44 protein-coding genes (2 of these 44 cut by a window edge) are annotated in these 57,671 nt (G+C 66.6%); 23 read left to right on the top strand and 21 right to left on the bottom strand.

The annotated features are described in order from the left end of the window. Positions 1–1,674 carry the 3' portion of an EAL domain-containing protein gene (locus tag IHE46_RS11560; protein WP_192164793.1) on the top strand. Its footprint begins 1,218 nt before the window's first position, so only the last 1,674 of its 2,892 coding nucleotides appear in the window; its start codon lies beyond the left edge, outside the window; its stop codon occupies positions 1,672–1,674. Positions 1,675–1,790: 116 nt separating this feature from the next. On the opposite strand, the gene IHE46_RS11555 is transcribed toward IHE46_RS11560, so the two are convergent. The 5 genes from IHE46_RS11555 to IHE46_RS11535 form a co-directional block, all read right to left on the bottom strand. Beyond that, positions 1,791–3,962, bottom strand: a complete 2,172-nt coding sequence (locus IHE46_RS11555; RefSeq protein WP_192164792.1) for a Six-hairpin glycosidase-like protein — start codon at positions 3,960–3,962, stop codon at positions 1,791–1,793. Positions 3,963–4,204: 242 nt separating this feature from the next. After that, the gene (locus IHE46_RS11550) at positions 4,205–6,241 is read right to left on the bottom strand and encodes a glycoside hydrolase family 13 protein (RefSeq protein ID WP_225563003.1); all 2,037 of its coding nucleotides are present in this window, start codon (positions 6,239–6,241) and stop codon (positions 4,205–4,207) included. A 144-nt stretch (positions 6,242–6,385) separates the two neighbouring features. Beyond that, positions 6,386–8,749, bottom strand: a complete 2,364-nt coding sequence (locus IHE46_RS11545) for a TIM-barrel domain-containing protein (protein WP_225563002.1) — start codon at positions 8,747–8,749, stop codon at positions 6,386–6,388. 19 nt (positions 8,750–8,768) lie between these two features. Beyond that, positions 8,769–10,325, bottom strand: coding sequence for an alpha-amylase family glycosyl hydrolase (locus tag IHE46_RS11540; protein WP_192164789.1), 1,557 nt, complete (start codon positions 10,323–10,325; stop codon positions 8,769–8,771). 165 nt (positions 10,326–10,490) lie between these two features. Next, complete coding sequence (locus tag IHE46_RS11535) at positions 10,491–13,436, bottom strand: TonB-dependent receptor (protein ID WP_192164788.1); 2,946 nt, start codon at positions 13,434–13,436, stop codon at positions 10,491–10,493. 433 nt (positions 13,437–13,869) lie between these two features. On the opposite strand from IHE46_RS11535, the gene IHE46_RS11530 reads away from it, so the two are divergent. Both IHE46_RS11530 and IHE46_RS11525 read left to right on the top strand, forming a co-directional pair. Continuing rightward, entirely contained in the window at positions 13,870–15,486 is a 1,617-nt protein-coding gene (locus IHE46_RS11530) for an alpha-glucosidase family protein (protein ID WP_192164787.1), read from the top strand. A gap of 198 nt (positions 15,487–15,684) precedes the next feature. Beyond that, positions 15,685–16,521: an EamA family transporter gene (locus tag IHE46_RS11525; RefSeq protein ID WP_192164827.1), complete on the top strand. Its 837-nt coding sequence runs from the start codon at positions 15,685–15,687 to the stop codon at positions 16,519–16,521. Between the two features lie 218 nt (positions 16,522–16,739). Here the strand turns inward: IHE46_RS11525 and IHE46_RS11520 are convergent, their stop codons facing one another. Both IHE46_RS11520 and IHE46_RS11515 read right to left on the bottom strand, forming a co-directional pair. Further along, positions 16,740–17,342, bottom strand: coding sequence for a GNAT family protein (locus IHE46_RS11520; protein WP_192164786.1), 603 nt, complete (start codon positions 17,340–17,342; stop codon positions 16,740–16,742). After that, positions 17,339–17,539 carry a DUF465 domain-containing protein gene (locus IHE46_RS11515; RefSeq protein WP_192164785.1) on the bottom strand — a complete coding sequence of 67 codons (201 nt, stop codon included), beginning with the start codon at positions 17,537–17,539 and terminating at the stop codon, positions 17,339–17,341. Before IHE46_RS11515 ends, IHE46_RS11520 begins: the two co-directional genes overlap by 4 nt. 90 nt (positions 17,540–17,629) lie before the next feature. On the opposite strand from IHE46_RS11515, the gene ttcA reads away from it, so the two are divergent. The 7 genes from ttcA to IHE46_RS11480 all read left to right on the top strand — a co-directional run bounded on the left by ttcA (position 17,630) and on the right by IHE46_RS11480 (position 24,306). After that, complete coding sequence (gene ttcA / locus IHE46_RS11510) at positions 17,630–18,457, top strand: tRNA 2-thiocytidine(32) synthetase TtcA (RefSeq protein ID WP_225563001.1); 828 nt, start codon at positions 17,630–17,632, stop codon at positions 18,455–18,457. Between the two features lie 78 nt (positions 18,458–18,535). Beyond that, positions 18,536–19,738 (top strand): amino acid aminotransferase, encoded by a 1,203-nt coding sequence (locus IHE46_RS11505; RefSeq protein ID WP_343230020.1) that lies wholly within the window; start codon positions 18,536–18,538, stop codon positions 19,736–19,738. A 66-nt stretch (positions 19,739–19,804) separates the two neighbouring features. After that, complete coding sequence (locus IHE46_RS11500; protein WP_192164783.1) at positions 19,805–20,722, top strand: recombination-associated protein RdgC; 918 nt, start codon at positions 19,805–19,807, stop codon at positions 20,720–20,722. A gap of 129 nt (positions 20,723–20,851) precedes the next feature. Next, positions 20,852–21,622: a YgjP-like metallopeptidase domain-containing protein gene (locus IHE46_RS11495; protein WP_192164782.1), complete on the top strand. Its 771-nt coding sequence runs from the start codon at positions 20,852–20,854 to the stop codon at positions 21,620–21,622. Between the two features lie 156 nt (positions 21,623–21,778). After that, entirely contained in the window at positions 21,779–22,513 is a 735-nt protein-coding gene (locus tag IHE46_RS11490; RefSeq protein ID WP_192164781.1) for a hypothetical protein, read from the top strand. Positions 22,514–22,649: 136 nt separating this feature from the next. Next, positions 22,650–23,237, top strand: a complete 588-nt coding sequence (locus tag IHE46_RS11485) for an isoprenylcysteine carboxylmethyltransferase family protein (protein ID WP_192164780.1) — start codon at positions 22,650–22,652, stop codon at positions 23,235–23,237. A gap of 283 nt (positions 23,238–23,520) precedes the next feature. Continuing rightward, positions 23,521–24,306 (top strand): hypothetical protein, encoded by a 786-nt coding sequence (locus IHE46_RS11480; protein WP_192164779.1) that lies wholly within the window; start codon positions 23,521–23,523, stop codon positions 24,304–24,306. 124 nt (positions 24,307–24,430) lie between these two features. On the opposite strand, the gene IHE46_RS11475 is transcribed toward IHE46_RS11480, so the two are convergent. Next, positions 24,431–25,417, bottom strand: a complete 987-nt coding sequence (locus tag IHE46_RS11475) for an alpha/beta fold hydrolase (RefSeq protein WP_225563000.1) — start codon at positions 25,415–25,417, stop codon at positions 24,431–24,433. A gap of 57 nt (positions 25,418–25,474) precedes the next feature. Beyond that, positions 25,475–27,340, bottom strand: coding sequence for a M1 family metallopeptidase (locus IHE46_RS11470; protein WP_192164778.1), 1,866 nt, complete (start codon positions 27,338–27,340; stop codon positions 25,475–25,477). A gap of 148 nt (positions 27,341–27,488) precedes the next feature. Between IHE46_RS11470 and IHE46_RS11465 the strand changes: the two genes are divergently transcribed. The 4 genes from IHE46_RS11465 to IHE46_RS11450 are packed head-to-tail and all read left to right on the top strand — an operon-like array spanning position 27,489 to position 31,900. Further along, entirely contained in the window at positions 27,489–28,196 is a 708-nt protein-coding gene (locus tag IHE46_RS11465; protein ID WP_225562999.1) for a DUF3348 domain-containing protein, read from the top strand. Positions 28,197–28,198: 2 nt separating this feature from the next. Further along, on the top strand, positions 28,199–30,601 hold the full coding sequence (locus IHE46_RS11460) for a DUF802 domain-containing protein (RefSeq protein ID WP_192164777.1): 2,403 nt from the start codon (positions 28,199–28,201) through the stop codon (positions 30,599–30,601). Further along, positions 30,598–31,239 carry an OmpA family protein gene (locus IHE46_RS11455; RefSeq protein ID WP_192164776.1) on the top strand — a complete coding sequence of 214 codons (642 nt, stop codon included), beginning with the start codon at positions 30,598–30,600 and terminating at the stop codon, positions 31,237–31,239. The genes IHE46_RS11460 and IHE46_RS11455 overlap by 4 nt, the downstream gene beginning before the upstream one ends. Next, positions 31,229–31,900 (top strand): DUF2894 domain-containing protein, encoded by a 672-nt coding sequence (locus IHE46_RS11450; RefSeq protein WP_192164775.1) that lies wholly within the window; start codon positions 31,229–31,231, stop codon positions 31,898–31,900. The genes IHE46_RS11455 and IHE46_RS11450 overlap by 11 nt, the downstream gene beginning before the upstream one ends. Positions 31,901–31,975: 75 nt before the next feature. Here the strand turns inward: IHE46_RS11450 and pip are convergent, their stop codons facing one another. Next, entirely contained in the window at positions 31,976–32,929 is a 954-nt protein-coding gene (gene pip, locus IHE46_RS11445; RefSeq protein WP_192164774.1) for a prolyl aminopeptidase, read from the bottom strand. Between the two features lie 165 nt (positions 32,930–33,094). On the opposite strand from pip, the gene IHE46_RS11440 reads away from it, so the two are divergent. Further along, complete coding sequence (locus IHE46_RS11440) at positions 33,095–34,297, top strand: FAD-dependent oxidoreductase (protein WP_192164773.1); 1,203 nt, start codon at positions 33,095–33,097, stop codon at positions 34,295–34,297. A gap of 2 nt (positions 34,298–34,299) precedes the next feature. On the opposite strand, the gene acpA is transcribed toward IHE46_RS11440, so the two are convergent. After that, a complete protein-coding gene (acpA, locus tag IHE46_RS11435) occupies positions 34,300–36,006 on the bottom strand; it encodes an acid phosphatase (protein ID WP_192164772.1) in 1,707 nt (568 codons plus the stop codon). 59 nt (positions 36,007–36,065) lie between these two features. Beyond that, on the bottom strand, positions 36,066–36,560 hold the full coding sequence (locus IHE46_RS11430) for an Lrp/AsnC family transcriptional regulator (protein WP_192164771.1): 495 nt from the start codon (positions 36,558–36,560) through the stop codon (positions 36,066–36,068). Between the two features lie 123 nt (positions 36,561–36,683). Here IHE46_RS11430 and IHE46_RS11425 point away from each other — a divergent pair, with 123 nt between their 5' ends. Genes IHE46_RS11425 through IHE46_RS11415 form a run of 3 tightly spaced genes read left to right on the top strand, consistent with a single transcriptional unit; the run spans position 36,684 to position 39,175 of the window. After that, entirely contained in the window at positions 36,684–37,595 is a 912-nt protein-coding gene (locus tag IHE46_RS11425; protein WP_192164770.1) for a DMT family transporter, read from the top strand. Continuing rightward, positions 37,592–38,428, top strand: a complete 837-nt coding sequence (locus tag IHE46_RS11420) for a PhzF family phenazine biosynthesis protein (RefSeq protein WP_192164769.1) — start codon at positions 37,592–37,594, stop codon at positions 38,426–38,428. Before IHE46_RS11425 ends, IHE46_RS11420 begins: the two co-directional genes overlap by 4 nt. 54 nt (positions 38,429–38,482) lie before the next feature. Continuing rightward, positions 38,483–39,175 (top strand): glutathione S-transferase family protein, encoded by a 693-nt coding sequence (locus tag IHE46_RS11415; protein WP_192164768.1) that lies wholly within the window; start codon positions 38,483–38,485, stop codon positions 39,173–39,175. 39 nt (positions 39,176–39,214) lie between these two features. On the opposite strand, the gene IHE46_RS11410 is transcribed toward IHE46_RS11415, so the two are convergent. From IHE46_RS11410 to IHE46_RS11390, 5 genes are all read right to left on the bottom strand, one after another. Then, complete coding sequence (locus tag IHE46_RS11410; protein ID WP_192164767.1) at positions 39,215–39,886, bottom strand: Pr6Pr family membrane protein; 672 nt, start codon at positions 39,884–39,886, stop codon at positions 39,215–39,217. Between the two features lie 22 nt (positions 39,887–39,908). Next, on the bottom strand, positions 39,909–40,664 hold the full coding sequence (gene ubiE / locus IHE46_RS11405; RefSeq protein ID WP_192164766.1) for a bifunctional demethylmenaquinone methyltransferase/2-methoxy-6-polyprenyl-1,4-benzoquinol methylase UbiE: 756 nt from the start codon (positions 40,662–40,664) through the stop codon (positions 39,909–39,911). Between the two features lie 27 nt (positions 40,665–40,691). Continuing rightward, complete coding sequence (plsB, locus tag IHE46_RS11400) at positions 40,692–43,367, bottom strand: glycerol-3-phosphate 1-O-acyltransferase PlsB (RefSeq protein WP_225562998.1); 2,676 nt, start codon at positions 43,365–43,367, stop codon at positions 40,692–40,694. Between the two features lie 155 nt (positions 43,368–43,522). Further along, positions 43,523–44,428, bottom strand: a complete 906-nt coding sequence (locus IHE46_RS11395) for a hypothetical protein (RefSeq protein ID WP_192164764.1) — start codon at positions 44,426–44,428, stop codon at positions 43,523–43,525. A gap of 379 nt (positions 44,429–44,807) precedes the next feature. Next, positions 44,808–45,689: an HAD family acid phosphatase gene (locus IHE46_RS11390; RefSeq protein ID WP_192164763.1), complete on the bottom strand. Its 882-nt coding sequence runs from the start codon at positions 45,687–45,689 to the stop codon at positions 44,808–44,810. Between the two features lie 91 nt (positions 45,690–45,780). Here IHE46_RS11390 and IHE46_RS11385 point away from each other — a divergent pair, with 91 nt between their 5' ends. Together IHE46_RS11385 and IHE46_RS11380 are read left to right on the top strand one after the other, a co-directional pair. Further along, positions 45,781–46,815, top strand: coding sequence for an AI-2E family transporter (locus IHE46_RS11385; RefSeq protein WP_192164762.1), 1,035 nt, complete (start codon positions 45,781–45,783; stop codon positions 46,813–46,815). Positions 46,816–47,042: 227 nt separating this feature from the next. Further along, entirely contained in the window at positions 47,043–49,904 is a 2,862-nt protein-coding gene (locus tag IHE46_RS11380) for a TonB-dependent receptor (protein WP_192164761.1), read from the top strand. Between the two features lie 151 nt (positions 49,905–50,055). Here the strand turns inward: IHE46_RS11380 and IHE46_RS11375 are convergent, their stop codons facing one another. The 3 genes from IHE46_RS11375 to IHE46_RS11365 form a co-directional block, all read right to left on the bottom strand. Continuing rightward, positions 50,056–51,642 carry a sulfotransferase gene (locus IHE46_RS11375; protein ID WP_192164760.1) on the bottom strand — a complete coding sequence of 529 codons (1,587 nt, stop codon included), beginning with the start codon at positions 51,640–51,642 and terminating at the stop codon, positions 50,056–50,058. A 77-nt stretch (positions 51,643–51,719) separates the two neighbouring features. Then, entirely contained in the window at positions 51,720–53,699 is a 1,980-nt protein-coding gene (locus tag IHE46_RS11370; RefSeq protein ID WP_192164759.1) for a UvrD-helicase domain-containing protein, read from the bottom strand. A gap of 67 nt (positions 53,700–53,766) precedes the next feature. Next, a complete protein-coding gene (locus IHE46_RS11365; protein ID WP_192164758.1) occupies positions 53,767–54,246 on the bottom strand; it encodes an Lrp/AsnC family transcriptional regulator in 480 nt (159 codons plus the stop codon). Positions 54,247–54,342: 96 nt separating this feature from the next. On the opposite strand from IHE46_RS11365, the gene IHE46_RS11360 reads away from it, so the two are divergent. From IHE46_RS11360 to IHE46_RS11350, 3 genes are all read left to right on the top strand, one after another. Continuing rightward, a complete protein-coding gene (locus IHE46_RS11360; RefSeq protein WP_192164757.1) occupies positions 54,343–55,542 on the top strand; it encodes an aminotransferase class I/II-fold pyridoxal phosphate-dependent enzyme in 1,200 nt (399 codons plus the stop codon). Between the two features lie 164 nt (positions 55,543–55,706). Continuing rightward, positions 55,707–56,339, top strand: coding sequence for a thymidine kinase (locus IHE46_RS11355; RefSeq protein WP_192164756.1), 633 nt, complete (start codon positions 55,707–55,709; stop codon positions 56,337–56,339). A 58-nt stretch (positions 56,340–56,397) separates the two neighbouring features. After that, positions 56,398–57,174 carry a hypothetical protein gene (locus tag IHE46_RS11350; protein WP_192164755.1) on the top strand — a complete coding sequence of 259 codons (777 nt, stop codon included), beginning with the start codon at positions 56,398–56,400 and terminating at the stop codon, positions 57,172–57,174. A gap of 76 nt (positions 57,175–57,250) precedes the next feature. On the opposite strand, the gene IHE46_RS11345 is transcribed toward IHE46_RS11350, so the two are convergent. Next, a protein-coding gene (locus tag IHE46_RS11345; RefSeq protein ID WP_192164754.1) for a nitroreductase family protein crosses the window boundary here: on the bottom strand, positions 57,251–57,671 show its 3' portion. The gene runs 179 nt beyond the window's last position; only the last 421 of its 600 coding nucleotides appear in the window; its start codon lies beyond the right edge, outside the window — the gene reads right to left on this strand; the stop codon is at positions 57,251–57,253.

Here is a 57,671-nt window from a genome sequence, read left to right as displayed (position 1 = left end):
AGTGCGCGCCTGCTCGAGCGCTTGCACAAGCGCAATCGCTTCTTCGAGATGTCGCAGGAGATCTTCTGCATCCTCGATCCGCGCGAGGAACGCATCGTGCAGTTCAACCCCTTCCTGCAGCGCCTCACCGGCTACGGCGCCGACGAGCTGAAGGCGCACAGCTACCGGCAATTTTTGCTGCCGGCGTCGGGCGACGCCTCGGCGGAAGCGATCCCGGCGGCCATCGCGCCGGGGCAGACGCGCGAGTTCGTCAACCACTGCATCGCCAGGGACGGCAGCGAGCACCGGCTGGAGTGGACCGCGTTCGCCGCGTCCGATGGTCTGCTCTACGCCGTGGCACGCGATATCACCGGTCGTCATCAGGCCGAGGAGAAACTGATCCACGCGGCCAGCCACGATCCGATTTCTGGCCTGCCGCGCCGCGCGCTGCTGGAAGAGGCCATCGCAGGGATGCTGCGCAATCCGTGGAGCGAAGTCTGGGTGGTATTGCTCGGCCTCGACCGTTTCCAGGTGGTCAACGAGTCGGTGGGCCACGTGATCGGCGACGACGTGCTGCGGCACGTGGCCGACCGCCTGCGTGCGGCGCTGGACATGCAATGGCCGCTTGCCTGCATCGCCGGCGACAAGTTCGCGGTGGCGGCGGAAGGCCTGGATCGGGAGGCGGCGCTCGCGCTCGCCGAGCGCCTGCGCGCCGAAGTGGCGCGGCCCATCGAAGAACGTGATTACCGCCTGCTGCTCACCGCGAGCGCCGGCATCAGCCACTCGCCCGTGCATGGCGATACCCCTGCCGCGCTGCTGCGCGGCGCCGAGGCGGCGATGATGCAGGCCAAGCGCGAGGGCCGTGACCGCATCGGCGAGTTCAGCGTCGCGCAGAAGCATGAGCTGGACGAGCGCGTGCTGTTCGGCGGCCACCTGCGCGATGCGCTGCGCCGCGACGAACTGGTGCTCTATTACCAGCCGCAATACCGCGCGCTCGACCACGCACTCACCGGTTTCGAGGCGTTGCTGCGCTGGAATTGCGGCGATCAGGGCCAGGTGATGCCGGGTCGCTTCATTCCGGTGGCCGAAGCGCTGGGCCTGATGCCGGAGATCGGCGGCTGGGTGTTCGCGCAGGCTGCGCGTCAGCTGCGCGAGTGGATCGACCGCGGCCACCGCCGGTTTACCCTTGCGGTGAACGTTTCGGCCCAGCAGATACAGCATCCGCATCTGGTCGAGCAGGTGGCCACGGCGCTGAAGCGCCACGGCGTGCCGGGGTCGATGCTGGAAATCGAGATGACCGAAAGCGCGCTGATGGAAAACGTGGCGCGCATCCGCCTGACGCTGGCCGGCCTGAAGTCGCTGGGCGTGCGCCTGGCGCTGGACGATTTCGGTACCGGCTATTCCAGCCTCGCCTATCTGAAGCAATTCCCGATCGACAAGCTGAAGATCGACCAGAGCTTCGTGCGAGACCTGCCCGACGATGCCGGCGACGGCGCCATCGTGCAAACCATCATCGAGTTGGGCCACCAACTAGGCATGCTGGTTTCGGCCGAGGGTGTGGAAACCCCGGGCCAGGCCATCTTCCTCGCCGGCATGGGGTGCGACGAACTGCAAGGGCGCAGTTTCGGCATGGCGCTGCCGGCAGCGGACGTCGAGCACTATTTCGTCAATGTGCGGAATCCGTCGTCGGCCTGAAGCATCGCGCCCCGGAAACCTTGCCGCGCCGTATCTGGAAACGGGGGTCATTCCAGCGAGACGCTTTTCGACGGCCGGGCCTGGTGCCCGGCACGAAGAAGCCACACTGCAACGTTTTAGGGCAATGGCACGATGCGCAACGCGCCGACATCGGCATGGTTCAACGGGCCGTCGCTGCCGCCCACGCCGCCGGTGTAGTGCGCGTTGTGCGCGAGGTAGCTCATGTTGAAGCCGTCGTCGAGCGCGAAGCTGCAATGCGCGCCGGCGGCTGCGCTGAATTGCGCGGTGGTGGACAGTTCCTCGCCCACGCTGTGCGGCATCACCAGCGGCACCCGCTGCTCGGCGCTGCCCTCGCAACGTATCGCCAGCATCTTCACCGCGGCGGTGACGCCGGTGGTGATCGGGCCGTGGTCGTTGCGGTAGTTCAACGCGACCTGGTAGTTGCCGGCGGAAGGCGCGGTCCATGCACGCGGCCATGCGCCGTCCACATTCGCGAACGGGCCTTCGCAACGCGACGGGCTCTGCAGGGATTCGAGGCCGCCCGCGCCGGTCTGGGTCAGGCTGAAGCATTGCAAGGCATTCGTAGCGGGCACCGCGAGCGTGCCTTCGATGGCGCCCACGCGCTGGCCGTTGAGGTAGAGCACGCCGGGTGCGGTGCTGTGCACCTGCCAGTTCGCGCCGTCGCGCGCCACTTCCGGAGCGGCCGGTGCCGTCGGCGCGAACGGCGGCACCGTGCTGTGCAGGCCCAGTTCGGGAACCTTGATCGCCTTCAGCTGCACCACGCTCTCGTCGCCGCGTTGCGTGCTGCCGTCGGCCACCAGCAGGTTGCCTTCCAGTTTTTTCGGAAGCTGCAGGGTGATGCGCTTGCCGGGCAGTTGCAGGCTGATCGAATCCCTCTTGCCGAACAGCATCGGCACCAGCGAGACGGGGAGCTTGGGTTCGATATGGCCGTCGTTGTCGAGGCCGAACACGCCTTCGCCCACCAGGGCGAGGTAGGCGGCCACCGACCAGAGCTGGCGCGGCGAATCCACCACCGGTCCGCTGAACTTGCCGTCGTCCACGTGCGGGGCTTCGGTAGTCAGCTCGTAGTTCTCCATGTTGGAGCCGGCCAGCGCGGCGCCGCGCATCATCGAGGTGATCTCGAACGCGATGTGTGCGGGGTCGTCGAGCTTGCGCGCGGCGCGCAGCGCGTAGGCGCTTACGAACGGCCAGATCGCGCGGTTGTGGTAGATCGGCTGGTCGGCGCGCTCGGGCCAGATCACCGGGCTGCCCGCCGGCCACACGGGGTAGTTCGCCAGCGCCTGGCGTGCGCGGTCGCCTTCGGCTACGCCGCTGTCGATGGCCAGCGCGATGCCGAGCAGGTCGTAGGTGTCGTAAGGGGCGCCGTCGCCGCCGATGTAGCTCATGTACATGCCGCGGTCGTCGCGCCAGAAGTGCGCGTTGATCGCGGCCTTCAGCGCATCGGCCTGCGCCTGGTAGTCGGCGGCGCGCGCGTCGTGGCGCTCGCCCGCGAGGCGCGCGGCGAGCTGCAGCGCCTGGTAGTGCAGCACGTTGGTGGACAGCGCGAACGACTGCGCGATGGGCACCACGTCGTTCTGCGTCCACGCGGGGTAGGTCTGCTCGCGCCAGTCGAGGAAGGAGGTCTCGCCGCGGTACAGGCCCATGTTCGCGTCGAACACGTACTGGCGGTCCTGCTCGAGCGTGTTGGCCAGCGCCTTCCAGGTGTCGCTGGCGAACGCGCTGTCGTCGAGCAGGTGGCGCGCGGCGAGGAACCAGGCCACGCGATCGGTGCTCACCGGCCAGCTGCCGCCCGAACCGGTGTCCTGCATCACGAACGGGCCTTTCGGCGCGTCGGGCGCCCGACCGTCGGAGAGCTTGAACAGCAGGCCGTTGCGCGAGCGCGCGGCGTCGTAGCGCCACAGCCCGAGGTCCACCGAGAAGGAGAGGTCGCGCGTCCATACATAGGGCCACTTCTCGCCGGTGGCGAAGCAGTCGCAGGGAATCGGCTGGTTGTGGTCGTAGGCGCCGTCGCGGATCGCGTTGACGGAATCCTGCCGCAGGTCGTCCTGCGCCATGGCGTACAGGCCGTCGAACAGCGGGCTGGCCGTCTGCACCGCATAGGGCGGCGCGGGGATCATCCGCTGGGCGTGCGCCGCGTGCAGCAGGAAGCCGCCGCCGGCCTGCATCTCGATGCTGGCGTTCTGGTTGCGCCATTGCAGGCTGTCGTGCCACATCGGGCCGTGCGCGCCGGCGGTCAGGGCCATCATCATGCTGCTGAAAATGCTCATGCCGAAATATCCGTCAACTGTGGGGCGCCGGCGACACGTTGCCGAACCGAAGGGTTGTGGTGGAGTGCGGATCCGCCCGCTGTTGCTGTTGCCATCTCATTCTCCCTCCCGCCGTTCGGCAGATTCTGCCATCGCGACGCGCACAGCCTGCGGCCAGTCTACGCGCATGCGGGGCCGGAGAGGCCCCGCGCTTCGACACAAGCGACGCTCCTTCCGCCGCGCAGGCGGAAGGAGCGCAGGTTTCACTGCGCGAGGATCGCGCCGTAATGCCCCTCCACGCTCACCGTGACGTTGCCGTTGCTGACGGTGTACTTGTCGCCGGTGATCAGGTCGGTGACCTGGCTGCCGTTGGTCATGCTCTCTTCGTACACCGGCACCGTTACCGTTTCGGTGTTGGCGGTGCCGTTGAGCACCACCGCGATGCGGTTGGTCTTGTCGAAACGGGCGAACGCGTAGATGTCGTTGGTGTTGTCGGTGAGCAGGGTCATGAACGAGCCGGTGCGCAGCGCCGGGTATTCGTTGCGGATGCGGATCAGCTGTTGCGTCAGCGCCACGGCGGCATTGCTCGTGGTGGCCTGGGTCCAGTCGAAGGTGCGGCGGTTGTCCGGGTCGGCGCCGCCCTGCATGCCGTACTCGTCGCCGTAGTAGATGGTGGGCGTGCCCACGTAGGTCATCTGGAAGATCAGGCCCAGGTAGGTCTTCCAGATGTCGCCGCCGCAGCGGGTGGCGAAGCGCTCGGTGTCGTGGCTGCCCAGGAAATTGGTCATGGTCTGCTGCACGTCGATAGGCAGGTCGGCGCGCGTGCCGAGCAGCCAGCTGTCGAGCTGGGTCGGAGTCAGCGAGGCGCTGTTGCCGCTTTCATCCACGCCGCAGATCCATTCCGACGCCGGCTGGGTGAAGCCGTTGTAGTTCATCGCGCTGTCCCACTCGGCGCCGTCGTCCAGCCAGGACGACGCGTCGCCCCAGTATTCGCCCACGATCTCCGCGTTCGCATTCACCGACTTCACCGCCGTGCGCAGCTCCTGCATGATCTGGTGGTTGGTGGTGTCGCTGCCGTTGTTGCCGCCGGCGTCGAGGTACTGCGCCGCATCCAGCCGCCAGCCGTCGATGCCGTAGGGTTGCGCCAGGTAGGTCTGCACCACCGAGCCGGCGTTGCCGTAGATCTGGTTGCGCGTGGCCGAGCCGCTGGCGCCGTAGTCCAGCTTGGGCATGCTGGTGATGCCGAAGAACGTGGAGTAGCTGCTGGGCCAGGTCTGGAAGGTGTAATAGCTGTAGTACGGGCTGGACTGCGATTTGTACGCACCCTGCTGCGGGCAGGTGAGCGAATCGTAGGTCTGCGCGCCGAACCAGCAGTTGCTGTCGCCGCTGTGGTTGAACACGCCGTCCAGGATGACGTAGCCGGCGGGACCGTTGCTGGCGCTGTGGATGTCGCCGATCAGCTGCTGCAGCGTGGCGTTGCTGCCGAAGGCCGGGTCGACGGTGTAGTAGTTCTGGGTGTCGTACTTGTGGTTGGTCGGCGAGGAGAAGATCGGGTTCAGGTAGACGATGTCGGCGCCCAGCGTGCCCTTGATGTAGCTCAGCTTCTGGTCGACGCCGGCGAGGTCGCCGCCGAAGAACACCGCGCTGTTGCAGCCGCTGACGTTGGAGGTCACGGCCGTGCCCCAGGCATGCTGTTCGGTGGCGCAGCCGGCGTAGGTGTACTCGCCGTTGGTGACGTCGTTGCCGGTGTTGCCGTTGTAGAAGCGGTCGGGGAAGACCTGGTAGATCACGCCGTTCTTCATCCATGCCGGTGTCTTGAAGCCAGGGACGATAAAGAAGTCGCCGGAGGACGGCTCGCTGCTGGTGATGCCGGCCGCGTTGTACCAGGCGGTGGCGGTGCCGTCGTTGATCTGGAAGCGGTAGTACTTCTCGGACGAGCTGGCGGGGATGGTGCCTTGCCACAGGTCGTAGGTGCCGGTGGCGTCGTTGGCCACCCATTGCATCGCCACCCAGTGGTACTGGCCGTCGGCGCTGTCGTAGTACTTGATGTTGGCGCTGGTGATGTCGCCCTTGAAGGTGCGGAACGTCAGCGTCACCGGTGTGCTCGCCGTGGGTTCGGGAGCACTGTCGTAGACCGGGCCCTGGTCGTGGAACAGCCCGGCCCATTCCACGTTGTTGTCGTTGCTGGCGGCGCATGCGGGCGTGCTCCACAGCGATGCGCCGGACAAGGCCAGCGCCATGCACAGGGCCAGCGGCAGCCTGTGCAGGCCGCGCCGGTCACGCTTCATCGGATCATTCATCGAAACCCCTCCCGGTTGGACTGGGCTGATGTCGCCGTGCTCGCCGGGCCCAGGGCCGGCATCTCCTCGCACGGCGGCGATGGAAGCCATGTCTGGCAGTGAAATCTCCTCGCGCCGCGCCATCCGGCGCGGCGCGGTCTGTCCTCAATGCGCGGCGGCGGCTTGCAGCTTCACGGTGCGCGCTGCGCCGGCGTCGAGCTTGAGCAGGGTGAATGCGCCATAGCGGTCGCTGCCGGTGCTCCAGCCTTCGCCGCTGGCGGCTTCGAGCGCGGCGGCCGTGGCGTAGTGCTGCAGCGAGCCGCTCACCGCGGTGGCGGCAACGCCGTGCACGCGCACGAGATAGCTGCTCAGCGCGGGGCGGTAACTGCCTTCGGCCGCGGCGGTGCTGAAACTCACCGTGCCGCCCGTGCGCTGCGTGGCGAGGCGCTGCTTGAAATACGCGCCGTTCGTGTAGGCGTAGGTTTCGCCGTCGTCGTCGTAATAGTCGAAGTGCGTGGCCTGCGCGGCGGGGAACACGTCGACGTCCATCGTCTTCACCGCGTGTTCGCCGGTCCAGTCCATCACCGGCTGGGTGGGGATGATGGCGCCTTCGCGGACGAACAGCGGGATGTCGTCCCAGGTCTTCGCGTCCGTCGCCACGGTGATGGTCTGGCCGCCCTGGTAGGTCTTGCCGCTGAACCAGTCCGTCCACGTGCCGGCCGGCAGGTAGATCTGCTTGCTGGTCTGGCCCTGGGCGACCACCGGCGATACCAGCAGCCAGTCGCCGAACAGCCACGCATCTACGTCATTGCGCAGCTTCGCGTCGTCCGGCCAGACGAAGTTGAGCGGCTGCACCAGGCCCACGCCGTGCATGGTTGCGCGGCGCTGGTAGGCGTAGATGTAGGGCAGCAGGCTGTAGCGCAGGCGTATCGCCTTGGCGGCCGCGGCTTCGGCCACCGGGCCGTAGCGCCACGGCTGACGCTTCTCGTTGTCGTCGCCATGCACGCGGAAAATCGGCACGAAGGCGCCGAACTCGATCCAGCGCGCGTAGTTCTCGTCCGAGGGATGACCGTGGAAGCCGCCGCCGTCCATGCCCCACTGCGTCACGCCCGTGTCGATGGCGCTGAGCATGCGTTCGCGCTGGCCGGCCATGCTGGCGAAACCAGTGGAGATGTCGCCCGACCACAGACCGTAGGCGTAGCGCTGCGCGCCCAGCCAGAAGTCGCGGTTGATCGACCATGCGCGCAGCTTCGAGTACGCGCGTTGGCCCTCGTAGGTGGCGCGCTGCATGTTGAGGAACTGCGTGCTGCTAGGCGTGGTGTCGGCTTCGTCGTTCCAGAAACCCACGATGCCGGTGTCGAAGCTGTGCTTGAGGTAGTCGTTGAACCACCACGCGCGCGCTTCCGGCTTGTCGAAGTCGATGTCCTTCACCGGCAGGTTCGAGAAGTAGTCGGGGCTGGCTTTCTCGCCGGGCAGCCACAGGTCGTGCGCGGTGGCATAGCGGCCTTCCACGGTGTCCACGTGCACGCGCGGCTTCATGATGCCGGTCATGTGCACGCCCAGCGCGTCCATGTCGGCCTTCAGCTTGCCGGTGGGGCCGTCCGGAAATTTCACCGGGTTCCAGCTGAACTCGCCCCAGTCCTTGCCCCAGTTCTTCCAGTCGAAGTCGAAGGTGAAGGCGTCGAGCGGGATGTGCTTGGCGCGATAGGTGGCGACGATGTCGCGGAATTCCTTTTCGTCGATGCCCCACTGGCTGTTGATGAAACCGTTGGCCCACTTCGGGAACAGCTCCGCGTGGCCGCTGAGGTCGGCGAGCTCGCCGAACAGTTCGGCGGGCGAGCCGGCGAGGATGTAGTAGTCGGCGTCGGGACGCGCGGTCTTGTCGATCGCGATGCGGCCATGCGCGAGGTCGAAGTCCGCGCCGTCGCAATCCACCAGCACACCGTAGCCCGCGGTGCTCCACACGAAGGGTGCGCCGGGATGACCCTGTTCGCCGGCCTTAGCTACCTGCTTGCCGTCGCGCAGCATGCCGGCGCTGGTGTCTTTCTCGAAGGCGTCGTAGCCGCCGATGCCGTACAGCGCGTCGCCGGCAGCATGGTCGAGCACGATGCGGCCTTGCGCGAGCGCGGCGAGGTCGGCCTGTTGCAGCAGCGGATGGCCCTTGGCGTCGCTCACGTCGAGCTTGCCGCTGGCACGGTGCCAGGTGGCGACGAGGCGGTCGGAACGCAGGGTCACCGTGTCGCCGTTCTGCTGCACCTTCGGCTGGAATGCCGTCGCGCTGACCGGTTGCGGATCCATCACCAGGCTGGCGGGCGTGGCGCCACTCTTCGGCAGGTAGTGCACATGCAGTACGCCGGGCGCGGCCAACTGCAGCGTGACGCTGCCGTCGCCCATGGCGAGCTTCAGGCTGTCGCTGCCGACGCTCTGCACCTGCGCGACGGCGGCGTCGGGTGCGGCGAACGCGGCAGGAACGAGGCCCAGGCCCAGCAGCACGGTGAGTGCAAGCGTGTGCCGTTTCAATGTCGTCATCATGCGGTTCCTTCGAGAATCAATGCAGGATCGCGCTGCCGTAGGCAGGCAGTCGCAGGCGGCCGTCGGCGACGGCGGTGCCGGGGAGAGTGTGCTTGAGCAAGGTGTGAAAACGTTGTGCCGGAAGGGCCACGGTTTGCGCCGTGCCGGACAGGTTGTGCAGCACCAGCACGTCGCCCTGAGCGTCGTCCAGTTCCCACGCGGCGACATGCTCGCCGGCATCGCGCCAGTTGTGCAGCACGCCCGTGCGCAAGGCGGGGACGTCGCGGCGCCATTGGATCAGCATGCGATACCAGTTGAGCAGCGAATGGGGATCGGCCTGCTCGGCCTCCACGGTGACGGCGTTGCCGTCGCCCGCGCTCCAGCCTTCCCACGTCGTTTCGCCCGTGCCCTTGCCGCTGCGGTACCAGCGCATCGGCTCGCGCAGGTGCTCGTCGGGCTTTTCGCCGCGCATACCCAGCTCCTCGCCGTAATAGACGAAGGGATGGCCGGGCAGGGTGAGCAGCATCGCGGCGGCGGTGCGCATGTGCTCGGGGTTGCCGTCGAGCTGGCTCATCACGCGTTCCTGGTCGTGGTTGGACAGGAACGGCGCATCGTCGAAGCGGCCGTGTGCATCGGCGAGGAAGGCGCCGTACATGCGTTCCAGCGTGGCGCCGATGTCGCGGTCGCGCTCCTGCTTCGCGCTGTCGACCAGGCGCGTGGCGAGCGGGAAGTTGAACACCGCATCCAGCGAAGCCATCCACGGCGGCAGCTCGTCCTCGTTGTGCCGCGCCACTTCGCCGACCAGCCACGCATGCGGATTCGACGCGGCTATGCCCTGGTGGAATTCGTGCCACCACGCGAGGTTTTTCTTCAGCGCGACCGGGCTGTCCATGTCGGTCTCGCTGTCATCGTAGATGTGCTGCGCGGCGTCGAGACGGAAGCCGTCCACGCCCTTGTCCAGCCAGAAGCGTCCCACCTTCACCATTTCGGCGCGCACGGCGGGGTTGTCGTAGTTGAGGTCGGGCATCGAGGCGACGAACACGCCCAGGTAGCGGTCGCCGTCGGGCAGCGCGTGCCAAAGCGCATCGCCGGTGGCGCTGATCTGCTTGAGGTCGGTGGCGGGCGTGGCCCATTCGTACCAGTGGCGGTACGGGCTGTGCGGATCCTGCGCGGCCTTGAACCACGGCGACTGGTCGCTGGTGTGGTTGATGACGAGGTCCATCACCACCTTGATGCCGCGCTTGTGCGCTTCCTGCACCAGCCGCTCGAAGTCGGCCATGCTGCCGTACTGCGGATTGATCGCCTCGTAGTCGGTGATGTCGTAGCCGTGGTAGCTGGGCGAGGGGTTGATCGGCATCAGCCAGATGCCGTCCACGCCCAGCGACTTCAGGTAATCGAGCTTGGCGGTGACGCCGTTGAGGTCGCCCACGCCGTCGCCGTTGGTGTCGTACCAGCTGCGCACGAAGATTTCGTAGTACGTGTCGGAGGGCGCCTGTGCCGTTGTCGCAGCAGCAGGTACAGCGGCCGCTGCGGGCGATGCGGGCAACAGCAGCGCCGCGGACAGCAGCAGCGCAAGGCGAAGGTGGAGTTTCATGGAGCCTCCGTCGGTTTTTCTCGGAAAGATCGCCGGGAGCGATTTTCGACATCGCCCCAGCGATGGCCCGAAGCGTGACTGCCAAAGATGGCCGCCACCAAAAAAATGCCCCGCCGGACGGGATGGTACGCGGCGGGGCGGTCGGGGATCGGCAATCGCCGGAAATCAGAACTTGTACGAGGCGCCCAGCGAGTAGGTGCGGCCGTAGCGCTCCCAGATCAGCACCTGGCGCGGATCGTTGTTCTGGTAGGTGGAGAAGATCTTGTTCGACAGGTTGGTGCCCGTCGCGATCAAGGTCAGGTTCTTGAAGGTGCCGCTTTCGAAGGTGTAGCTCACCTGCGCGTCGTAGCTGCTGCCGCCCTTCAGCGTCTGCTCGATGCGCGAGGCACTGATGCCCGACACTTCGCCCAGGAAGCTGGAGGTGTAGTCGTCGCTGACACGAGCTTCGAAGCCGCCATGCTGGTAGTACAGCGTGCCGTGAGCCACCCACTTCGACAGACCCGGCACGGTGATCGGCGTGGGATTGCCGCCGTACACCAGCGAGCTGTCGTTGTGGGTGCCGGTCAGGATGGTACCGAAGCCGTTGAGCACCGGCGTGAGCAGGTTGAACGGCAGGTTCAAGGTGGCTTCTTCACCGCGTATGAAGCCATGGCCGTCGTTGGTCGGCATGGTGGCGGTGCCGTACGGCGTGCCGAGCTGGGCCTGCTGGGCCGGGCTCAGGTAGCTCGGGATGAACGCGCTGAAATCGTACAGCGAGCCTTCGCTCGGGTTGATGTAGTCGTGCAGGCTGAGGAAGTAGGCCGACACGGCGACGTAGCCGCCGCCACCGCCGTTGCGGCACAGGTCCGAGTTCTTCTGGTCGGCGTCGTTGCACTGGTAGCCGCCGGTGATCGGACCGGAGAAGTAGTGCTCGTAGCTGATGTTGTAGTTGTCCGCCATGGTGGGCAGCAACCGGGCGTTGCCGGTGGTCGAGCTGAAGTACGACTGGCTCGGGTTGGTGCTCGACAGATTCGCGATGCTGCCGCTGATCGCGAGGCTGGCGTTCATCTGGTCCATGCGCGGCTGGGCCATGGTGCGGGCGGCGCTGACGCGCAGGTCGTCGTTGTCGGTGAAGCCGAAGATCAGGTTGGCGCTGGGCAGCCAGCGGGTATAGCTGGTGCCGCCGGTCACCGGGATCAGCTGGGTCTGGCCGCCGGTGAGCGAGCTGCCGGGCGCCACGCGCGCACCATCCGAGGTCTGGTTGGTGTGGTCCACCTGGATGCCGAAGTTGCCGCGCAGGGCGACGGCGCCCAGGTTGGTGTCGAGGTTGAACTGCAGGTAGGGGTTGAAGTCGCGCTCATGCACGCGCCAGTTCGGCGGCAGCGGCAGCGACGACATGAAGGTGGGGACTTCGACCAGGGTGCCGTTGTCGATCAGGCTGAACGGGTTGTAGCACTCCTGCGAACCCATGCCCATCCACGCCAGCGGGCTGCAGTTGCTGCCGCTGAACGGTGCCGTCATGACCGCGGTGCCGCTGCTCAGGGTGCCGCCGCCCAGGGTCAGGAAGTCCTGGGTGATGTTGTAGGTCTTGTTGCGGGTGGTGTCGGACAGGCCGAACTTCATGCTGGAGAAGATGCCGCTGTTGAAGTCGCGTTCGACGGCAATGCGGAAGTTGGCCAGCCAGTCGACGGTGTGCGGTGCGTTGATGAAGCCCGCCTGCACCACGTTGTTGCCCGCGCCCCAGGCCTCCGGGTCGGTCAGCACCACGCCCTGGGTGTAGTTCAGCGAGGGAACGGCGTAGAGCATGCCGTCGGGCAGCTCGGCGAAGCCGAAGTAGCCGGGCTGGCCACGCGTGCCAGCCGCCGCATCGTAGTAGCCGGTGCCCGAATAGCTTTCCAGGTTCACGTCCTGGCGGGTGGCGCGCGAATAGTTCGCGTTGGCGTCGATCGACCAGTCCTCGTTGATCGTGAACTTGTTGTCCCAGTTGAAGTTGTAGACGCGCGCTGTGGTGCTGTTGAAGTCGTTGCGGATCACCGGGTCGATGTTGCTGTAGACGCCGCCCTGCACGAAGCCGTTGACCACGTTGGTGGGATTCAAGGTCGGGCCGGGCTGGATCGCGCCGTTGCCCCACAGGAACGGCAGCTCCATGCCCTTGGCTACCTGGGTTTCCTTGAAGTTGTCGTAGGTGAGGTCGAGCGTGCTGGTGTAGTGCTCGTTCGGCTGCCACTCGAAGGTGGCCAGCAGGCCGTTGCGCTTCATCGAGTCGGTGATGCCGTAGTTCTTCGAACCGCCGATCACCTGGTCGCCGTTGCTGTCGGCCAGGTAGCCCCACGGCGCCTGGTGCTCGATCTGCGTGGGGTTGTTCTCGAGGTCCACGCCCAGGGTCACGCCGAAGGTGTGATCGGCGAACTGGTCCACCCACACGCCGTTGACGTTGTAGCCCTTGTTGCTCACGCCCGTGCCCTCGTCCGGGGCCAGCTGGGACATGCTGTTCCAGATGTACTTGGCGTTCACCGCCGCCTCGGGGCCGCTCTTGTCCAGCGGACGGATGGTATGCATGTCGGTGGTGCCGGCCATGCCCTGGCCGACCAGGTCGGCCTCGGGCGAGAGGTGCACCACCACGTTGTCGAACCAGCTCGACGGGTACTGGTCGAGCGCCACGTCACGGTTGTTGTTGGTGCTGACCTGCTGGCCGCCGTTGACCAGCACGGTGGAGAAATCGGGGCCGAGGCCGTGGATGTTCAGCACCTGCGGGCGGCCGTCCACATTCTGCGCCGAGATGCCCGGCAGGCGGCCCAGCGCGTCGGCGATGGAGGCGCCGGGCAGCTTGCCGACCTGTTCGGCGGACACGGCTTCGACGATGGTGTCGGCGTTCTTCTTCAGCGCGGTGGAGTTCTCGATACTGCTGACGAAGCCGTTCACCTGCACGGCCTGCATCTGCTTGGCCTTTTCCTTGTCCTTCTTGGTGTTGTCGGTGGACGTGGAATCGGTGCCGGTGGTGCTCTGCGAGCTCGTCTGCGTGTCCTGCGGTTGCGCGGCGCTGGCGGCCGCGGTCGCTGCGCTGGCCACCGTGCAGGTGCCAATGCAGGCCGTCGCGATCGCCATGGCCAGCAGCTTGTGCTTCATCAACATGTTTTCGTCTCCCCACGAAGAAAATTTTGGTGGTTTCGTTGTCGCGCGAACCGTGCGGCGATTCCGTCACCGTTGAAAACCGGCGTGTGCCAGTGCGCCCCTTTCGCGTGACTGCATGTTATGGCGGTGTTTTCTCGGCAATGCATTTCCTGCATACGTATTCATCCGGCCCTGCAAATGCCGACTTTTGCTTTGCAGCAAAGCGCGGCGGCGAGGCGCTGGCGAAGCGGCCAAGCCTTGCCGTGGATCGATGCGGAGCGAGCCGTGCGATATCGCGCGATCCACCGCAACGACTGCGCATGACGCACCCGCAGCACGAATGAATACGTATGCACATTCATGCAGGTCGTCATGAGGCTGGGGCTAAGCTGCTGCGCACTTTCCGGCGGCAGGGATTTGTCTGCCGGTCTTATTCGACTGGGGATTTGTTTCAATGAGCGATACACCCTGGTGGCGCGGCGCCGTCATCTACCAGATCTACCCGCGTAGCTTCCTCGACACCAACGGCGACGGCGTGGGCGACCTGCCCGGCATCATCGAGCGGCTCGATTACGTGGCCGGCCTTGGGGTGGATGCGATCTGGATCGCGCCGTTCTTCAAATCGCCGATGGCGGACTTCGGCTACGACATCGCCGATCCCTGCAACGTCGATCCGCTGTTCGGCACGCTCGCGGATTTCGACGCGTTGCTGGCCAAGGCGCACGCGCATGGCCTGAAAGTGATGATCGACCAGGTGCTCAGCCACACCTCGGACGAGCATGCATGGTTCAAGGAGAGCCGGCAGAGCCGCGACAACGCGAAGGCCGACTGGTACGTGTGGGCCGACGCGAACGAGGACGGCACGCCGCCGAACAACTGGCTGTCGATCTTCGGCGGCAGCGCGTGGCAGTGGGAGCCGCGGCGCGGCCAGTACTACCTGCACAATTTTCTCGCCAGCCAGCCCGACCTCAACTTCCACCACGCGGACGTGCGCGCCGCGGTGCTGGACAACCTGCGCTTCTGGCTGGACCGCGGCGTGGACGGCTTCCGCCTCGACTCCATCAACTTCTGCTTCCACGACGCGCAGCTGCGCGACAACCCGGCGAAGCCGAAGGCGATGCGTACCGGCCGCGGCTTCAGTGCGGACAACCCTTACGCGTTCCAGTACCACTACTACAACAACACGCAGCCGGAGAACCTCGCGTTCCTGCAGGATCTGCGCGCATTGATGGACCGCTACCCCGGCATCGCCACGCTGGGCGAGATCTCCTCGGAGGATTCGCTGGCGACGATGGCCGAGTACACCCGCGACCATCGCCTGCACATGGGCTACAGCTTCGAGCTGCTCACCGACGATTTCAGCGCCGCGTACATCCGTGACACGGTGCGCGCGCTGGAAGCGAAGATGACCGAAGGCTGGCCGTGCTGGGCGATCTCCAACCACGACGTGGAGCGCGTGCTCAGCCGCTGGGGCAACGGGCACGCGTCCGCCGCGATGGCAAACCAGCTCACCGCGATGGTCTGTTCGCTGCGCGGCTCGGTGTGCGTCTATCAAGGCGAGGAGCTCGGGCTCACCGAGGCCGAGCTGCCCTACGAGGCATTGCGCGATCCCTACGGCATCACCTTCTGGCCGGAGTTCAAGGGCCGCGACGGCTGCCGCACGCCGATGCCATGGAGCGACGGCGAGCACGCCGGTTTCACCAGCGCCGCACCCTGGTTGCCGGTGCCGCCCGAGCATGGCGCGTTGAACGTGGCGAGCCAGCAGGTCGATCCCGCCTCCGCGCTCAACGGCTACCGCCGCTTCATGCGCTGGCGCCGCGACCAGCCGGCGCTGCGCCTCGGCGGCATCCGTTTCCTCGACACGCCAGAGCCGGTGCTCGCCTTCGTGCGCGAGCTGGATGGAGCGAGCGTGCTGGTCGCCTTCAATCTTTCCGCCGAAACGGTGGAATGCGCGTTGTCGCTGCCGGGGACGTTGCAGCCGCTGCAAGGTCATGGCCTGGAATCCGGTTCGCTCGATGGCGGGAACCTGCGCCTGCCCGCCAACGGCAGCCTTTTCGCACGCATGGTCTGAGGTCCGAATTTCCGCAATACGCCCGGGGAGTGTTTCCATCCTCTGCGGAATGCGGCACGGATACGGCATAGCGGCGTGAGGCCGCAACGCTGGGAGTGGGCATCGCCTGTGGGCGCAGGCATCATGGCGAGCCGTCCCTTCCGGTTTCCATCCGTGTCCGCGCGTACTTCCCCCGCTTCCGTGTTCCTGGCGGTCAGCATGCTGCTGATCAGCATGGGGTCGTACCAGCTGGGCGCCGCGTTGGCCAAGCAGCTGTTTCCCGCGATCGGCGCGCAGGGAGCCACCGCCTGCCGGCTGGGCCTGGGGGCGATGATCCTGCTGCTGGTGCGGCGGCCGTGGCGTTCGTGGCAGCGGGGCCGCGACTTGCGCGCGTTGTGGGGCTACGGCCTGTCGATCGGCGCAATGAACCTGGTGTTCTACCTGTCGTTGCGCACGATCCCGCTCGGCATTGCGGTGGCGCTGGAATTCACCGGGCCGCTGGCGCTGGCCCTGTTCGGCTCGCGCAGACTGCGCGATTTCATCTGGATCGCCCTGGTCGTGGTCGGCCTGCTCCTACTGCTGCCCTTGCGCGGGCAGGCGCATGCGCTCGATCCGGTCGGCGTGCTGTATGCGCTGGCCGCGGGCGTGGGCTGGGCGTGCTACATCGTGCTGGGCCAGCGCGCGGGTGCCGCGCATGGCGGCGATGCGGTGACCTGGGGTACCTCGATCGGCGCCTTGCTGGCGATTCCGGTGGGCGTGGCGCATGCCGGCAGTGCGCTGTTCAATCCGGCCCTGCTGCCGTTTGCGCTGGGCGTGGCCGTACTCAGTTCCGCGCTGCCGTATTCGCTGGAGATGGTGGCGCTGACGCGCCTGCCGACGCGCAGTTTCGGCACCTTGCTGAGCCTGGAACCGGCCGCCGCGGCACTGGCCGGCGTGGCCCTGCTTGGCGAGCATCTCAGTGCGCTGCAGTGGATGGCGATCGGCGCCATCATCGTGGCGGCGGCGGGTACGGCGCTCAGCGTGCAGAAGCCGATCGCCGAGCCGTTGGTGAATTGATGGCGGTTTGCTTGCCGCATGCCTGGGCTTGCTGCAAGCGGCATGACGGTTCCAGTCGTTTCGCTGGCGCCAGACCAACTTTCCCTGCCGGCCTAAAGAATTGGCGTGGCTCGATGCGCCGGAACTGCAGGCAAGCCGTGTCGGGGGCTTGGGGGTGACGCCTATGCGATAGACGGTGTGGCCATGCTGCGCCGTCTCTGGGGACGAGGCAGGGGTTCTCAGCCTTGGCTCAGGCGCGCCAGCCTCAATTCCAGCCACCGGTCGATGTCGGGCCACTCGCGGTCGACGATGGAATAGCACACGGTGTCGCGCAGGCTGCCGTCGGGGCGGCGCTTGTCGTTGCGCAGCACGCCGTCGCGGTGGGCGCCTAGACGTTCGATGGCACGTTGCGAGTCGAGGTTGCGGTGGTCGGTGTGCAGCACCACGGCGACGCAGCGCAGCGTGTCGAAGGCATGCGCGAGCAGCAGGCGCTTGCAGGCGGTGTTGAGGTGGCTCTTCTGCCAGCGTTTGGCGTACCACGTGTAGCCGATGGCCACCCGCGGCAGCTCCGGCGCGATGTCGTAGTAGCGCGTGGTGCCCACGATCTCGCCGCTGCCCAGTTCGCGCACCGCGAACGGCAGCATGTTGCCGTCGCGCTGGCCGGCGAGCGCCTTCTCCACGTATGCGTGGGTCTTGCCGGGGGCGGGCGCGCTGGTGAACCACAGGTTCCACAGTTCGCCGTCGGCGGCGGCCGCCTCCAGCGCGGAGACGTGGGCCAGGGTGAGGGGTTCCAGCGCAACGTGGTCGTCGCGCAGCAGGATGGGTCCGGCGAAGGGCGTCATGCGTCGAGGTCGGGGATCAGCTTGCTTTCCAGCCGTGCGATATGGTCTTTCAGCAGCAATTTGCGCTTCTTGAGGCGCGTGAGCTGCAGCTCGTCGCGGCCGATGGCGGTGGCCAGCTGATTGATCGCTGTGTCGAGGTCGCGATGTTCCAGTCGCAGTTCGGCGAGCAGCTGGGCGGTTCCGGCGTGATCCTGCATGGCGGTGCGCGGCGGTGCGGATGATGGCCTAGTGTAGCGCCGCCGGAAGCGGGTCGGGCAGGCGGGTACAATGGGCGTTCCGCCGTAACGATGTCCGCCATGTCCGCGCTGCCCGAATCCGCCGCCACGCCAGCCGCCGAGGCCGAACGCCTCGCCACGCGGCTGCGCCACCTCACCGGCAAGGCGATCACGGATTTCCGCATGATCGAGGACGGCGACAAGGTGATGGTGTGCCTGTCCGGCGGCAAGGATTCCTACACTTTGCTGGACATGCTGCTGCAGCTGCAGGCCAAGGCACCGGTGCGCTTCGAGCTGATCGCGGTGAACCTGGACCAGAAGCAGCCGGGCTTTCCCGAGCACGTGCTGCCGGAGTACCTGCGTTCGCGCGGCGTGCCGTTCCACATCATCGAGCAGGACACCTACAGCACGGTCACCCGGGTGATCCCGGCGGGCAAGACCATGTGCAGCCTGTGCTCGCGCCTGCGGCGCGGCTCGCTGTACACGTGGGCGGCGGCGAACGGCATCACCAAGATCGCGCTGGGTCATCACCGCGACGACATCCTAGCCACCTTCTTTCTCAATCTGTTCCACCAGGCCAGCCTGAAGGCGATGCCGCCCAAGCTGCGCTCGGACGACGGCCACCACGTGGTGATCCGCCCGCTGGCCTATTGCCGCGAGAGCGAGATCGCCGAATACGCCGCCCTGAGGGAATTCCCCATCATCCCCTGCAACCTGTGCGGCTCGCAGGAGAACCTGCAGCGCAAGCAGGTGCGGCGCATGCTGGACGAGTGGGAGCGCGAACATCCCGGCCGCAGCGAGACCATGTTCCGCGCGCTGGGCAACGTGGCCCCTTCGCAGCTGGCCGACCGCAAGCTGTTCGATTTCGAGGGGATTGGCGCGGACGGCGGCGAAATCTGACATCATTGGGCGTTCGTCCGTATGGACGTCCATACTTCCATTTGAACATCCCCATTCAGAGCAGCAGCGAGAAATCACGTGTCCATCTTTGCTTCCGTTGAAATGGCGCCGGGCGACCCGATCCTCGGCCTCACCGAAACCTACCTCGCCGATCCGCGCAAGGAGAAGGTGAACCTGGGCGTGGGCATCTACGTGGACGAGCAGGGCAAGGTGCCGGTGCTGGGCGCGGTGCGCCAGGTGGAACAGGCGCTGGCGCGCGACGACCAGCCGCGCAGCTACCTGCCCATCGACGGCCTGCCCGCATACAACCGCGCGACGCAGAAGCTGCTGTTCGGCGAAGGCGCGCCGATCCTCGAGGCGGGCCGCGTGGCCACCGCGCAGACCATCGGCGGCAGCGGCGCGCTGCGCGTGGGCGCGGACCTGCTCAAGAAGGTGCTGGGCGCGAACGCGAAGCTGGCGATCAGCAACCCCAGCTGGGGCAACCACCATGTGGTGTTCCGCACCGCCGGCTTCCAGCTGATCGATTACCGCTATTACGACGACGCCACCCACGGCCTCGATTTCGCCGGCATGCTGGAAGACTTGGCCAAGCTGGAACCCGGCACCGTGGTGCTGCTGCACGCCTGCTGCCACAACCCCACCGGCGTGGACCTGGACGCCGCGCAGTGGGCGCAGGTGGTGGCGCTGATGAAGGACCGCGGCCTGCTGCCCTTCGTGGACATGGCCTACCAGGGCTTCGACAAGAACTCCGCCGCCGACGCCCTCGCGGTGCGCCTGCTGGCGGATTCGGGCATCCCCGCCTTCGTGGTGGCGAACTCGTACTCCAAGTCGTTCTCGCTGTACGGCGAGCGCGTGGGCGCGCTGAGCTTCGTCGGCGCCGACCGCAACGAGGCCGCGCGCCTGCTGTCGAACATCAAGACCACCATCCGCGCCAACTATTCCAGCCCTGCCACGCACGGCGGCAAGCTGGTGGCCGGCGTGCTGGAAAGTGTCGAGCTGCGCGCGCTGTGGGAGCAGGAGCTGGGCGAAATGCGCGGCCGCATCCACACCATGCGCGCGGCCTTCGTGGACAAGCTCGCCGCGCTTGGCGCGCCGGACTTCGGCTTCATCAACAAGCAGGCCGGCATGTTCTCCTACTCGGGCCTGAGCAAGGCGCAGGTGGATCGCCTGCGCGAGGAGTTCGCGGTCTATGCGCTCTCCAGCGGCCGCATTTGCGTGGCGGCGCTCAACACCGGCAATATCGACTACGTGACACGGGCCGTCGCCGCCGTCTGCGCCTGATCCCGTCGCCTCGTCGTTCCCGCGAAGGCCGCCCTGTGGCGGCCTTCGCATCTGCATGGATACCCAATGTTCTTCCGCAATCTCACTCTGTTCCGCTTTTCCCCCGCCGTTGCCGACGACCTGAAGCGCCTCGATGACGCGCTGGGCGAGCATCGCCTGCGTCCCTGCGGCCCGCTGGAGATGTTCACCAAGGGTTTCGTGCCGCCGGTCGGCCGCGGCGACGAAGCGCCGCTCACCCATGCGATGAAGCACTGCACGTGGCTCACCGTGGGCGGCGAGGACAAGCTGCTGCCCGCCGCCGTGGTCAACGACGAGCTGCAGCGCAAGGTGCGCAAGATCGCCGACGAGGAAGGCCGCAAGGTGGGCGGACGCGAGCGCAAGCGCCTGAAGGAAGACCTGCTCACCGAACTGCTGCCGCGCGCCTTCGTGCGCAGCTCGCGGCTCTCCGCCTATGTGGACACGCAGCACGGCTGGCTGGTGCTGGACACCTCCAGCCGCAAGAGCGCCGAGAACGCGCTCAGCCAGATCCGCGAAGCGCTGGGCAGCTTCCCCGCCGTACCGCTGGCGCCGGAAGAAGGTCCGCGCGTGCTGATGACCGACTGGCTCGCCAACGGCACGCTGCCCGCCGGCCTCGCGCTGGGCGACGAGGTGGAACTGCGCGACCCGGCCACCGCCACCGGCGCCATCGCCAAGTGCCGCCGTCAGGATCTCGACGCGGAAGAGGTGAAGGAGCACCTGCGCAACGGCAAGCAGGTGTTCCAGCTCGGCCTGGTGTTCGACGACCGCATGAGCTTCGTGCTGGGCGAGGACCTGATCGTGCGCAAGCTGAAATTCCTCGACGTGGTGACGGAAGAGCTTGGCGACAGCCATGAAGATGCGGCCGCCGAAGCCGACGCCGGTTTCGCCCTGCTCACGCTGGAACTGGAGCGTTTGCTGGCCAAATTGGAGGAATGGTTCGGCCTGCCGCGTCCCGCAGACGCATGAGATTGGCGCCAAACAAGGGTTTCCGAGGCCCGTGACTCAAGGCCCTTGCGTCGGGGCGTAGTCCTCGCCGCATACTGTTCGTCCGGGCTGGCCAGATGGGCCGCGCCCGGTCGGGCAGGCAGCAGGATTATGGCGCAGCATCTCGAAGGCGACTGGCTGGAACTGGCGACCGCAAGCGGCAATACCATCCGCGTGCTCAAGGCCGCCCATCCGCGTGCGCGGCGCTTGCGCCTCACCGTCACGCCCAAGGGCGCGCGCGTCACGTATCCCGACGGCACCCACCCTTCCCGCGTCAGTGCCTTCCTGCGCCATCACGCCGATTGGCTGGAGCAGAAGCTCGACGAACTGAACCTCATCGTGAAGCCTCTGCCGCCGTTGCGCGTGGGGCACGCCACCACGTTCTCGCTGCGCGGCGAAGAAGTCGCGCTGGACTGGGGCGAAGGCGTCTACCCGAAGGTGGAAGCGTCGGCCGGCGGCATCACCCTGGTCATCCCGCGTCCGCATACCCGCGCGCTGCTGGTGGCGCGCGGCCTGCTGGCCTCGCATCTGGAAACGCTGATACGCCGCGACGTGTCGCGTTGGCTGGCGTTCTACGTGCCGCAGTTGGGCCTCGCCCCCACCGCGTTGAAAGTGCGGCCGATGAAAAGCCTGTGGGGCAGCCTCGACACGCGCGACCGCATCAACCTCGATCTCGCGCTGGCGCTCGCGCCGCCCGCCGCGCTGCGCTACGTGCTGGTGCACGAACTCTGCCACCTCAGGGTGCGCAGCCACGCGCCGCGTTTCTGGGCGCAAGTGGAGCAACTGATGCCGGAGTGGCGCGAACAGCGCGACTGGCTGCGCGTCAACGGCGCCACGCTGAAGGCGGAGCTGGACAGGCTGATTGCCGACGTGGCGGACTGAAAGCGTAATCCCGCTGAAAATGGAGCCTTGCGTAAATAAATTCGATTTGCGCATTTGGGTCCGACTGCTTCCGGGATTTGCCACTGGCGAGTCGTCTTTACAGATTTCCCGCCTCGCGTAGACTTTCGAGGACGCTCAATTTTCAGGGGAAGATTAATGTCCAGGCGCTTTTTGCTGTCGGTGGTTCTTGTCCTCTCATGCAGTTCGATTTATGCGCAGACAGTAGAGGCCCCCCAGTTGAAATCTGGGGATACTTGGGTTTATTCCCGCACGGTGCAGAAAGGCACCAGGGGTTGGGATAACAAGGTCATGGTGTCCACCCTTGAGCAAGTCGAGGGTGACCGAGTCCTGGTCAGCACGACACAGCAGGGCTCGACGCAACCTCCTTCCGAACACTCCTTCGGACTGGATTGGAGCCGCTCCCGCGATGTCGACGGCAAGCAGACGGTTGTGAATCAGCCGCTGAATTTTCCATTGAAGGTGGGCAAGAAATGGGAAATTGACTATGCCGAAACCAACCCGCCGAGCAATAAGGCGCACTCCAGCGAAACCGTCCATGAAACCTATACGGTAACGGGCTGGGAAGACGTTCAAGTGCCCGCTGGCACATTCAAAGCCCTGAAAATCGAGGCCGAGGGCCAATGGACTGCAGTGATGGCGCGGGCAGTGGTCGGTGGAACCAGGACGGTGGCTACCGCGGAAGGTGTGGCCGCAGTGTCGCAGGCGAACCGTATTGATCCTCGAGCGATCAGCGGCCGCCTTTACAAGGCATTCTGGTATGTCCCTACCGACAAGCGCTTCGTGAAATCGGTGGAGGAGTATTACAACTCCAACGATGTGCTTTCAGAGCGCGATGCCGAGGAGCTCGTCTCATTCAAGCCCGGAGGCTGATGGAGATCGAGCCATCAAGACGTGCATGAGCATTCGAGGCATCGGGTCGAGCTCATACCGATGAGCTGACAACCGTCACTCGATCCCTGCACGGCAGCGGCGCATGCTGCGCCAATCTTCTCCGCAGGCTGCCGTCATGTCGTCCTTCGAGAATTACGCCAACCTTGCCGTGGCCGTCATCTGGGTCGCCTGGCTGCTGTACTGGTTCGTCAGCGCGTTCGGCAACAAGACGGCGGCCCGGGTGGATGGCTGGGCGTCGTTCCTGGCTTATCGCGTGCCGCTGATGGTTGCCTATCTGTTGTTGTTCGGTCCGAGGCTGGGACGGTTCTGGCCGTGGCTGGCGCAACGTTTCCTTCCGCATACCATCGCGTGGCCGTGTGTCGGGCTCGCCGTGCTGCTGCTGGGCCTGGGGTTCGCCTGCTGGGCGCGCGTGGCATTGGGGCGCAACTGGAGCGCTACGGTGCAGCTCAAGCAGGATCACGAATTGGTGACTGCGGGGCCTTACCGCTGGGTGCGCCATCCGATCTACACCGGCATGTTGTCGGGCGTGCTGGGCAGTGCGCTGGTGATAGGCGAATGGCGTGGCCTGGTTGCGTTGGCGCTGATCTTCGCCGCATTCGCCTACAAGCTGCGGCACGAGGAAAGCTGGATGCGCGAACAATTCGGCGCCACCTACGTCGACTATATGCGGCGCACGAAGGCGTTGATTCCAGGCGTGCTGTAGAAGATCCGCTTGATCGATGCAGTGCCGTGTTCCGCACGTCACGGACGCATCGCCCCGCATGGGATCGACGTCCTCACCGGACGCGCTTAAGAGCGCTTGAAGATTGCGCGGCCGGAATTGATCCGAGTCGCGTGTAGGGCTTTTCTGATTATCTCGTGGGCGTAATTCGGTGCGTGCGAGGCGAGGCCGATACGAGGATGGAGAAGATGCACGCGCCCATATACTTCCGTGACTCAAGGGGCGATTAAATCGATCGTGCCATTGCAACCAAGGAGGAATGCCAATGAAGTCACGTTACGCCAGGATTGCCGTTGCCGGGCTGATGCTCGCGCTGGGGGCAGTGTCGATCCAGTTGCTTACTCCCGCCACGGCTTTCGCGCAGGCCGCGGGCACTGCCGCGATGACCAATGCGGACGTCGTGAAGCTGGCCAAGCTGGGCTTCGGCTCGGAGGTGATCAAGGCAAAGATCGACGGTGCGCCTGCAGTCGATTTCAAGGTGGAGGTCGATGACCTCGTGAAACTGAAGAGCGCCGGCGTTTCGCAGGACGTGATCTCGGAAATGCTCAAGCGTGCCGAAGGCGGCGGCGCTCCCGCGGGTGCGGGCGCTGGTCCGGCCGTCATCCCGGGCAATCCCGCGGATGTCACGCTGGTCACGAAGGACGGCGGCAACGTGCACCTGCGCGGTGTAGCGGGGACCATGAGCACGACGAATGCTTTCGTCACGGTGCTGATGCACTACAACTATCCGGGTGTTGCGGCCGGCGTGCGTACGCACGATACGCGGCCCTCGTTCATCGTCAATTCGACCGAGCAGCCGAAGGGCCGCATCTACATCGTATCGCTCGAAGTGGACAACGGTGACCAGGATCGTTCGATGAAGCTGGGCAACTCCCGCTTCTGGGGCGGCATGAAGAATTTGGGCGCGCCGGACAAGGACAACCAGATCGACTACGACGCGGTGGCGATCGGCAACGGCAACCAGTGGAAGCTGACGCCGACCAAAGATCTGAAGCCGGGCGAATACGGCCTCTACAGCGGCGAGATGTTCGACTTCGGCGTCGACAAGTGATGCCACTGGCCGCGTAAGCGAGCCGGTTCGGGGCATCCGTAAACAGAAAGGGAGCCGCTTGCGGCTCCCTTTCTGTTTCAGCATCGGGCAATCGCGCGCGGAGTCCGCGCCTGCATGGCACCGCTCAATGCGACAGCCCGAACGCGGTGATGATCTGCGCGGTTTCCTCGGGCTTCTCCATCTGCGGCATGTGGCCGCAACCGATCAGCGTGCTGGCGCTGATGCCCGGGGCGTGGACGAGCCCGTTGCGCAGGCTGTCCATCGCGGAGATGTCGATCACCTTGTCGCCGTTGCACCACAGGCCCAGCACCGGCATGGTGAGTTTGTCGAGGCGGTTCTGCACGGCGAGGTACTGCGAGGGCTCGCGCAATTCGTCGAATACCTTGGCCATGAAGGCATGGTCCTTCACATTGTTCGCCACGAACACGTCGACGAAGCGGCCAGGGACCTCGGGCCGCTTGGCGAACACGAGATCGGTGGCGCGCCAGAAGCCGTCGCGGTCCGAGAACGCGAACGGATCCTTGCCAGCCAGCGATTCGCGCGCGAAGGCGTTTTCGTTGAACTTCAACCCGAAGCTATCCAGCAGCGCCAGCGCGCTCACGTGCTCGGGATGCTCGGCGGCGTAGACGCCGGCGACGGCGCCGCCCATCGAGTGGCCCACGAGCATGAAGTGGCCGAGGTCGAGCGTCTGCACGAAGGCCTGCAGGCGATCGGCCTGGTTGTCGATGTTGTAGCTCGCATCCATGTCGCGCGAGGACTCGCCCCAGCCGGGCAGGTCGGGGATGACGAGGTGGAAATGCGGCGTGAGCTGCTTGGCCACGTCCAGCCACACGGTCTTGCTGTCGGCGAAGCCATGCAGCAGCACGATGGTGGGGCCGTTGCCGCCTTCGTAGTACGACCAGCGCGTGTCGCCGGCCTGCACCGACTTCTTGTCCAGCTTGGCGGCCATCGCTTCGCGGGCGTAGTTGGCGCTGAGCAGCCATTGCGGCGCGAACAGGTAGCTGCCGCCCAGCAGCACGCCGAGCACCACCGCCACGATGGCGAGGAACTTGAGGCGGCGGATGAGCATGCGCTGCCAGAGCGGCCGGGTGGAGTTGACGATCTTGGACATGGGTCGAATCCTGCAGGGTTTGAATTCCCTCCCCGGAGTGCAGGGGAGGGAAGGGCCTTACTTCGCAGCGGCCTGCTTTTGCTTCGCCTTCGCGAACAGCCGCTCGACGGCCTGCTGCGTCATCGGGTGATAGCCGTCCTTCGCCTTGGCGTAGACCTGTTCGGCGTAGGCCAGCCCTTCCGGCGTATTCGCGAAGGCGCGGTACACCGGCAGGGTGAGGTAGAGCCGGCCGATGCGCGTCATGTGCTCGGCGGCAGCGGGCCATGCGGCCTTGTCGCCGGCTGCGATGGCATGCACGTACCAGCGCATGCCGATCTCCGCGTTGTGCGTGCCGGTGAGGTGCCATGCGGCGTCGATCTGCTGCACCTGGGCCAGCGTGGGCGTATCGGGCAGGCGGTCGAGGAAATACATCCACTCCTGCGTGTTCCAGCCCTTGGCGTCGAGCCTGGCGGCGGGCAGGGTGCCGGCGAGGAAGGCGCTGCGCTGCTTGTCGATGGCGTCGAACTGCGGCGAGTCGGGGATAGGCGCATCCTTGGGGATGCCGGTGCCGTACACCCAGTCCTGCACTTCGTCCCAGCGCATCTTGTCGGGGTATTTCTCGATCAGGTTCGGCTTGAGGTACGCCAGCATCTGCTCGGTGGTGATGCTGTGCCAAGCGAAATGGTCGAAGTAGCTCTTGAGCCAGGTATCGAAATCCTTGCGGCCGAACTTCTGCTCCAGCGTGCGCAGGAACCAGGAGCCCTTGTCGTAGGCCACGTCGGAGAGCGCGTCGTCGGCACCCACGCCGCGCGGTTCGGGCGCCAGCTTCTGCGAGTTGGCGGGCATGTCGTTTATGCCCTTCTGCAGCGCGCGGATGGCCAGCAGGGTCTCCTCGTCGGCCTGGCGCTTGCCGTACAGCGCCTCGGTGATGCGGCCCTGCACGTAGGTGGTGAAGCCTTCGTTGAGCCAGCCGTCGCGCCACGAGGCATTGGTCACCAGGTTGCCCGACCACGAGTGCGCCAGCTCGTGCGAGATCACGCTGACCAGGCTCTTGTCGCCCACGATGATGGTCGGCGTCACGAAGGTCATGTTGGGATTTTCCATGCCGCCGAAGGGGAAGGACGGCGGCAGCACCAGCAGGTCGTAGCGGCCCCAGCGGTAGGGGCCGTACAGCGACTCGGCGGTCTGGATCATCTTCTCGGTGTCGGCGAACTCGCGCGCGGCCTTGTCCACCACGGAAGGCTCGGCGTATACCGCCGAACGCGGCCCGGTTTCCTTCACCGCGATGTCGCCGGCGGCGATGGCGAGCAGGTAGGAGGGGATCGCGTGCGGCTGGTCGAAGCTGAAATCGCCGTCGAGCGGGTGCTTCGCGTCGTTCAGCGCGCTCATCACCACGCGCACGTCCTTCGGTGCGGTGACGTGGGCGTCGTAGGTGAAGCGGATCGCCGGCGAATCCTGCAGCGGCACCCAGGAGCGCGCGTGGATGGACTCGGACTGCGAGAACATGAAGGGCAGCCTCTTGTCCGCCGTCTGCGCGGGCGGCAGCCATTGCAGGCCGGAGGCGTCGGGCGAGGTGACGTAGGTGATGCGCACCTGCGCCGGATGCTGCGGCGCCTCGATGGTGAGCTTGCTGCCCAGTTCCTTGTCCGACGGCGCCAGCGCGTACTTCAGCGCCTGTGTCTTGCCGCCGGCATCGACGGCGTCCACCGAAGCGATAGTCAGCGCCCGTGTGTCCAGTATCAGCGCGGGAGCCTGCGGGTTCTTCCAGTCCAGCTTGAGCGTGGCCACGCCGTCGAGCTGTTTGTGCGGGAAGTCGATCTTCAGGTCGAGATCGAGATGAGTCACCACCACCTGGTCGGGCTGGGCGTAGGAGTGCGGATCGTTGGCGAGGGCGGCCAGCGGCAGCGCGAACGCACCGAGGGCAAGGACGGGAAGCAGGCGCATACAGCGGCTCCGGCGGGGAAACGGAAGCGCGAAGTATGCCACCGCCGTGCTGCCGGCCGTTCCGCCGGGTCGATACGCCCCGGCGGAACGGGAAGGGGGCAGCCGATCCGCCCCGCCGTGTAAAATGTTCCATTTTTTGACCAGGGACATGGCGAAAGCTTCCACACGGACGCCCGTGCTGGGCCCGGCGTTCATCCGCCTGCTGGCCCGCTTCAGCGAGGCCGACCTGCCGCGCACGCCGCCGGTGCTGACCGAGCGGCTGGCCGACTGGTTCGACTGGAACCGCGCCCTCGTGCTGTCGCGCGCGCTGGATGGCGGCCTTCCTGCCGCCGAGGATGGCGCGGATACCGGGGATGCCCACGATGCCGAGTGCGTGCGAGCGCGCCATGCGCTGCAGCAGGCCATCGACGCCGACATCGCGCCGGCCATGCCCGCACGCAAGGATGCTTCCGCCATCGACGACGAGTACCACCCGTATCGCCAGCACTGCATGGCCGTGCAGCGTGCGATGCAAAGCGCCACCGGCCAATTGCGCGGCCGCCTGCGCGACGCGCTGGCCCGCCAGTCGCCGGCCAAGGCGCGCCTGGCCGAGGTGGATGCGGTGATGGAAGCCGTGCTCAGCCCGCGCGAGCAGATGCTGCTGGCCAGGGTCCCCGGCCTGCTTGGCCATCACTATCAGCGCCTGCACGAAGCCGGCGCACCCCATTCCACCGGCGCCAACGCGCCGGACGACGCCTCCGCAACCGGCCTCTGGCTGGCACGGTTCCGCCAGGACATGCGCATGGCGCTGCTGGCGGAGCTGGAGGTCCGTTTCCACCCCATCGACGGCCTGCTCGCAGCGCTGCGCACCGAATGACCATGTCCAGAAACTTCCTGATCCCCGTCGTGTTCCTTGCCGGCCTGCTGGCCGTGTGCTGGATCGGCATCGGCTACCTCGGCAATCACACGCTGGCCGCCGCCGTCGCCGCGCTGATCGCCGCCTGCTATCTCGCCGGCGCGTTCGAGCTGCTGCGCTACCGTCAGGCCACCGCCACGCTGGTGCGGGCGCTGCCGTCCATCGGCGAAGCCGCCGACAACCTCGGCAGCTGGCTGTCGCAACTGCAGTCCGGCCTGCGCAACAGCGTGCGACTGCGCGTCGAAGGCGAACGCGTGGGCTTGCCCGCGCCCGCATTGACGTCCTACCTGGTGGGCCTGCTGGTGCTGCTGGGCATGCTCGGCACCCTGCTGGGCATGATGGCCACCCTGCGCGGCACCGGCCTGGCGCTGGAAAGCGCCACCGATCTCGACGCCATCCGCAGTTCGCTGGCCGCGCCGGTCAAGGGCCTGGGCTTCGCCTTCGGTACGTCGATCGCCGGCGTGGCGACCTCGGCGGCGCTGGGCCTGCTGTCGGCGCTGGTGCGACGCGAGCGTACGCAGGCGGTGCAGCTGCTCGATGCCGGCATCGCCGCACAGCTGGGCCATCATTCGCCGTCGAGTCAGCGCCGCGAAACCTTCCGCTTGCTGCAGGAGCAGAACGCGCTGATGCCGGTCTTGGTGGAGCGCCTGCAGGCATTGGCCGAGACACTGGAACGCCAGCAACAGGCCGCTGGCGAACGCCTGCAGACCGGCCAGGAAGCGTTCCAGCAGCGCACCGAGGCCGCCTACACGCAGCTGGCTTCCATGTTGCAGCAGGCGCTGCACGATGGCATCGCCCAGCAGGCCAATGCCGTCGGTGCCGCGTTGCAGCCCGTGGTGGATACGACCATGGCGGGCCTGGCGGAGAAGTCGGATCACCTTCATGCGGCCATCGAACAAGCCGTGCGGCGACAGCTCGACGGACTCGACAACGCCGTGCAGGGCGCGGCCAGCGCCGCCCGCGACAGCTGGAGCGCTGCCGTCGCCGAGCAGCAGCGCGGCAACGCGGCACTGACCGATGGCCTGCAGCATGTGCTGCAGCAGTTCGCCGACACCTTCGAGCAGCGTTCGGCGGCATTGGTCGACGGCGTGGCCGTACGGCTGGAAGACAACAGTGCCCGCATCGCCGAGGCATGGAATGGTGCGCTGGGCCGCCAGCACGAAGCGCACGACGCCCTCGCCAAGCGCAACGAGCAGGCACTGGCCGCCGCTTCGGCCAGCTTCGACCAGCATGCGCGCACGCTGGTCGACACCTTGCAGCAGTCGCATGGCGAACTGCAATCCGCCCTGGCCGCGCGCGACGAACAGCGGCTGGCGCAGTGGTCGCAGGCGCTGGCGGGCATGCTCGCCACATTGGATGAAAACTGGCAGCGCAACGGTGCACAGGTGGCGCAACAGCAGCAACAGATCTGCGATGCGTTGGCGCATACCACCGGCGAGGTCTCCGCGCGCCTGCAGGCAGCGACTGACGGTGCGCTGGACGGCATCGCCGGCAACGCACTGACGCTGAGCGAGGCCGCCTCGGCATTCGCGCAGCGCAGCGATGCGATGATCGAAGCCCTGCAGCACTCGCACGGCGAACTGCAGGCCGCGCTGCAGGCACGCGATGCCGAGCGACTGGCGCAATGGCGCGATGCCTTCGCCGCACTGACCGACGAGTTCGGCCAGCGCTGGGAGCAGGGCAACGAACGGGTGGCTGCACACCAGCAACAGGTTTGCGCCACGCTGGAAAAGACCGCACAGGCCATGAGCGAGCAGGCGCAGGCGCAGGCACGCGACACTCTGGCCGAAATTTCGCGGCTGGTCGCCACCGCCTCCGAGGCGCCGCGCGCTGCGGCCGAAGTGGTGGCCGAGCTGCGGCAGAAACTGTCCGACAGCATGGTGCGCGACACCGCCATGTTGGAGGAACGCGGCCGGCTGCTGGAAACCCTGCAGACCCTGCTCGATGCGGTCAACCACGCTTCCAACGAGCAGCGTGGCGCCATCGACGCGTTGGTCGCCACCTCGGCCGACCTGCTGGAGCGCGTCGGCAACCGCTTCACTGCGCAGGTCGAAAGCGAAGCCGGCAGGCTGGACGAAGCCGCGGCCCATGTCACCGGCAGCGCGGTGGAAGTGGCCAGCCTGGGCGAGGCCTTCGGCGGTGCGGTGCAGCTGTTCGGGCAATCCACCGAAGCGTTGAACGAGCGCCTGCAGGGCATCGAGTCGGCGCTGGACAAGTCGCTGGCGCGCAGCGACGAGCAACTGGCCTATTACGTGGCGCAGGCGCGCGAGGTGATCGAGCTGAGCATGCTGTCGCAGAAGCAGATCATCGGCGAGCTGCAGCAACTCGCCGGCACGCGCAGCGACGTCGAGCCCGCAAGCGCATGAGCGACGAGATCGAATTCGAGCCCGGCGCCGAGTCCGGCGCCACCACCTGGGCCGCATTCGGCGACCTGATGTCGGTGTTGCTGGGCGCCTTCGTGCTGATCCTGGCCAGCGTCATCGGCATCCAGCTGCTGCTGCACCATCGCCTGGATCAGGAGGTGAAGCAGCGCCAGGCCGAGGCCGCCCGCCTCAAGACGCTGGAGCAGGCGCTGGCTGCACCGCTGGCAGCCGGGCGCGTGACGCTGGTCGATGGCCGTATCGGCATCAGCGGCAATGTGCTGTTCGCGCTCAATTCCGATCAGTTGCAACCGGAAGGTCGCGAACTGCTGCAAAGCCTCGCCGGCCCGTTGCGCGACTATCTGTCGGCGCGCGACGAGATCCTGATGGTCAGCGGCTTCACCGACAACCAGCCGGTGCGCGCGACGAATGCCCGCTTCGCCGACAACCTGGAGCTGTCCGCCGCGCGCGCGCTCACCGTGACCCGTGCGCTGATTGCCGACGGTGTGCCGTCGTCGTCACTGTTCGCCGCCGCGTTCGGCGCCGAGCAGCCGGTCAGCTCCAACGATGACGCCGCCGGCCGCGCGAAGAACCGCCGCGTGGAAATCGCGCCGATCCCGCGCAGCAAGACCGATGCCCACTGAGCTGCCCGACGTCCATGCGCGGCTGGCCGCGTGGCGCGAGCAGGGCGCCGACCGCATCGACCCGCTGCGCTTCGCGTTGATGACCGCGATGGCGCAACGCGCCGCGCATCACGACGGCGCCTTGCGGCATCGATTGGATGCGCGCTTGCATGAGCTCGCCGAAACCTACGCTGGCTTGCTCGCCAATCCACCCGAGGCCAAGCCTTCGCACCGCACCGGCGAAAGTCCGCTGAAGCAGTTGTTGACCCAATTCGCCGACGCACCGCGATGGGATGGCGCGCCGCAGACCGTGCCTGCCGCGCCGCCCAGCAAGGAGGCTTTCGTCGCCATCGCCGCGCCGATGCCGGTGCTGGACGAGTTCCAGCAATTGTGGAGCCGCATCCGCATCGACAGCCTGCTGCGCCAATGCCTGGATTCCTTGCCCGACGATGCCGGCCCGCTGCACTCCCGTGTGCTGACCTATCGCGCCATGGAGCTGATGCGCGATGTCTCATCCGAATACCTGCAGCACTTCATCGCCTATGCCGACGTGCTGACGTGGATGGAGCACCTGGGCAGCCGATCATCTGCCAGCAACGACGCCAATGCTCACGTCGCGCGCAAACCCACGCGCACCAGTGGTTCACGCCGAAAGAAACAGGCGACCGATACGGAGCCTTGAGCCGACCCGGCAATCAGGGATATCGAACAAACTTCGACGCCCTTGCCTCTCGCCAGCGCAATGGGCCAGAGACGATCAACCGTAGCGGTCCGCCAACCTGTCGGTAGCCTCCACCAGCGCATCGACGATGGCCGCATCGGCGGCGCTATGCCCCGCCAGCACGATGCGCAGCTGCGCCTCCGGCCACGCCGCATGCAGATCCAGTGCGGTCTTCACCGGGCAGATGATGTCGTAGCGCCCATGCACGATGGTGGCCGGAATGCGCCGGATCTTCGCCACGTCGCGCAGCAGCTGGTCAGGTTCCAGGAACATGCCGTGGCGGAAGTAGTGCGCTTCGAGTCGCGCGACGCTCATCGCCTTGTGCGGCTCGGAAAAATCGCCGGGCGCGTCGGGATCGTGCAGCAAGGTGGTGCTGCCGCCTTCGTAATCGCTCCATGCTTGTGCGGCGGCGAGACGCAGCGCCTCGTCGTCGCTGTCGAGGCGCTTCCAGTACGCCTCGATCATGTTGTCGCGTTCGGCGGCCGGAATGAAATCGCGGAAGCGCGCCCAGCGTTCGGGGAAGATGAAGCGCGCGCCGCCGTCCGCCTCGTTGAACCAGCGCAACTCCTCGTCGCGCGCGAGGAAAATGCCACGCAGCACCAGCCCAAGCACGCGTTCGGGATGCGCTTCGGCATAGGCCAGCGCCAGCGTTGAGCCCCACGATCCGCCGAACACCACCCAGCGTTCGATGCCCAGCTCCTCGCGGAGTGCCTCGATGTCGGCGACGAGGTGCGCCGTGGTGTTGTCGGTGAGATCCGCGAACGGCGTGGACTGCCCCGCACCGCGCTGGTCGAACAGCACCACGTGCCAGCGCTTCGGATCGAAGAAGCGGCGATGGTAAGGCGCGATGCCCGCACCGGGGCCGCCATGCAGGAACACCACCGGCAATGCGCCGGGCGTTCCGCATTCCTCCACATGCAGCGTGTGGCGCGCATCCACGGCGAAGCGGCGTGTGCGGAAGGGTTCGATCTCGGGGTACAGCTCGCGCATGGCGGTATTTCGTGTCGGGGATGATGTCGCGGCCATGGTAGGCCATCGTGCCATCGCACGGTCATCGTCATGCCCTGCCTATGCCGCCGCATTGCCATTTTCCGAGGTAGGCAGCGTCAATGCTTTCGCGCAGACTGGCCAGCCAACCACGACGAGGAAACGGCCATGCAGCGACGCCAGTTCTTGCGCAATGCCGGAATGACGCTGGCGGCGGCCTCGGGTGCCGCGTTGGCCGGTTGCATGCCGGCCGGGACGCGGCGTGCCGTTACTGCAGCCGGTGGACAAGGCCCTGCGGTGTGTCTTCGACCCGATGCGCTGGAGCTCGCCCCGGTGCGCGCCGAGGTGGATCGCATCACCGGCATCTATGTCTGCACGCGCCCGTTCCGTGCCGCAGGGCCGCGCATCGAAACCGAACGGCTGGGCGATAAGACCCTGGTGCACAACTACGGTCATGGCGGCAGCGGCTGGTCGCTGTCGTGGGGCTCCAGCACCCTGGCTCTGCAGATGGCACAGGCCACCGGCGTGCGCGAGCTGGGTGTGATCGGCTGCGGTGCGCTCGGCCTCACCTCGGCGCTGCTGGCCCAGCGTGCGGGACTCTCGGTGCGCATCTACGCCAAGCAGTTGCCGCCCGATGTGTTTTCGATGCGTGCCACCGGCCTATGGACGCCCGACTCGCGCATCTGCGACGCCGCCCATGCGGCCGACCTGGGGCCGCGCTGGGAGACGATGGCGCGCACTTCGTTCGGCATGTATCAGACCTTGCTCGGGCTTCCCGGGCGGCCGATCGAGTGGATCGACGGCTACAGCGTTTCCGATACGCCGCCAGGCCACGGTGCGTCGGAGCCCAGCGACGAGCCGACCTATGGCGACTTGTCCGACCGCATCAGCGACCTCGGGCCGGACTCGGTGCCGCTGCCGGCGGGCAGTCATCCGTTCCCGCAACCCTACGTGCATCGCTGGACCACGATGATGTTCAACATCAGCACCTACGCACGCATGCTGATGAGCGATTTTCTCGCTGCCGGCGGTCACATCGAGGTGCGCGAGTTCCACACGCCGGGCGACCTGCTGCAGCTGCCCGAGGCCACTCTGATTAACGCCACCGGCTACGGCGCCCGCGCCTTGTTCGGCGACGATTCGATCGTGCCGGTGCGCGGCCAGACCGCGCGGCTGATCCCGCAGCCGGAAGTCACCTATGGCCTGGGCATGCACGGCCTCACCATGGTGCCGCGCAGCGACGGCCTGCTGGTGCAGGTGATCGGCGACACCGGCAACTTCAACAACGCCGACCTCACGCCCGATCGCGCCGCCTCCGAAGCGGCGGTGCGCCGGCTGGGCGACCTGATGGCGCGGATGCGCCGCGGCTGAGCTCAGCCGCGGCCGAAATCGAGCGCCGCGGTGAGGTCGCCCGGCGCCGGACCGCCGGCGGCCATCATCGCCTTGTCGCGCATCGCGATGCCGGGCAGCGGTTCCAGCCCGAAGCGGCGGTTGAGGAAACGCTGGATGGAGCCGGTGTCGTAGATGGTGTGGTCGACGTGGCCCTTCTTCGCGTAAGGCGAGATCACCAGCGCGGGGATGCGCGTGCCCGGCCCCCAGCGGTCGCCCTTGGGCGGCGCCACGTGGTCCCACCAGCCGCCGTTCTCGTCCACGGTGATGACGACCAGGGTCTGCGACCACAGCGGGCTCTTCTGCAACGCATCGATGACGGCGGCGATGTGCGCGTCGCCCGCGGCGATGTCGGAATAGCCCGCATGCATGTTGAGGTCGCCCTGCGGCTTGTAGAACGCGACCGCGGGCAGCGTGCCGTTCGCGATGTCGGCGATGAAGTGATTGGTGGCGGCCTCGCTGCCGGTGCCGCCGTCGCGCAGGTGCTGTGCGCGCGCAGGAGTGCCGGGCGCGAACGCGCGGAAATAGTTGAGCGGCTGGTGGTGCTCCTGGAAATTCGGCCCGTAGGGGAAACTGTCGTGCGAGCCGCGCACGCCCTTGCCGTCCAGCGCCAGCTGCCAGCCGCCGCCGTACCAGGCCCAGTCCACCTTCGCCGCGCTGAGGCGGTCGCCGATGCTGGCATGCAGCTGCGGCGGCAGCGTGCTGGGATCGGCGGGATCGGCCAGTGCCGGATTCTTCGGGTCCTTGGTGAAAGCCGGCGCATACGGCGGCCCCATCGTGTTCACCGCCCAGAAGTCGGGCGTGAGCGCCATGCGCGAAGCGAACTTCGGCCGGCCCTGCATCGCGCTGGCGGGAGAGTCGTCGGCGAGCTTCGGACACGTGCCCGTGGGATCGTCGCCTTCCAGTTGCGTGATCTGGAACTGCGCCGGCGTCTTGTCCGCATCCGGGAAGAACGGCGGCTGCGCGGCGACGAGATACTGGTGGTTGAGGAAGGAGCCGCCAAAGGCGCCCATGAAGAAGTTGTCGCACAGCGTGAATTGCTGCGCCAGCCGCCACAGCGCGAAGTTGTCCGCGCCGGTGGCGTAATGGCCCATCACCAGCGCGCCGCTGTCGCCCCAGGCTACGAAGCCATTGTTCTTGCCGCCGTTGATCTGCAGCTGGTTGTTGTAGAAGCTGTGGATCAGGTCGCGCGTGACCAGTGCGTGCGGCAGCGGCTCGCCTTCGGGCGTATGCAGCGCGAACGGCGCGTTGGCGATGTCGCGGATGGCATCCTCGGCGATCTGGTAATCGCGGCCGTCCAGCGTCTGCTTGTGCGGCACCAGGCCGTGCCAGATCGGCGGCAGCGTGGCCAGCGGCTTGCCGTCGCGGTCGAGCTGCTGGAACTGTTCGGGCTTCAGCGCGGACAGCGGCTGCGCGAGGCCAGGGAAACCGCCGAACAGGTTGTTGAAGCTGCGGTTCTCCGCGTAGATCACCACCACGTGCTTGATGTGCTCGCGCAGCGCGGCGTCCAGCGCACTGCTGCCCGCGGCACTTGTCGCGCCGGTGCTGCCGCCGCGATCGCTGCTCTGGCAGCCGCCCACGGCCAGTGCGGCGCCGGCCAGCGCGATGCCGCCCAGCAGTCGGCGGCGCGCAGGGTCGGCGGGTGCGTCGTCGGCGGCGGCGGTCGGAGCAGGTGGCAGTTTCTCGGTCATGGCGTTGGGTTCATTGGGTAATCAGGGGAGCGTACATGCGAGGCAGGTCGCGGTGCGCGTCAGTCCAGCGGCAGCTTGCGCGCGGCGTCCCACATCGCGCGGGTGACCGCGCGATTCGCGTGCGGTGCCTGCAGCACGATCAGCGTGGTGGTGCTGATGCTGGAGTGGATCTTCAGCAGGCGGTCGAGCACGCTTTCGAGATGGTTGATGGACATCGCCACCACGCGCAGCAGGGCGGAATCCTCGCCGGCGAGGCGGCGGCAATCCAGCACTTCGGGAATGTCGGCGACGATCAGGCCGATGCGCGCGCAGATGCCGCCGTCGCAGCGCAGCCGCACCATCGCCTCGATGCGGTAGCCCAGCCGCTTCGGCTCCACCACGGCGCGGTAGCCGCTGATCACGCCGGTATCCTCCAGCCGTTTCACGCGCTCGGCCACGGCTGGCGCGGAGAGCTTCACCTTGCGGCCGAGTTCGGCGTAGCCCAGCCGCGCGTCGCGCTGCAGGGCTTCCAGCAACTGCCAGTCTTTGCTGTCCAGTTCGGGTTTCGATTCCAAGGCGGCATCCTCCGATTTATATTTCGATCGACGGCGAAACATCGGTATCGCCTGCCGATGCATTATTCCGCGACATCGCAGGCAAGACTAGGATGCGCACTCCCCACTGCAGGAACGCCACCCATGAGCGCCACCGAGCGCCTCGACGCACGCGCATTGATCTGCATCGCGATCGCCCTGATCACGTGGTCGTCGGCGTATGCGGCGATCGCCTACGCGCTGGCATCGTTCACGCCGGGCGAAGTCGCATTCTCACGACTCGCCATCGGCTCGCTGTGCTTCGCCGCGCTGCTGGCGGTGAAGCGCGTGCCCCTGCCGGCGAAGCGCGACTGGCCGCTGCTGTTCGTGCTCGGCCTGATCGGGCTCACGACCTACCACGTTTGCCTCAACTGGGCGGAAACGCGCATCGCCAGCGGCACCGCCTCCATCATCATCTGCCTGGTACCTGCGGCGACCGCGGCGGTGTCGGCGCTGTGGCTGCGCGAGCGCCTGAGCCTGCGCACCTGGATCGGCCTCGCCATCGCGCTGGTCGGCACCGTGTTGGTGGTGCTGGCCAGCGGCCAGAGGGTAGAAGCCGACCCGAAGGCACTGCTGGTGCTGGTATGCGTGCTGGCTTCGGCGATCTTCTTCGTGGGGCAGAAGTCGATGTTTGCGCGCTCCAGCACGCTGGCGGTCACCGCCTTCACCTTCTTCGCCGGCACGCTGGGCTGCGTGCCGTTCGCGGGCGGTTTGCCGCAGGCGCTGGCGGCGGCGCCGTGGTCGCATATCGCCGCGCTGCTGTGGCTGGGCATCGCACCGAGCTTCATCGGCTACCTGGCATGGAACATCGCGGTGCATCGTGCCAGCGCCTCGCGCGTGTCCAGCTTCATCTACCTCTCGCCGCCCATCGCCATCGTGATCGGCTGGGTATGGCTCGGTGAAGTGCCGGGTGCGATGGTGCTGGTGGGTGGCGCCATCGTGATCGGCGGCGTGGTGCTGGCGAACGCGCGGCGCAAGGTGCTGCCTGCGCCGGTGGCAGTGTCGGAGCCGACATGAGCGGCGTCGAAGTTCTGCGCATCGCGGCCTTTGCCGATGGCGATGCCGGCGGCAATCCGGCCGGCGTGCTGATCGCCGATGCGTTGCCCGATGCGGCAGCGATGCAGCGGATCGCCGCCGAAGTCGGCTTCTCGGAAACCGCCTTCGCTGCGCGTCAGGGCGACGGTTGGCGGGTGCGTTATTTCTCGCCCGAATCCGAGGTGCCGTTCTGCGGCCACGCCACGATCGCGCTGGGCGCGGCATTGGCGCTGGCGCACGGCGACGGCGTATTCGCGTTGACCCTCAACGAGGCGAAGATCACCGTCGAAGGACACAGCGCGGGCGACATGCTGAGCGCGGCGCTGCAGTCGCCGCCAACACGCAGCGCACTTGCACCGCCGGCGCTAGTGGACGAGGCGCTGGCGCTGTTCGGCTACGGCCGCGCGGAGCTCGACCCGCGCCTGCCGCCCGCACTGATCCACGGCGGTGCGGACCATCTGTCGCTGGCCTTGCGCAGCCGCGAAGCGCTGGCGGCCATGGTCTACGAAATGGACGCCGGCCGCGCCCTGATGCGGCGCGCCGGGCTGGTCACCATCCTGCTCGCCCATGCGGAGACGCCGCGGCGTTTCCACACCCGCAATCCCTTCGCCTCCGGCGGGGTCTACGAAGACCCGGCCACCGGTGCCGCGACCGCAGCCTTCGCCGGCTACCTGCGTGACCTGGGCTGGCCGCACGGCGGCGAGATCGAAGTGCTGCAGGGCGTGGACATGGGGTGTCCTTCGCGCCTCAGTGCCGGGATTCCAGCGGAGCCGGGCAGTTCCATCCGCGTCGCCGGCCGGGCGCGGCTGATGTAGCCATGCCCGCCGGCGGCGCCTGCATCGTCCAGACCATCACCCAGGGAGTGCAACGTGTACGAGCTCTACATCGCCAACAAGAATTACTCCTCGTGGTCGCTGCGGCCGTGGGTGCTGCTGCGCGAGCGCGGCATCGCGTTCACGGAAAAGCTGGTGCCCTTCGACGGCGGCGTCGGCGCGAACTGGACGACGTTCCGCAGCTTCTCGCCTACCGGCAAGGTGCCCTGCCTGCTCGATGGCGATACGGTGGTGTGGGATTCGCTGGCGATTGCGGAATACCTCGCCGAGCGGCACGCCGGCATCTGGCCATCCGACCCGAAGGCGCGCGCATGGGCGCGTTGTGCCGCCGCCGAAATGCATTCCGGCTTCACCGCGTTGCGCGGTGCCTGCACGATGAACTGCGGCGTGCGCGTGCGCGTCGATGCGCCGAGCGACGCGCTGCGCAGGGACCTGTCTCGCATCGACGAGTTGTGGAACGAAGGCCTGGCGCGTTTCGGCGGCCCCTTCCTCGCCGGCACGGACTTCAGCACGGTCGATGCGTTCTTCGCGCCGGTGGCCTTCCGCATCCAGAGCTACGGTCTGCAGCTTGGCGCGGCGGCGATGGCCTATGCACAGCGCCTGCTCGACCTGCCCGCGATGCGCGAGTGGTACGCCGCGGCGCTGGTGGAATCGTGGCGCGATCCCGAGCATGAGGACGAAGCGCGTCAGGCGGGCACGTGGCTGCAGGATCTGCGTACGGCGGGCTGAAAGCCTTTGAGCGGGCTCTGAGCAGCCTCGCGGCCAGTGTCACCTTGGCCGCGAGGCACGAACCTGCGTGGACCGCCTTGCCTGCCAGTGCCCCAGCGCGATCAGCACCCATGCGACCGCGACGAAGGCCAGCAGCACGGCGCAGGCATCGATCAGTACCCGCAGGTAGCCCAGCGCGGCGACGTCGAGAAACGGATACGGATATCGGCCGTCCATCGCGCCACGCAGCAACACATAGATGAAATACGCAGCCGGATACGCCTGCCAGGCGAATGCCTGCGGCCAACGCAGCGTCTGCTTCGGCACCGACAGCCACCAGTGCAGCAGGAACAGCGCCGGCATCGCCACGTGCAGCATGTTGTCGGCCACGGCCCGCCAGCCGTGCGGCTGCCACAGCTGGCGCAGCATCAGGTTGTAGACCAGCGCCACGATGATGATGCTCATGGCGGTCGCGGTCTGCACACCCGTTCGCACGAGATAGCAGCCGAGCGCGCCGCGTGATCGGTGCGCTGCCGCCGTCAACACCAGGGCCGCCAGCACGTTGGTGAGGATGGTGAAGTAATCCAGATAGATCCAGACGCCGTGCCAGATACCCCGGCCGCTGCCGATGCTCATCTGGATCGTCAACAGCAGCTGCAGCGCCAGCGTGATCCAGCCCAGCAGCGCGGCCACGGCGGCGAAGGTGCGGAGGCGGTCCGGTGGTTGCTGCATCGGTGTGCCGGTCAGCGGAGCATCAAAACTTGTATGCCCGGTGGATCGCCACGATGCCGTTCGACAGGTTGCGCACTTCCACGCGGCCGAAGCCGGCGCGTTCCATCATGCCCTTCAGCGTCTGCTGGTCGGGATGCTTGCGGATGGATTCGGCGAGGTACTGGTAGCTGTCGGCGTCGCCGGCGAACAGCTGGCCTAGCTTGGGCAGTACCTTGAAGGAGTGGAAGTCGTAGAGCTTGCTGAACAGCTCGCTCTGCACGCGCGAGAATTCCAGCACCAGCGCGCGGCCGCCGGGCTTGAGCACGCGACAGATATCGGCCAGCGCCTTGTCCTTGTCGGTGACGTTGCGCAGGCCGAAGGCCATGGTCACGGCGTCGAAGCTGTTGTCGGGGAAGGGCAGGCATTCGGCATTGAGCTGGGCCCAGCGCAGGCCGGTGACGAGGCCGCGGTCGGTCATGCGGTTGCGGCCCACGCCGAGCATGGCGGCATTGATGTCGCCGACGACGACTTCGCCCTGTTCGCCCACCACGGGCTTGAGCAGCGCAGCGATGTCGCCGGTGCCGCCGGCGAGATCCAGCACGCGGTCGCCCTTGCGTACGCCGCTGATCGCCACGAAATGGCGCTTCCACAGACGGTGGACGCCGAACGACATCAGGTCGTTCATCAGGTCGTAGTTGCGCGCGACCGAAGTGAACACCTGGCCGACCAGCTTCTGCTTGTCGGCGACGGGCACGTCGCGGAAGCCGAAATGGGTAGTGGTTGCGGGCTGATCGTTCATGGCGTCATCAATGGGAGTAATGGACCGTCACAGCGGCAGGTCGCGCTGCGTGCCTTCGGTTTCTTCGGTGCTTGCGGGAGCGTTGGCTGGGTGCGCGTGGTGGATCGCGTGTTCGTTGGCCACGTGGCGCTGATGCAGTTCCGCACTGGCGTCAGCACCAACATCGGCACCGGTGAGCGGTGCGGGTGTGTGCGCGGCCGGCTCGTGGATGTCTTCGTCGAGCATGGTGTCGCGTTCGCCGCCCGGCGTGATCTTGAGGATGGAGTGGCGCATCTCGCGCGACAGGATCACCCGCGCGTCGCGCACCATCTCGTCCAGCGCGCTGTCGTAGTCGAGCTTGCCGGCCTCGTCCGTCCACACCACGCGGCGCTCGCGCAGCTTCTGGATGAAGCCGCGGAACAGCGCCTTGTCGAAGAACTCTGGCGCGTTGAGCTCGTCGAGCAGGGACAGCCGCTGCGCGGTGAGCGTGCAGGTGTTTTCCAGTTCGGCGGCGGTGAGCGCGTGCGGTCCGTGCTTGGCCAGCGCGGCGATGGCGATGTAGTAGCGCTCGAAGGCCTGGATCAGGCTGCGCGCGATGATGCGCAGCTGGTAGGCGCTGTCGTCCTGGCCCGGCGCGCGTTCCAGCATGCGGCCGTCTCCGGTGGCTTCGAGCAGGCCGCGGCGCACGAAGAAGTCGATGGTGGCCTGCAGCTGTGTGCCGAAGCCTTCCTCGTCCCAGGCCAGGAACAGCTCGCCCTGCAGGAACGGATAGATGATGCGGCCCAGCCGCTGCACCGAGGCGCGCGACACGCGCCGGTTGTTGAGGAAGCAGCAGGCCACCCATGCCGAGACGGCCATCAGGTGCAGCACGTTGTTGCGGAAGTAGCTAAGCAGGGCGGCCTGTTCGCCTTCCACGTCCAGCACGTCGCCCAGCGGATGCTTGATGCGGCGGATCCAGCCCATCTGCTCGCCGTAGGCGATGATGCCCGCGGGATCCATCGGCGTGATGGTGATGCGGTCGGAGTAGGGCAGCTCCAGCAGCAGCGACTTGGTGAGCTCGAGCTGCGCGAGCAGGTCGTTCTCGGCCATCGCGTGCTTGGGCGTAGCCAGCAGGGTGAGCGCCAGCAGGTTGATCGGATTGACGTCGGCCGCGCGGTTGACGTTGACCTGGATGCGCTCGGCCAACTGGTCGATCGTGCCGCTCAGCCATTCGGGGCGGGCATCGGGGTCGTTGCCGGCGCTGCGCCAGTCGCTGCTCGCCGCTTCCAGCAGCGGGGTCAGCTCGATCGGTTCGCCGAAGTTGATCGTGACGTGGCCGTAGCGCTGCTTGAACAGGCCGCCGATGCCGCGCAGCAGGGCGAACAGGGTTTCCTTCTCCTTGGGCTGGCCGCTGAGCTCGCCCGCGTAGCTCTTGCCTTCCATCAGCTTCTCGTAGCCGATGTACACCGGCTGGAACAGCACCGGCCGGCGCGGCGCGCGCAGGAAGGCGCGCACCGTCATCACCAGCATGCCGGCGCGCGGCGCCAGCAGGCGCCCGGTGCGCGAGCGGCCGCCTTCGATGAAGTACTCCATCGGCACGCCGCGGTCGATCAGCTGCGCCATGTATTCGTTGAAGATCACCGAGTACAGCGCGTTGCCCTTGAAGGTGCGCCGCATGAAGAACGCGCCGCCGCGGCGCAGGAACGGCCCGATCACCGGCAGGTTGAGGTTGACGCCCGCGGCGATGTGCGGCGGCACCACGCCGGACATGTGCAGCTGGTAGCTGAGCAAGAGATAGTCGGCGTGGCTGCGGTGGCTGGGCACGTACACCACTTCGTGCCCGGGCGCGGCGGCGCGGGCCTTGTCGAAGTGGTGCATGGCGATGCCGTCGTACAGCTTGTTCCAGAAGTTGGACAGCAGGAACGTGGCCGAGCGCACCACCGGATGCGAGTAGTCGGCGGCGATCTCCAGCATCATCTTTTGCGCGCGCTGCTTGGCCTTGGCCTCGCTGATCTTTTCCTTCGCCGCGGTGGCGGCGATCGCCGCGCGCACCGGTTCGGCGCGCAGCACGTCGTCCACCACGGTACGCCGGTGCGACAGGTCTGGTCCGATCACCGCGGCGCGGATGCGGTGGAAGTGGGTGCGCAGCACGCGCCCCAGCTTGCGTGCGAAGCGCGGCGGCGGCAGGTCGCCGGATTCCGCCAGCACCTCGCGCAGCGATACCGGCGCGGCGAAGTGCACCACGGTGTCGCGGCCGTTGAGCAGCAGCGCCAGCAGGCGGCGGAAGCGGCCCACCATCACCCAGTTCTCGGAGAACAGCACGCTGAACCAGCCCGAGTCGCGGTTCGGCGCGCGGCCCACGTAGATCGACACCGGCACGATCTGGATGTCGCGCTCGGGCAGGCCCTCCAGCGAATGCACCAGCTGACCCAGCGGCTCGTTCGGCGAGCGGTGGCGCTTGCGGCCGAACAGCCAGCCGTCGCGGCGCATCAGCGCGAACACCGAGCGCTTGCGGCGGGTGCCGGTGAGCGGCTGCATGGGACTGGGCAGGCCGGCCTCGCGACAGGCGCGGTCGAGGATCAGCGCGTCGGAAAAGCCGTCGCGCTCGATGACGTAGCACACCGGCACGCCTGCCTTGAGCAGGGTGGCCGGTTCCGCCGGGTCGCGGCGGATGCGTATCCACGGCTGCAGCAACTGCCCGGCCAGGTGGAACCACCAGGGCGTGCGGCGACGGGGTGAATCCATGGTGGAGATGTTTTGCATCCGCCTATTCTACCGGCTGGTTTGTAAAACCATGCTTGAGCGTGTGGTGAGTAACGGCGACCGCAGGAAAGCCCCCTGTGTCCGAGGCGCTGGCGCCGGTCAGAGCAACACGAAGCACCCCTGCGGGGCGGCCGAAATCAGTGCGCTGCCACGCTGCCTGCCGCGGCCGGCTGTTGCAACTGCTCGTGCGCCTTGCGCACGTTGTCGATCAGCGATTCGCTGTACCAGCGGCCGTCCTGCTGCACCAGGTTGGTTTCGGCGGTGAGCGGCTTGCCGAGCAGGGTGTAGTCGATCTTCACCACGGCATGGCCGTTCTGGTTGGAAACGGTGCTGAGCTTCACCGAATCCAGTGCCTCGTCCACCTGCAGGCCATAGATCGCCAGTGCCTGCTTGAGGCCGGCGTAGCCGGTGGCGTACCTCGCCATGGCGGCGTCGAAATCCATCGTGCGCAATTGTTCCGGGCTCTTGAGATCGAGCTTGCGCGCAGTGCTCACCAGCACGCCTATGGTCTGCTTCGCCTTGGCCTGGTCGAACCACGGCGCCTGCTGCGCCCACGGCGTCAGCACGTCGATCAGCTGGGTGGCCTGGGCCTTCTGTTCGGAGCCCAGGCTCTGGTTCTGCGCCACGCCGTTCTTGAGGAAGGCACCGTACATGGCGACCAGCACCGGCAACTGGTCCTTGTATTGCTGCTGCATCTGCTCGAGCTTGGGCTGCAGCTGGGCGTAGAGCTTGTTCTCCGCATCGGGGCCGGTGAGCTGCTGCACCGACGCGTCGAACTTCGCCTTGTCGTCGGCGCTCACCGGCGGACGGTTGGCGTTGTGCTGGCTCCAGTCGGTGCGCAGGGTGGCGTAATCGGCGGGCGGCAGGACGTGTTTCCACAGGCCGTTGAAGTCGCCGGCTTTCAGCAGGTCGATCGAGCCCTGCACGGCCGCTTCCGGCGTGCTGCCGCCGGCTTGCGAGGCTTCGTTGCCGTGGCAGGCGGCCAGCAGCGCCAGTGTGGCGAGCAGGGGCAGCAAGGGACGGCACAGGGAGCGGAAGCGCATGGGCAGATCCAGTGGGAATGAAGGAACAGGGTATGCGGCGCGGCAAGCGGCAAACAAGGGCCGCCCGCAGAAACCTGCGTTGCTGCTTTGATGGAGCGCGCCATGGATGGTCGTCTGCTGGACGTCCGCGATCGGGACTATCGCAAAGGCCGGCGTCCGCTCATTTGATCCATGCGATCCGGAGCGACCGCAAAATGCGGCCCTAAATGAAAGAAAACCCCGCGGGCGCGAGCCTCACGGGGTAATCCGGCAGGGCCGGAAGGGAAATGGCCTTGCCTGCGGAAAACGGCGGTCAGCAGCAGGTAGGCGAGGCAGATATTACTTGGGTGTTAAATCTAAGGCAATACTTTTGTTATTGCTTATAACTTATTGTTTTTGATCAATTATAGCGCAAGGAATCCAGCTTCTTCTGGCGCTGCTCCGTCGCCGGCGCGCTCCAGTCGTTGTTGAACAGCGCCGGCTCCCACGAACCGTAGGTGGGGTTGGGCAGCACGAACCAGCGCGTGCCGATCCAGCCCATGTAGTCGGCGATGGCCTGCTTGCGGCCGGCCTCGGTGTTGGCGAGCACGTCCACGAAGTCCCCCAACTGGTCGCCGAACTGCATCAGTACACGGTATTTGCGGCTCACCAACTGGCGCCGGCAACCTTTCTCGGTGCCCACCTGGTCGCAGCCCGGCTCCACCGTGCCCAGGCCGAGGAAGGCGTCCGGGCCGGAAACGGGGAAGCCCAGCTGCCGCAGGTTGGCCAGGGTGGCGGTGTCCAGGTCCTGTGCCCGGTTGGAGAGGTAGATCACCGCGATGCCGTGCGCGGCGGCGAACTGCGTGAAGGCCAGCGCGCCGGGCATGGCGCGGGCGCGCTGTTCCTTGCACCACGCGGCCCAGCTGGCTTCGTCGTAGCTGCCGCCGCTCTTTACCAGACGGGCCTGGTAGGGCGAGTTGTCCAGCACGGTTTCGTCGATGTCCAGCACGACGGCAGCGGGCAGGCCGGTGGCGGGCGTCACGCGGTCGTCCTTGGACAGGGCGTCCCAGTTCGGATCGTGCAGGGCTTCCAGCAGGCGCGACTGCGCATCGCGGTAAGCCTGGATGTAGATCAGGTCATGCTCGATCGCGGTCTGCGTCCACGCCACCGCGTTGAGGTTGTCGTTGGCGGCGGCTTCGGACACGGGAGCTGGCGCGGACGCGGCGGCGGGATGGGTCGGCGCGCTGGCGCAACCGGCGAGCAGGACGGACGCGGCCAGGGCCAGCGGCAGGTGAAGTCGCATGAGGGATCTCCAACGAAAAGCGGCGAGTCTGCCGGGAGTTTAAGGCAGTGATCTGACAGACTGGCGCCAACCCCATCCCGCCGGAACCCGCATGAACGATCCGACGTCAGCCGCGCCTCGCGCCAGTTCCTCCGTCATCCAGATCGCCAGCTACGTGCTCGCAGGCGCGGTGCTGTGGCTGGTGCTGCAACTGCATCTGCTCTCCGCCCTGCTGGCGGGACTGCTGGTGTACGAGCTGGTGCAGGCGGCGACGCCGTTGCTGGGCCGGCGCATTCCAGGCGACCGCGCACGGGTGGTGGTGGTGGCGGTGCTGGGCGCGGTGGTGGTGGGCTTGCTGGTGCTGCTGATCCTCGGTGCGATCAGCTTCTTCCGCAGCGAACTGGGCAACCCCGACGTGCTCTGGCAACAGCAGCTGATGCCGCTGGTGGACAAGGCGCGCCAGCAGCTGCCGGCGATGCTGGTCGACCACCTGCCCGACAGCGTCGACGACCTGCGCGATGGCCTGGTCGCGCTGGCCAGCAAGCATGCAACGACCTTGCAGACGGCGGGCAAGGGCGCGGCGCGCGTGTCCGTGCACATCCTGATCGGCCTGGTGCTGGGCGCCATTGTCGCGTTGAGCCGCACTCGGCCGGCGCATCAGGTGGGGCCGCTGGCGGCGGCGCTGGGCCAGCGCTGCCAGCGCCTTGCCGTGGCGTTCCACGACATCGTGTTCGCGCAGATCAAGATCTCGCTGGTCAACACCGCGCTCACTGCCGTGTTCCTGCTCGGCGTGCTGCCGCTGCTGGGCATCCATGTGCCGCTGGCCAAGACGCTGGTGGCGGTCACCTTCATCGTCGGACTGCTGCCGGTGATCGGCAACCTGCTGTCCAATACCGCCATCACCATCGCGGCGCTGTCGGTATCGCTGGGCGTCGGCATCGCCGCGCTGGGCTTCCTGATCGTGATCCACAAACTGGAGTACTTCCTCAACGCGCGCATCGTGGGTTCGCAAATCCATGCGGCGGCGTGGGAATTGCTGATTGCCATGCTGCTGCTGGAGGCGGCTTTCGGCCTGCCTGGCGTGATTGCGGCGCCGATCTACTACGCCTATCTCAAGGGCGAACTGGAGGCCGGGCGGCTGATCTGATCGGCGATGCAATTGCGTTCGTTGCGCTTTGTGCGTCGAAAGTTTTTGCGCGCAATATGTTGATGAATCGTTAAATCTTGTGGTAAAGAAAGCGACAGCACGATCTTGCGAAGAGCCGGTTCAATGGGGATTGACCGGTTCGCACCCCGGGTTCGCCGGCGCAGGCGTGCTGAATGTCCGGTCCATGCCGGGCTCAACGCTTCTGCACACCACAAGGGATATCAAACATGATCAAGTCGAAGCTGGCCGTCGCTGTGGTCGCAGCCCTGGCGCTTGGCTCCCTTTCCGTCGCCGCCTACGCGCAGGATGTCCAAGCGGCGTCCTCGTCTGGCGCGCAGGGCCAGAGCTCGCAGCAGAGTCAGAGCGCTAGCCAGTCGGCTGACAGCAAGAACGCCAAGAAACTGGAGGCGGTCACGGTCACCGGCTCGCTGATTCCGCAGACCCAGGTCGAGACCGCTACCCCGGTCATCACGATCACCGCGGACCAGATGAAGAAGCAGGGCTTCAGTACCGTGGCCGAGGCGTTGCAGCAGGCGTCGTTCGCTACCGGCAGCGTGCAGGGGGCGGCGTCCTCGGCGTCGTTCACCCAGGGTGCGCAGACGTTGAGCATGTTCGGTCTGCCCGTCGGCTTCGTGAAATACCTGGTCGATGGTCGGCCGATGGGCAACTTCCCTGCCTTGTACAACGGCAGCGATGCGTTCAACAGCCTCAGCGGCATCCCGATGGACATGGTCGATCACATCGACATCCTGCCGGGCGGCCAGTCCTCGCTCTACGGTTCGGATGCCATCGCCGGCGTCATCAACATCGTGCTCAAGAAGCATATCGACGCACCGGCGATCGACGTGCGCGTGGGCGGGTACAGCGAAGGCGGCGGTGCGGACCGCCGCATCAGCTTTGCCGACAGCTTCAGCTGGGGCAAATTCAACTCGCTGGTCGGCGTGCAGTTCGAGAAGTCCCAGCCGATCTGGAACTACAGCCGCGACCTGACCAGCCAATTCTTCACCCAGGGCACCAGCGCGCCGGTGGCTTCGCGCGACTACCTGGTCAACGCGCGCGTGGGCGGCTACCAATTCGAAGACCCGAACAACTGCTCCAGCGTCACCGGCCAGTTCAACGGCAGCGAAGGCAAGCGGTACCGCAAGAATTCCGGCTATTACTGCGGCTCGTTCGACACGCCCGGCTACGCCACGATGAAGAACGACGAGAAGACGGTCAATTTCTACACGCACAACACGTTCGACGTGAACGACAACCTGCAGTTGTACGGCGATCTGCTCTACAACTACGACGAGCAGAAGTACTCCACGGGTTCCAACTACATGTGGTGGGGCACGTCGATCGACTACGGCTACATTTACGACACGAATCTCGGCAAGCTGGTGAATCTGCAGCGCGCGTTCTCGCCGGAAGACGTCGGCGGCTACCAGAACATCATGAACAAGAACTACGAGAATTCGTACATGCTCACGCTGGGCGGCCGCGGCAGCATCGGCCAGAACTGGGACTACGACCTCGGCTTCACCCATTCCGACGACAAGCTGATCGAACACAACTACCAGCGTTTTGACGGACCGATCGACGCGTACTTCCGCTCGCATGTGCTCGGCCAGCAACTGGGGCTCTACAACGGTTATTACCCCGAGTTCGCGGTGAACTACGGCGCGTTCTACACGCCGATGTCGCCGTCGGATTTCCGCAGCTTCACCGGGTACACGGACACCGACGCCAAGACCTGGGACAACATGCTGCGTGCCCAGTTGACCAACGCGTCGCTGTTCAGTCTGCCTGGTGGCGATGCTGGCGTGGCAGTGGTGCTCGAAGGCGGCAATCAGGGCTGGAACTACACGCCCGATCCGCGCCTGCTCAACGGCGACGTGTGGGGCACCACCGACGTGCAGGGAGCTGGCCATCGTTCGCGCTACGCGGCCACCACCGAGCTCAAGTTTCCGCTGCTGAGCCAGCTGACCCTGGACGTCTCCGGCCGCTATGACAGCTACCACGTGGCCGGCCAGGACGTTGGCCACGGCACCTACAACATCGGCCTTGAGTACCGTCCCTTCGATACCCTGCTGCTGCGCGGCCGTTACGGCACTGCGTTCAAGGTGCCGACCCTGGCCGACGAGTTCCAGGGTCTGAGCGGCTACTACAACTTCGTCACCGACTACGCCAACTGCGCACGCCTCGGCTATACCGGTGCGAACGTCGAAAACTGCCCCAGCAGCTACAGCGATGTGCAGTTCTTCGGTCAGCAGTCCGGCAGCGCCAAGCTCAAGCCGATCACCGCCACGGTCTGGAGCTACGGCCTGGTATGGGCGCCGCTCGAACGCATGTCGCTCAGCGTGGACTACCTGCACTGGGACATCAACAACGAAGTGAACCAGGAGAGTTCCGATCAGCTGTCGAACGCGGAATACCTGTGTGACGTGGGTACCATCGCCATGAACACCCAGACGTGCCAGGCGGCTTTTGCGCAGATCGTGCGTGGCCCGGCGACGACCTTGAACGGCATTCCGCTGCTCGGCGACATCGAGGAGATCTACACGCCGAAGGTGAACGTGTCCAATGAGCAGGTCAACGCCATCTCCGCCAATTTCAGCTACGCGCACGGCATCGGTTCGTGGGGCAGCCTGATCTGGAACGCGTCCTACAGCGACGAGCTGAAGCATACGTATCAGGATTACCCGAACGATCCGGCCATCGACCTGCTGCGCCATCCGGGTTGGAGCACCGACTTCAAGACCAAGGCCAATGCCTCGCTCACCTGGAACAAGGAGAACTGGAGCGCGACGCTGTATGCCAACCGCTACGGGCGTACGCCGAACTACCTCGCGACGTATTACGACAGCTATGCCTACGCAGGCACGGGCAAGCTGCCGGCATGGACGGTGTACAACGCCAGCGTGACCTGGCATCCGCTCAAGAGGCTGGGCCTGTCGTTTCTGGTGAACAACCTCTTCAACAAGATGCCGCCGATGGATCACAGCTACCCGGGCACGTCGGGCTCGCCGTACAACTCAAGCAACTACAACGTGTACGGTCGTGCGATGTATCTCGAGGCGAACTACAGGTTCGGCGTCCCCGAGTAAGCAAGTCCGCGTTTTATCGGTTCGATCGACGGCCCCGCTTCGGCGGGGCCGTTTTTTGTGTCGATCGAGCAGGCCGGCAACGGAATAAAGAAAGCGAGAATGGGTTCGGTATAACCGGCCGCCCAGGGCCTGCCTTTTCGCCGACGGAAGCTCAGCGCGCCGAGTCGATTCCGGCGTCGGCGAACAACCGGCGCAAGTCCTGCAGCTGCGATTCGTAGTTCCGCCATTGGCCGACGGCGCGGCTGTAGATCGGCGAGCGCACCTGCCAGGAATTGGGCGTATTGACGGGCGCGGCGTTGTCCTCGGAGCGCAGGCAGGCGTCATCCCACGGCAGCTCGCAGAAGGCCAGCAGTTCGCGCGCGGTGGCCTCGGTGTTTTCCACCAGCGATTCGTAGCGCACTTCGTGGACGCGGCCGGGCAGCACCTTGCGCCAGTGCGCCATCAGGCGGTCGAACTGGAGGGTGTAGCAGCCGATGTCGTCGAGATTGAAGGAGTAGTCGTAGAAGCCCGATTCCTGGTCGAACAGGTGACGGAAGTTGCCGATGGAGGTGTCCAGCGGGTCGCGGCGCAGGCAGACGATCTTCGCGTTCGGCAGCGCGCGGGCGATCCATCCGGCGTAGAGGAAGTTGTGCGGCATCTTGTCGATGAAGCGTGGCGTTTCTCCGCTCACCGGCCGCGTGCTGGCGAGGTACGCTTCGCCGAGTTGCCGCCAATCGATGTGCCGGGTGCGCGCGACGAGGTCCGCTTCGCCCAGCAAGGCGGTGGGACAGCCGGAGGCGCGCTGGATCATGGTGGGAAAGTTCTGCAGCTCGCCGGCGGAACGCACGTCGGGATGGCTGGAAAGCACGCGATCCAGCAGGGTGGTGCCGGTACGCGGCATGCCGATGATGAAGATGGGCTCGCGCGTGGGATCGCCCACGGCTTCCGTCTCGGCGGCAGGGAAGGCGCGCACGATGGCGTCGAACATCGCCCGGTCGCGTGCGAACGTATAGGGCCGCATGCGACGGCCGGCCGTCTTGCCGCGCGTGTAGTGCCCGAACGCCCGGGGGTAGTCCCCGAGGTCGTCGCATTCCTTGCCGAGGGCGATATTGAGCAGCAGCTGCGCGCCGAGATCGTTGGCGTGGCGTTCCAGCAGCTCGTGCATGCGCGCGATGTGGTTGTGGCCCATCGTCTGCTTCTGCAGCTGGGCGAGCAGGAGGTGCGCGTACCAGTGCCGCGGTTCGATCCGCACGCAGGTTTCCAGTTCCTGCTCGGCGCCTTCGGTGTCGCCAAGCGAATTCAGCGCATAGGCGAGGTTGAGGTGGTTGATGGCCTGCTCGGGCGACAGCGCCACGGCGCGGCGGAATGCCTTGGCCGATTGCACGTGCGCGTTGGCTTGCTTGTACACCGTACCCAGCGTGCCCAGGGTCTGCACGTCGTCGGGCGACAGGGTCATCGCACGATCCGCCACCTGCCGTGCCTCGCGGAATCGCCGGCACAGCGCCAGCGACTTCGCGTACTGCGCCGCGTAGTCGGCGCGGCGCGGCTCCAGCTGGGTGGCTTTCAGCAGGTGCTCCAGCGCCATCGGCATCTGCTTCACGTGTTGCATCTGCATGAAGGCCACGCCGACCATGAAATGCACGCGCGCATCGTCCGGTGCAAGGGCGAGTACCTGGGCGGCGCGCTGCTGCACGCGCGGCCAGTCGTTCTGGTTGAAAGCAGCGACGAGCTTGCTGTAAGCCCGGGTCGAATCGATCACGGTAATCCCCCTGGAGCCGGGAAAATAAGGCGGCCGGCCGCCACCCGCACAATGGAAGTCAGGCGTCCGGCCGTCAACTAGGTACCTGCCAGCATGGCCTTGATCCGCGCCATGTGCGATTCGGCGGTTTCGCGCACGGCCTCCTTGTCCGCCTCCGGGTCCTTGCCCTGCCAGTGCAGATCGGTCTGCGGCAGTTCGTGCAGGAAGCGGCTGGGCTGGTTGCTGTGCACTTCGCCGTAGCGCTTGGTCTTGGCCGACCACGACAGCGTCAGCAACTCTTTGGCGCGGGTGATGCCCACGTACATCAGGCGGCGCTCTTCGTCGATGCGGCCCTCGTCGATGGCGCCGTCGTGCGGCAGCGTGCCGTCCTCGCAGCCGACGATGAAGACGAAGCGGAACTCCAGGCCCTTGGCGGCATGCAGCGTCATCATGCGCACCGCGTTGCCGGGATCGTCGCGGTCGGCGTGACTGAGCAGGGCGAGCTGGGCGGCGAGGTCGCCGGCGCTGTCGCCCTTCTGCATGGCGCGGAACCAGTCGGTGAGTTCGCGCAGGTTGCCCAGCTTGCGTTCGCGCACGCTGGCGTCCGGCGTGCTGGCGGCGAGCTGGGCCGCGTAACCGGTGCGCTTGAGGATGCGTTCGACCAGGTCCGCCGCGCTCTCGTGCAGCGAGGCGCTGCGCAGTTCGTCCAGCAGGTCGGAGAATGCGGCCAGCGCGGCGGCCGGGCGCGGCGTGAGCTGGCGCAGCACGCCGTCGCTGCGGGTGGCTTCCAGCAGCGAGCAGTGCCTGGATTGCGCGAGCTGGCCCAGCTTCTCCAGCGTGGTCGAGCCGATCTCGCGCTTGGGCACGTTCACCACGCGCAGGAAGGCGGCATCGTCGTTCGGGTTGGTGAGCAGGCGCAGGTAGCAGAGCAGGTCCTTCACCTCGGCGCGATCGAGAAAGGAAAGCGCGCCGGTGAGGTGGTAAGGCACGCGCGCCAGGCGCAGCGCTTTTTCCAGCGGACGGGCCTGGAAGTTGCCGCGATAGAGGATGGCGATGTCGTGCCAGCGCGCCTTGTGCTTCTCCGCCAGCGTGGTGGCGAGCGCGGCCACCTTCTCGGCTTCGTGTTCGGCTTCCTTGCACTCCAGCACGCGGATCGGCGCGCCCTCTGGGTGCTCGCTCCACAGCTTTTTTTCGTGCGCGTGCGGGTTGTTGGCGATCAGCGCGTTCGCGGCGCGCAGGATGCGCTTGCCGCAGCGGTAGTTCTGCTCCAGCTTGATCACGCGCAAGTTGGGCCAGTCGCGGCCGAGCTGGTCGATGTTCTCGGGGTTGGCGCCGCGCCAGGCGTAGATGCTCTGGTCGTCGTCGCCCACGCAGGTGATGCCGCCGCGTTCGCCGGTGAGCGCCTTGAGCAGACGGTACTGCGCGTCGTTGGTGTCCTGGTATTCGTCCACCAGCAGGTAGCGCAGGCGCTCGCGCCAGGCGTCGCGGCATTCGGCGTCGCTTTCCAGGATGCGCAGCGGCAGGCGGATCAGGTCGTCGAAATCCACCGCGTTGAAGGCGGCGAGGCGCGCCTGATAGAGCTCGTAGATGGTCGCCGCCTCCAGCTCGCGCGGGCTGCGCGCGGCGGCCAGCGCTTCTTCCGGCGAGAGGCCGGCGTTCTTGGCGCGGCTAAGCAGGTTGCGCAGGTTGAACAGCACGTCGGGTTTCGCGCCCTTGGGCGCGAGTTCCTTGACGATGCCCTCGCTGTCGTCCGCGTCCAGCACGGAGAAACCGCGGCGCAGGCCGGCACGTGCGTGCTCGATCTGCAGGAACTTCAGCCCCAGCGCATGGAAGGTGCATACGGTGAGCGCGGCGGCGTCCTCGACGGACACCAGCTTGCCCACGCGCTCGCGCATCTCGCGGGCGGCCTTGTTGGTGAAGGTGATCGCGGCGATCTTCGACGCGGCAAGCTTCCGCCGCCCGATCAGGTGGGCGATCTTCTGCGTGATGACGCTGGTCTTGCCCGAACCCGCGCCAGCCAGCACCAGCAAGGGTGTGTCGCAGTGTTCGACGGCGGCCTGTTGTTGCGGGTTGAGCATGGATCGCGGCGGTGCATGAGGCGGCGCTGGATGGTAGCAGAGGGGCGGCGGGAAGCCGCTCGGGCCGCTATTCGTTGTCTTCGCCTTCCAGGTAGATCGGCAAGCCGGCGTTGCGATAGAAATTGAAGATCAGGCTGGTCTCGATGTGCGCCACTTCGGGGCGCGTGGTGAAGGCGTCCAGTGCGAAGTCGCGCAGGTGGTCGCTGTCGTGCACCGCCACGTGCACCAGGTAATCGTTGGCGCCGGCCACGTGGTAGAAGCTGAGCACCTCGCGCAGGGTCATCAGATAGGCATGGAAGGCGTCGAGATCGGCGCGCGCATGGCGGGCCAGGCGCACGCTGATCATCGCCTGCAGGCCGATCCCCACCGAGCGCGGCTGGATTTCCGCGTGGAATCCCTGGATCGCGCCTTCCTCGCGCAACCGGCGCACGCGCTCCAGTGCGGTGGAAGGAGCCACGCCGATGCGTTCGGCCAGGGTCTTGTTTGGCAGCCGCGCGTTCTTCCGCAACTCCCGCAGTATGGCGAAGTCGGTTCGGTCGAGGCGCATGGATTGGCCGCTTTGCGAAATATTGTTCGGAATCATGCCTTGATGTGGCATGAGAGTTCTAGTCTCCATGGGAATTCACGAATCATGGGGTGGGATATGCGTGGCATCGACGGGCTGCATCAAGACACCTTGGCCGTGCATGCGGGACGCGAGGATTTCGCCGAACTCGGCGTGCACGCACCGCCGCTGGATCTGTCCACCACCTACCCGGTGCGCAACCTGGATGTCGGTACGGCGAGTTTCGATGCCCTGGTGGGTGGCGAAGCCGCGGCGGCCAATCCGATCTATGCGCGCCTGCACAACCCGACGGTGGCGCGCTTCGAGGCGGCGCTGGCGAAGCTGGAGGGTACGACCGATGCGGTGGCCTTCGGTTCGGGCATGGCGGCCATGTCGGCCTGTCTGCTCGCCGCCGGCCAGCGCGGCAAACATGTGCTGGCGGTGCGGCCGCTGTACGGCACCAACGATCACCTGCTGGCGTCGGGCTTGCTCGGCATCACGACGCGCTGGGTGGAACCGGATGGCATCGCCGCCGCCATCGATGCGGATACCGCGCTGGTGGTGATAGAAACGCCGGCCAACCCGACGCTGGACCTGATCGACATCGCCGCCGTGGTGCGCGCGGCGCGCGGCGTGCCCGTGCTGGTGGATTCCACTTTCGCCACGCCGGTGCTGCAGCAGCCGGTCGATTTCGGCGCCACCCTGGTGCTGCACAGCGCCACCAAGTTCCTCGGCGGCCACGGCGACGTGATCGCCGGCGTGGTGGCCTGCAATGCCGAGTGGGCCAAGGCACTGCGCCAGGTGCGCGCGGCGACCGGTGGCCTGTTGCATCCGCTGGGTGCCTATCTGCTGCATCGTGGCCTGCCCACACTGGGCCTGCGCGTGCTGAAGGCCCAGGAGAATGCGCAGCGCATCGCCGAACGGCTGGCGCGGCATCCGGCGGTGGCGAAGGTCTGCTATCCGGGACTGGGCACGGTGGCGAATGCCGCCCTGGCAAGTACCCAGATGCGCGGACCGGGCAGCCTGATGGCGTTCGAAATGCATGGTGGTCATGCCGCCGCGGCCGCCGTGATGGCGGCAGTGCGGCTGGCTACTCCTGCGGTGAGCCTGGGCTCGGTCGACACGCTGATCCAGCACCCGGCCGGACTCACCCACCGCGTGGTCGACGCGGATACGCAGCGGCGCTGCGGCATCACCCCGGGCCTGCTGCGGCTGTCGGTGGGTATCGAGCACGCCGACGACTTGTGGGCCGACCTTGCACAGGCGCTGGATGCCGCACGGCAGGCCAAGGCAGCCTGATCGCGCAAGCATGGCTTGATGAGAGCGTTGGCATAGGAGAGCCCGCTTATCCCTGATGGGAGAGCGGGCCCGATTCGTCGCTGCACGCACCAGGTCGTACCCAATGGACCGGAACTTGCCGGCGGCCGCGCTACCATGCACGTCCACGAACGTCGCGCATCGCCATGGCCAAGCTCTACTTCTATTACTCGGCGATGAACGCCGGCAAGACCACCACGCTGCTGCAGAGCGCGTACAACTACCACGAGCGCGGCATGCGCACGATCATCCTGACGCCGGCGCTGGACAACCGCTACGGCGAAGGCGTGGTGGCTTCGCGCATCGGCCTGAAGGCGAACGCGCGGCGCTTCGGCGGCGACGAGAACCTGCTTGCGCTGGTCGAAGCGGACATCGCCGCGCACGGCACGCTCCACTGCGTGTTCGTGGACGAGGCGCAGTTCCTCGCCAAGCAACAGGTATGGCAGCTCACCGACGTGGTGGACAAGCTGCGCGTGCCGGTACTGGCCTACGGTCTGCGCACCGACTTCCGCGGCGAGCTGTTCGAGGGCAGCCGCTACCTGCTGGCCTGGGCCGACGAGCTGCAGGAGATCAAGACCATCTGCCACAGCGGCAGCAAGGCCACCATGGTGGTGCGCGTGGACGAGCAGGGCCGAGCAGTCACCGAAGGGCCGCAGGTTGAGATCGGCGGCAACGACCGCTATGTCTCGGTGAGCCGCGCCGAGTTCAAGAAGATCACCGAAGGCCGCGGGCGCATCGAGTTGCAGCAGAGCGTGCTGCCGCTGGACGATCAATCCTGAAAAATCCGCGGGGCGCGGATTTTTCGAAATGGATACTTTGACTTTTCAAGGCAGGCAGATGACCGAAGCACAGCAAACCCCCGAGTGGCCGCGCCCCTACTGGCAGCCCGGCAGCGGCGAAGACGCGCTGCTGCAGTTCTTCGTGTTCGGCAAGTTCGACCCGCAGGAACTGGTGATCCCGGCGCGCCGCTACGGCAGCCATGGCCTGCCCGGCGGCGTGGACCTCAAGCGTTTCCAGAACCTGGAACTGCGCAAATGGGAGGGCTACCCGCTGTCCGGGACACTGGGCGAGATCATGCGCGACGAGGCGCCCGAGGCGTACGAGCAGGCGCGCATCGCACCCGAGGTACTGGTGGTGCACGGCCAGCTGAAGGACAGCCCCAGCCTCGATTACCTGCGCGACACGCTGGGCGTGCTCGCCGCGCTGCTCGACATCGGCGGCCGCGTGGTCCTCGACCCGCAGATCATGGGCCTGCTCGATGCGGCGGCGTGGCGTGAACGCTACCTGGTGCAGGGCGGTGCGCCGCCGCGCAACCACGTGCTGATCCTGCGCAGCGACGAACCGGACAGCGACCGCTCCTGGGTGCACACGCGCGGCATGCGCAAGTTCGGCCGCCCCGACCTCAGCTTCCGCCGGATACCCGCGCACGAACTGGATCGCGCTGGCGCGCTGTGCGAGAAGCTGGTGGAGATGCAGGCGCTGGGCACCCGTTTCGCCGCGGGCCAGGCGCTGGAAGTGGAAGGCATGCAGCAGTCCTTGGTCGCGCAGCCGGGCGGCAGCCTCGACGATCCGGAATTCAACAATCGGCACGTGGAATTCCGCTGGCCGTTCTGATCGGTATTCACTCGCCGGCGAAACGAAAGAGGGCGGCCATGGGCCGCCCTCTTTGCATGCGTGACGAAAGCGACGCTCAGCCGGCGACGATGAAGCGCTGGCTGTCGTCCATGAAGGCCTTCTCGCCGAAGCCATTTTCGTGCGAGCCGAACGGCATCTGCGCACGCAGCTTCCACGATGCCGGCACGTTCCAGGTCGCGCGGGCTGCGTCGTCCACCAGCGGGTTGTAGTGCTGCAGGCTGGCGCCGAGGCCGGCGTCAGTCAGCGCAAGCCACACCGCGAACTGCGCCATGCCGCCCGACTGCTCGGACCACACCGGGAAGTTGTCCGCGTAAAGCGCGAACTTCTCCTGCAGACTCTTCACCACGTCCTGGTCCTCGTAGAACAGCACGGTGCCCGCGCCGGCGGCGAAGCTGTCCAGCTTGGCGGCGGTCTGCGCGAAGGCCTCGGCCGGCACGATCTTGGCGAGCGCCTCCTTGGCCAGCCCCCAGAACTTC

The sequence above is a fragment of the Rhodanobacter sp. DHG33 genome (assembly GCF_014843005.1).
Lineage (GTDB): Bacteria > Pseudomonadota > Gammaproteobacteria > Xanthomonadales > Rhodanobacteraceae > Rhodanobacter_A.
This window is presented reverse-complemented; position numbering and strand designations above follow the sequence as displayed.

Coding starts and splice junctions, on each gene's coding strand:
- IHE46_RS11555 (WP_192164792.1), bottom strand. CDS start 3,962: ATGAGCATTTTCAGCAGCATGATGATGGCCCTGACCGCCGGCGCGCAC.
- IHE46_RS11550 (WP_225563003.1), bottom strand. CDS start 6,241: ATGAATGATCCGATGAAGCGTGACCGGCGCGGCCTGCACAGGCTGCCG.
- IHE46_RS11545 (WP_225563002.1), bottom strand. CDS start 8,749: ATGACGACATTGAAACGGCACACGCTTGCACTCACCGTGCTGCTGGGC.
- IHE46_RS11540 (WP_192164789.1), bottom strand. CDS start 10,325: ATGAAACTCCACCTTCGCCTTGCGCTGCTGCTGTCCGCGGCGCTGCTG.
- IHE46_RS11535 (WP_192164788.1), bottom strand. CDS start 13,436: ATGTTGATGAAGCACAAGCTGCTGGCCATGGCGATCGCGACGGCCTGC.
- IHE46_RS11530 (WP_192164787.1), top strand. CDS start 13,870: ATGAGCGATACACCCTGGTGGCGCGGCGCCGTCATCTACCAGATCTAC.
- IHE46_RS11525 (WP_192164827.1), top strand. CDS start 15,685: ATGCTGCTGATCAGCATGGGGTCGTACCAGCTGGGCGCCGCGTTGGCC.
- IHE46_RS11520 (WP_192164786.1), bottom strand. CDS start 17,342: ATGACGCCCTTCGCCGGACCCATCCTGCTGCGCGACGACCACGTTGCG.
- IHE46_RS11515 (WP_192164785.1), bottom strand. CDS start 17,539: ATGCAGGATCACGCCGGAACCGCCCAGCTGCTCGCCGAACTGCGACTG.
- ttcA (WP_225563001.1), top strand. CDS start 17,630: ATGTCCGCCATGTCCGCGCTGCCCGAATCCGCCGCCACGCCAGCCGCC.
- IHE46_RS11500 (WP_192164783.1), top strand. CDS start 19,805: ATGTTCTTCCGCAATCTCACTCTGTTCCGCTTTTCCCCCGCCGTTGCC.
- IHE46_RS11495 (WP_192164782.1), top strand. CDS start 20,852: ATGGCGCAGCATCTCGAAGGCGACTGGCTGGAACTGGCGACCGCAAGC.
- IHE46_RS11490 (WP_192164781.1), top strand. CDS start 21,779: ATGTCCAGGCGCTTTTTGCTGTCGGTGGTTCTTGTCCTCTCATGCAGT.
- IHE46_RS11485 (WP_192164780.1), top strand. CDS start 22,650: ATGTCGTCCTTCGAGAATTACGCCAACCTTGCCGTGGCCGTCATCTGG.
- IHE46_RS11480 (WP_192164779.1), top strand. CDS start 23,521: ATGAAGTCACGTTACGCCAGGATTGCCGTTGCCGGGCTGATGCTCGCG.
- IHE46_RS11475 (WP_225563000.1), bottom strand. CDS start 25,417: ATGTCCAAGATCGTCAACTCCACCCGGCCGCTCTGGCAGCGCATGCTC.
- IHE46_RS11470 (WP_192164778.1), bottom strand. CDS start 27,340: ATGCGCCTGCTTCCCGTCCTTGCCCTCGGTGCGTTCGCGCTGCCGCTG.
- IHE46_RS11465 (WP_225562999.1), top strand. CDS start 27,489: ATGGCGAAAGCTTCCACACGGACGCCCGTGCTGGGCCCGGCGTTCATC.
- IHE46_RS11460 (WP_192164777.1), top strand. CDS start 28,199: ATGTCCAGAAACTTCCTGATCCCCGTCGTGTTCCTTGCCGGCCTGCTG.
- IHE46_RS11455 (WP_192164776.1), top strand. CDS start 30,598: ATGAGCGACGAGATCGAATTCGAGCCCGGCGCCGAGTCCGGCGCCACC.
- IHE46_RS11450 (WP_192164775.1), top strand. CDS start 31,229: ATGCCCACTGAGCTGCCCGACGTCCATGCGCGGCTGGCCGCGTGGCGC.
- pip (WP_192164774.1), bottom strand. CDS start 32,929: ATGCGCGAGCTGTACCCCGAGATCGAACCCTTCCGCACACGCCGCTTC.
- IHE46_RS11440 (WP_192164773.1), top strand. CDS start 33,095: ATGCAGCGACGCCAGTTCTTGCGCAATGCCGGAATGACGCTGGCGGCG.
- acpA (WP_192164772.1), bottom strand. CDS start 36,006: ATGACCGAGAAACTGCCACCTGCTCCGACCGCCGCCGCCGACGACGCA.
- IHE46_RS11425 (WP_192164770.1), top strand. CDS start 36,684: ATGAGCGCCACCGAGCGCCTCGACGCACGCGCATTGATCTGCATCGCG.
- IHE46_RS11420 (WP_192164769.1), top strand. CDS start 37,592: ATGAGCGGCGTCGAAGTTCTGCGCATCGCGGCCTTTGCCGATGGCGAT.
- IHE46_RS11410 (WP_192164767.1), bottom strand. CDS start 39,886: ATGCAGCAACCACCGGACCGCCTCCGCACCTTCGCCGCCGTGGCCGCG.
- ubiE (WP_192164766.1), bottom strand. CDS start 40,664: ATGAACGATCAGCCCGCAACCACTACCCATTTCGGCTTCCGCGACGTG.
- plsB (WP_225562998.1), bottom strand. CDS start 43,367: ATGGATTCACCCCGTCGCCGCACGCCCTGGTGGTTCCACCTGGCCGGG.
- IHE46_RS11395 (WP_192164764.1), bottom strand. CDS start 44,428: ATGCGCTTCCGCTCCCTGTGCCGTCCCTTGCTGCCCCTGCTCGCCACA.
- IHE46_RS11390 (WP_192164763.1), bottom strand. CDS start 45,689: ATGCGACTTCACCTGCCGCTGGCCCTGGCCGCGTCCGTCCTGCTCGCC.
- IHE46_RS11385 (WP_192164762.1), top strand. CDS start 45,781: ATGAACGATCCGACGTCAGCCGCGCCTCGCGCCAGTTCCTCCGTCATC.
- IHE46_RS11380 (WP_192164761.1), top strand. CDS start 47,043: ATGATCAAGTCGAAGCTGGCCGTCGCTGTGGTCGCAGCCCTGGCGCTT.
- IHE46_RS11370 (WP_192164759.1), bottom strand. CDS start 53,699: ATGCTCAACCCGCAACAACAGGCCGCCGTCGAACACTGCGACACACCC.
- IHE46_RS11365 (WP_192164758.1), bottom strand. CDS start 54,246: ATGCGCCTCGACCGAACCGACTTCGCCATACTGCGGGAGTTGCGGAAG.
- IHE46_RS11360 (WP_192164757.1), top strand. CDS start 54,343: ATGCGTGGCATCGACGGGCTGCATCAAGACACCTTGGCCGTGCATGCG.
- IHE46_RS11355 (WP_192164756.1), top strand. CDS start 55,707: ATGGCCAAGCTCTACTTCTATTACTCGGCGATGAACGCCGGCAAGACC.
- IHE46_RS11350 (WP_192164755.1), top strand. CDS start 56,398: ATGACCGAAGCACAGCAAACCCCCGAGTGGCCGCGCCCCTACTGGCAG.